Origin of the sequence: Marinobacter sp. DUT-1, from assembly GCF_050379415.1 — a bacterium.
GTDB lineage: Bacteria > Pseudomonadota > Gammaproteobacteria > Pseudomonadales > Oleiphilaceae > Marinobacter.
The window spans coordinates 1-57671 of sequence record NZ_JBNRLS010000001.1 but is presented as its reverse complement, the minus strand read 5'-3'; the positions used below and the strand labels follow the sequence as shown (position 1 = coordinate 57671).

General features: G+C 52.7%; 50 protein-coding genes (1 of these 50 running past the window's edge). 35 read left to right on the top strand and 15 right to left on the bottom strand.

Annotated features, from left to right (window positions below; translation table 11 throughout):
- On the top strand, nucleotides 1–2310 hold the 3' portion of the coding sequence (locus ACQUTG_RS00250) for a LuxR C-terminal-related transcriptional regulator (RefSeq protein WP_428917490.1). 381 nt of this gene lie to the left of the window's left edge; the window shows 2310 of its 2691 coding nt (coding positions 382–2691); the start codon falls outside the window, past its left edge; it ends in the stop codon at nucleotides 2308–2310.
- 67 nt (nucleotides 2311–2377) lie between these two features.
- Here ACQUTG_RS00250 and ACQUTG_RS00245 read toward each other — a convergent pair whose 3' ends face one another.
- The 12 genes from ACQUTG_RS00245 to pilB form a co-directional block, all read right to left on the bottom strand.
- The gene (locus tag ACQUTG_RS00245; RefSeq protein WP_428917489.1) at nucleotides 2378–3271 is read right to left on the bottom strand and encodes an acyltransferase; all 894 of its coding nucleotides are present in this window, start codon (nucleotides 3269–3271) and stop codon (nucleotides 2378–2380) included.
- A gap of 40 nt (nucleotides 3272–3311) precedes the next feature.
- On the bottom strand, nucleotides 3312–4241 hold the full coding sequence (locus ACQUTG_RS00240; protein WP_428917488.1) for a glucosaminidase domain-containing protein: 930 nt from the start codon (nucleotides 4239–4241) through the stop codon (nucleotides 3312–3314).
- A gap of 89 nt (nucleotides 4242–4330) precedes the next feature.
- Entirely contained in the window at nucleotides 4331–6508 is a 2178-nt protein-coding gene (locus ACQUTG_RS00235; protein WP_428917487.1) for a hypothetical protein, read from the bottom strand.
- Nucleotides 6509–6628: 120 nt separating this feature from the next.
- Nucleotides 6629–7189: a YfaZ family outer membrane protein gene (locus ACQUTG_RS00230; RefSeq protein WP_428917486.1), complete on the bottom strand. Its 561-nt coding sequence runs from the start codon at nucleotides 7187–7189 to the stop codon at nucleotides 6629–6631.
- Entirely contained in the window at nucleotides 7186–7383 is a 198-nt protein-coding gene (gene yacG / locus ACQUTG_RS00225; protein ID WP_092000867.1) for a DNA gyrase inhibitor YacG, read from the bottom strand. Before yacG ends, ACQUTG_RS00230 begins: the two co-directional genes overlap by 4 nt.
- Nucleotides 7384–7426: 43 nt before the next feature.
- Nucleotides 7427–9664 (bottom strand): response regulator, encoded by a 2238-nt coding sequence (locus ACQUTG_RS00220; RefSeq protein WP_428918429.1) that lies wholly within the window; start codon nucleotides 9662–9664, stop codon nucleotides 7427–7429.
- A 157-nt stretch (nucleotides 9665–9821) separates the two neighbouring features.
- Nucleotides 9822–10514, bottom strand: a complete 693-nt coding sequence (tsaA, locus tag ACQUTG_RS00215; protein WP_428918428.1) for a tRNA (N6-threonylcarbamoyladenosine(37)-N6)-methyltransferase TrmO — start codon at nucleotides 10512–10514, stop codon at nucleotides 9822–9824.
- 351 nt (nucleotides 10515–10865) lie between these two features.
- Complete coding sequence (locus ACQUTG_RS00210) at nucleotides 10866–11951, bottom strand: hypothetical protein (RefSeq protein WP_428917485.1); 1086 nt, start codon at nucleotides 11949–11951, stop codon at nucleotides 10866–10868.
- Nucleotides 11944–12591 (bottom strand): dephospho-CoA kinase, encoded by a 648-nt coding sequence (coaE, locus tag ACQUTG_RS00205; RefSeq protein WP_428918427.1) that lies wholly within the window; start codon nucleotides 12589–12591, stop codon nucleotides 11944–11946. The genes ACQUTG_RS00210 and coaE overlap by 8 nt, the downstream gene beginning before the upstream one ends.
- 55 nt (nucleotides 12592–12646) lie before the next feature.
- On the bottom strand, nucleotides 12647–13522 hold the full coding sequence (locus tag ACQUTG_RS00200; RefSeq protein ID WP_428917484.1) for a prepilin peptidase: 876 nt from the start codon (nucleotides 13520–13522) through the stop codon (nucleotides 12647–12649).
- Between the two features lie 98 nt (nucleotides 13523–13620).
- Nucleotides 13621–14841 (bottom strand): type II secretion system F family protein, encoded by a 1221-nt coding sequence (locus ACQUTG_RS00195; RefSeq protein ID WP_428917483.1) that lies wholly within the window; start codon nucleotides 14839–14841, stop codon nucleotides 13621–13623.
- A 2-nt stretch (nucleotides 14842–14843) separates the two neighbouring features.
- The gene (gene pilB, locus ACQUTG_RS00190) at nucleotides 14844–16562 is read right to left on the bottom strand and encodes a type IV-A pilus assembly ATPase PilB (RefSeq protein WP_428917482.1); all 1719 of its coding nucleotides are present in this window, start codon (nucleotides 16560–16562) and stop codon (nucleotides 14844–14846) included.
- A 435-nt stretch (nucleotides 16563–16997) separates the two neighbouring features.
- Here pilB and ACQUTG_RS00185 point away from each other — a divergent pair, with 435 nt between their 5' ends.
- From ACQUTG_RS00185 to ACQUTG_RS00170, 4 genes are all read left to right on the top strand, one after another.
- A complete protein-coding gene (locus ACQUTG_RS00185) occupies nucleotides 16998–17423 on the top strand; it encodes a pilin (protein WP_428917481.1) in 426 nt (141 codons plus the stop codon).
- A gap of 69 nt (nucleotides 17424–17492) precedes the next feature.
- Nucleotides 17493–19421, top strand: a complete 1929-nt coding sequence (locus ACQUTG_RS00180) for a hypothetical protein (protein ID WP_428917480.1) — start codon at nucleotides 17493–17495, stop codon at nucleotides 19419–19421.
- Entirely contained in the window at nucleotides 19418–20293 is an 876-nt protein-coding gene (locus ACQUTG_RS00175; protein ID WP_428917479.1) for a glycosyltransferase family 2 protein, read from the top strand. The genes ACQUTG_RS00180 and ACQUTG_RS00175 overlap by 4 nt, the downstream gene beginning before the upstream one ends.
- 75 nt (nucleotides 20294–20368) lie before the next feature.
- A complete protein-coding gene (locus ACQUTG_RS00170; protein WP_428917478.1) occupies nucleotides 20369–21448 on the top strand; it encodes a UDP-N-acetyl glucosamine 2-epimerase in 1080 nt (359 codons plus the stop codon).
- A 43-nt stretch (nucleotides 21449–21491) separates the two neighbouring features.
- On the opposite strand, the gene ACQUTG_RS00165 is transcribed toward ACQUTG_RS00170, so the two are convergent.
- Complete coding sequence (locus tag ACQUTG_RS00165) at nucleotides 21492–22607, bottom strand: glycosyltransferase (protein WP_428917477.1); 1116 nt, start codon at nucleotides 22605–22607, stop codon at nucleotides 21492–21494.
- Between the two features lie 222 nt (nucleotides 22608–22829).
- Here ACQUTG_RS00165 and ACQUTG_RS00160 point away from each other — a divergent pair, with 222 nt between their 5' ends.
- The gene (locus ACQUTG_RS00160; protein ID WP_428917476.1) at nucleotides 22830–23666 is read left to right on the top strand and encodes a polysaccharide deacetylase family protein; all 837 of its coding nucleotides are present in this window, start codon (nucleotides 22830–22832) and stop codon (nucleotides 23664–23666) included.
- Here ACQUTG_RS00160 and ACQUTG_RS00155 read toward each other — a convergent pair.
- Complete coding sequence (locus ACQUTG_RS00155; protein ID WP_428917475.1) at nucleotides 23663–24595, bottom strand: sulfotransferase family protein; 933 nt, start codon at nucleotides 24593–24595, stop codon at nucleotides 23663–23665. The genes ACQUTG_RS00160 and ACQUTG_RS00155 overlap by 4 nt on opposite strands.
- On the bottom strand, nucleotides 24595–25956 hold the full coding sequence (locus tag ACQUTG_RS00150; RefSeq protein ID WP_428917474.1) for an MBL fold metallo-hydrolase: 1362 nt from the start codon (nucleotides 25954–25956) through the stop codon (nucleotides 24595–24597). The genes ACQUTG_RS00155 and ACQUTG_RS00150 overlap by 1 nt, the downstream gene beginning before the upstream one ends.
- 138 nt (nucleotides 25957–26094) lie before the next feature.
- Between ACQUTG_RS00150 and ACQUTG_RS00145 the strand changes: the two genes are divergently transcribed.
- From ACQUTG_RS00145 to ACQUTG_RS00005, 29 genes are all read left to right on the top strand, one after another.
- Nucleotides 26095–26502 carry a hypothetical protein gene (locus tag ACQUTG_RS00145; protein ID WP_428917473.1) on the top strand — a complete coding sequence of 136 codons (408 nt, stop codon included), beginning with the start codon at nucleotides 26095–26097 and terminating at the stop codon, nucleotides 26500–26502.
- A gap of 250 nt (nucleotides 26503–26752) precedes the next feature.
- A complete protein-coding gene (gene rfbB / locus ACQUTG_RS00140; protein WP_428917472.1) occupies nucleotides 26753–27847 on the top strand; it encodes a dTDP-glucose 4,6-dehydratase in 1095 nt (364 codons plus the stop codon).
- Between the two features lie 83 nt (nucleotides 27848–27930).
- Complete coding sequence (rfbA, locus tag ACQUTG_RS00135) at nucleotides 27931–28803, top strand: glucose-1-phosphate thymidylyltransferase RfbA (RefSeq protein WP_428917471.1); 873 nt, start codon at nucleotides 27931–27933, stop codon at nucleotides 28801–28803.
- Nucleotides 28800–29900: a DegT/DnrJ/EryC1/StrS family aminotransferase gene (locus tag ACQUTG_RS00130; protein WP_428917470.1), complete on the top strand. Its 1101-nt coding sequence runs from the start codon at nucleotides 28800–28802 to the stop codon at nucleotides 29898–29900. The genes rfbA and ACQUTG_RS00130 overlap by 4 nt, the downstream gene beginning before the upstream one ends.
- Entirely contained in the window at nucleotides 29897–30586 is a 690-nt protein-coding gene (locus ACQUTG_RS00125) for a WbqC family protein (RefSeq protein ID WP_428917469.1), read from the top strand. The genes ACQUTG_RS00130 and ACQUTG_RS00125 overlap by 4 nt, the downstream gene beginning before the upstream one ends.
- 47 nt (nucleotides 30587–30633) lie before the next feature.
- The gene (locus tag ACQUTG_RS00120) at nucleotides 30634–31665 is read left to right on the top strand and encodes a sulfotransferase (RefSeq protein ID WP_428917468.1); all 1032 of its coding nucleotides are present in this window, start codon (nucleotides 30634–30636) and stop codon (nucleotides 31663–31665) included.
- 25 nt (nucleotides 31666–31690) lie between these two features.
- Nucleotides 31691–33133: a lipopolysaccharide biosynthesis protein gene (locus tag ACQUTG_RS00115; RefSeq protein WP_428917467.1), complete on the top strand. Its 1443-nt coding sequence runs from the start codon at nucleotides 31691–31693 to the stop codon at nucleotides 33131–33133.
- A gap of 45 nt (nucleotides 33134–33178) precedes the next feature.
- Nucleotides 33179–34153, top strand: a complete 975-nt coding sequence (locus ACQUTG_RS00110; RefSeq protein ID WP_428917466.1) for a sulfotransferase family protein — start codon at nucleotides 33179–33181, stop codon at nucleotides 34151–34153.
- A gap of 26 nt (nucleotides 34154–34179) precedes the next feature.
- Nucleotides 34180–35100, top strand: coding sequence for a glycosyltransferase (locus ACQUTG_RS00105; RefSeq protein WP_428917465.1), 921 nt, complete (start codon nucleotides 34180–34182; stop codon nucleotides 35098–35100).
- 76 nt (nucleotides 35101–35176) lie between these two features.
- Nucleotides 35177–36364 (top strand): UDP-N-acetylglucosamine 4,6-dehydratase, encoded by a 1188-nt coding sequence (locus tag ACQUTG_RS00100; protein WP_428917464.1) that lies wholly within the window; start codon nucleotides 35177–35179, stop codon nucleotides 36362–36364.
- 7 nt (nucleotides 36365–36371) lie between these two features.
- Nucleotides 36372–37514, top strand: coding sequence for a LegC family aminotransferase (locus ACQUTG_RS00095; protein ID WP_428917463.1), 1143 nt, complete (start codon nucleotides 36372–36374; stop codon nucleotides 37512–37514).
- Complete coding sequence (locus ACQUTG_RS00090; RefSeq protein ID WP_428917462.1) at nucleotides 37511–38155, top strand: hypothetical protein; 645 nt, start codon at nucleotides 37511–37513, stop codon at nucleotides 38153–38155. Before ACQUTG_RS00095 ends, ACQUTG_RS00090 begins: the two co-directional genes overlap by 4 nt.
- Nucleotides 38152–39156 (top strand): N-acetylneuraminate synthase, encoded by a 1005-nt coding sequence (gene neuB, locus ACQUTG_RS00085; protein ID WP_428917461.1) that lies wholly within the window; start codon nucleotides 38152–38154, stop codon nucleotides 39154–39156. Before ACQUTG_RS00090 ends, neuB begins: the two co-directional genes overlap by 4 nt.
- Nucleotides 39153–40328, top strand: coding sequence for a UDP-N-acetylglucosamine 2-epimerase (gene neuC, locus ACQUTG_RS00080; protein WP_428917460.1), 1176 nt, complete (start codon nucleotides 39153–39155; stop codon nucleotides 40326–40328). The genes neuB and neuC overlap by 4 nt, the downstream gene beginning before the upstream one ends.
- Nucleotides 40329–40343: 15 nt before the next feature.
- On the top strand, nucleotides 40344–41399 hold the full coding sequence (locus ACQUTG_RS00075; protein ID WP_428917459.1) for a nucleotidyltransferase family protein: 1056 nt from the start codon (nucleotides 40344–40346) through the stop codon (nucleotides 41397–41399).
- Nucleotides 41392–42087: a cytidylyltransferase domain-containing protein gene (locus ACQUTG_RS00070; RefSeq protein WP_428917458.1), complete on the top strand. Its 696-nt coding sequence runs from the start codon at nucleotides 41392–41394 to the stop codon at nucleotides 42085–42087. The genes ACQUTG_RS00075 and ACQUTG_RS00070 overlap by 8 nt, the downstream gene beginning before the upstream one ends.
- Nucleotides 42088–42427: 340 nt before the next feature.
- Nucleotides 42428–43813: a hypothetical protein gene (locus ACQUTG_RS00065; protein WP_428917457.1), complete on the top strand. Its 1386-nt coding sequence runs from the start codon at nucleotides 42428–42430 to the stop codon at nucleotides 43811–43813.
- Nucleotides 43814–43866: 53 nt separating this feature from the next.
- Nucleotides 43867–44685, top strand: coding sequence for a sulfotransferase family protein (locus ACQUTG_RS00060; RefSeq protein ID WP_428917456.1), 819 nt, complete (start codon nucleotides 43867–43869; stop codon nucleotides 44683–44685).
- Between the two features lie 272 nt (nucleotides 44686–44957).
- The gene (gene cysQ, locus ACQUTG_RS00055; protein ID WP_428917455.1) at nucleotides 44958–45725 is read left to right on the top strand and encodes a 3'(2'),5'-bisphosphate nucleotidase CysQ; all 768 of its coding nucleotides are present in this window, start codon (nucleotides 44958–44960) and stop codon (nucleotides 45723–45725) included.
- A gap of 85 nt (nucleotides 45726–45810) precedes the next feature.
- Nucleotides 45811–46290, top strand: coding sequence for a transcription/translation regulatory transformer protein RfaH (gene rfaH, locus ACQUTG_RS00050; protein WP_428917454.1), 480 nt, complete (start codon nucleotides 45811–45813; stop codon nucleotides 46288–46290).
- 364 nt (nucleotides 46291–46654) lie between these two features.
- The gene (locus ACQUTG_RS00045) at nucleotides 46655–48736 is read left to right on the top strand and encodes a YjbH domain-containing protein (RefSeq protein WP_428917453.1); all 2082 of its coding nucleotides are present in this window, start codon (nucleotides 46655–46657) and stop codon (nucleotides 48734–48736) included.
- 149 nt (nucleotides 48737–48885) lie between these two features.
- Nucleotides 48886–49851 (top strand): hypothetical protein, encoded by a 966-nt coding sequence (locus tag ACQUTG_RS00040; protein ID WP_428917452.1) that lies wholly within the window; start codon nucleotides 48886–48888, stop codon nucleotides 49849–49851.
- A gap of 95 nt (nucleotides 49852–49946) precedes the next feature.
- The gene (locus ACQUTG_RS00035) at nucleotides 49947–51053 is read left to right on the top strand and encodes a polysaccharide export protein (RefSeq protein ID WP_428917451.1); all 1107 of its coding nucleotides are present in this window, start codon (nucleotides 49947–49949) and stop codon (nucleotides 51051–51053) included.
- Nucleotides 51054–51057: 4 nt separating this feature from the next.
- Nucleotides 51058–51501 carry a low molecular weight protein-tyrosine-phosphatase gene (locus tag ACQUTG_RS00030; protein ID WP_428917450.1) on the top strand — a complete coding sequence of 148 codons (444 nt, stop codon included), beginning with the start codon at nucleotides 51058–51060 and terminating at the stop codon, nucleotides 51499–51501.
- Nucleotides 51502–51506: 5 nt separating this feature from the next.
- Complete coding sequence (locus ACQUTG_RS00025) at nucleotides 51507–53720, top strand: polysaccharide biosynthesis tyrosine autokinase (protein ID WP_428917449.1); 2214 nt, start codon at nucleotides 51507–51509, stop codon at nucleotides 53718–53720.
- A 137-nt stretch (nucleotides 53721–53857) separates the two neighbouring features.
- Nucleotides 53858–55141: a flippase gene (locus tag ACQUTG_RS00020; protein ID WP_428917448.1), complete on the top strand. Its 1284-nt coding sequence runs from the start codon at nucleotides 53858–53860 to the stop codon at nucleotides 55139–55141.
- Nucleotides 55142–55172: 31 nt separating this feature from the next.
- The gene (locus ACQUTG_RS00015; RefSeq protein WP_428917447.1) at nucleotides 55173–55808 is read left to right on the top strand and encodes a sulfotransferase family 2 domain-containing protein; all 636 of its coding nucleotides are present in this window, start codon (nucleotides 55173–55175) and stop codon (nucleotides 55806–55808) included.
- Nucleotides 55809–55915: 107 nt separating this feature from the next.
- Complete coding sequence (locus ACQUTG_RS00010) at nucleotides 55916–56749, top strand: glycosyltransferase (protein WP_428917446.1); 834 nt, start codon at nucleotides 55916–55918, stop codon at nucleotides 56747–56749.
- Nucleotides 56750–57375: 626 nt separating this feature from the next.
- On the top strand, nucleotides 57376–57671 hold a 296-nt coding region (locus ACQUTG_RS00005), incomplete at its 3' end, for a hypothetical protein (protein ID WP_428917445.1).

The following is a 57671-nucleotide window of genomic DNA, read 5'->3' as shown; positions in this document are numbered from 1 at the left end:
GGCGCCGGTTTTTCCGACGCCCTGGCCATGATGCTGGTGGCCCATGCCCGGCAGTCGGATGGCGCAATGCAGGTGCTGGTACTGGATAACCTGCACAGCCTGAGTAATCCCGCGGTGACGCCGCTACTGCAACAATTGACCAAAGACCTGCCTGCCCATCTGTGTGTGGTGCTGATTTCCCGCCGTGGTCTGCCGTTTGAAACCCACGCCCTTGAGCTTGAAAACCGGTTTACGCGGCTCGGTCCCTCGGTCTTCGAATTTTCCCGCCCGGAAACCTTCGACTTCTTCAACCAGGAACTGGCGGCTAACAAACTGACCAGTGTCGCGGTCGATAACCTGTACGATCTCACCGAAGGCTGGGCCACGCCGCTGGCCCTGTACCGTCGTGAGGTGCAGCGCGAGCTTGAACGCAAACCCATCCAGGAAAGTCCGAGTGTGGAGCGTTTCCTGAAGGACTCGGTCCTGGGCGGGCTGACACCGGGGCAGGTCCGCTCGGTTCGGGCCATTGCCGAACTTGAACTCTGTTCTGACGAGCTGCTCCTGGCGCTCCGGTCGGCACTTCCGGAGGTCGCCTTGTTGCCCTCCCAGGTGTTTGAACAGGGCCTGCCGATCCGGCCCATGCCCGGCCGTGGTCGTTGGTTCCGTCTGAATCCGCTGATGCAGGAATGGTTGCGCGCGTCTCCAATGACCGGATACGAAGCCCGGATGACCATTGCCAGCCGCTGGTTCGGCGAGCGTCAGCAGTTCCCGGAAGCCTTGCGTTATGCGCTGCTGGCAGGAAATGGCGACGAGGTCATCCGTATTGCCTCGGAGGGCTCCGAGGCCCTGTTGCTGGGCCAGGACACCGCCTCACTGCTCCGTTTGCGCAAAAGCCTGCCGGTATCCTTGTTAGAGCGCAGTGCCCGCCTGCGCATCGTATACAGCTGGGTTCATGCCATCGGCGGCCAGTTCAAACAGGCGAGGGCGCTGCTCGATGATCTCTCCGGGGAGGACCGGGCAGAGCATAATGCCCGCATCGCCGCGCTCCAGGCTTTTATCCTCCGTGGCGAGGGCAAGGTGCAGCCGGCACTGGAAATGGCGGATAGGGCCCTGAATGACGGCGATCTGTCGCCCCAGGGCCAGCTGGTCACCCAGATTGTGCGTTCCAGCGCTTTGTGTGCCGCCGGGCAGTTTACCGAAGCCCGGGAAGCGAACCGGGCTGCCGCACGCCTGGCCAGAGAAGCGGGGGATTCCGGTTCCGAGGCGCTGGCGGTGTATTCCCATGCCCGCATTGAGCTCGGGAAGGGGGCACTTCGGCATGCCGAACAACTGCTACGGACCGGCCTGGATACCGCCATGCAGGAGCTGGCAAGGCCAGCCCGGATCGGGGAAACCCGCCTGCAACTGAACCTGGTGCTGGTACTCTGGCACCAGGGCCGTATCGCCGAGGCCGATCGCCTGTTGGTGCTCTGTGGCCGGCATGCGGAACAGACCCGGGATCTAGGCCTCCTGTTGGCCATGGCGATCCGGGTACTGATCTGCCGGGGCGAGAACCGACTGGAGGATGCCTTCGTCTGGATTGGTCGCGCCGAGCGCACCATGCACGCCTGGCAGGTGGACGAATCCCTGTTCGTACCGGTTCTGGAAGCCCTGAAAGCCACCTGCTGGCTGGCCCAGAACCAGATCGAGAGCGCCGTCCAGGCCCTCCAGAAACTCCAGCCCTACCGGGACAGCGGCTGCGTGCCCGAGCTGTTCCCCATGATGCCCGGCCTGCTCGACTGCCTGCAGGTGCGCGTGGACCTGGCGAGAGGCGACGGCATTCGGGCCCGGGAAACCCTCGAGGGTATCCGTGACCGCTACGGCAAGGCCATCCCCTGGGGCGTCGAACTGCACATCCGCCTGCTGGAAGCCGTCTTGCTGAATGAAGAGAAAGGCCTGGCCCCGGCCCGCAAGGTGCTGACAGCCGTGGTCGAAGAAGCCGCCACCGAACACTTCATCAGCCCCTTCACCGAACTGCGGGCGGAACTCCAGGACCTGATGGAGAAAAGCTACGGCCAGCTGGAAGACAGCAAGTTCAAGGACGCCCTGGGCAAACTGTTCGGCATCAAAGCCACCACAGCAGGCGCCGAAACCCTGGCCGAACCCATCAGTGACCGTGAGCAGGCGGTGCTGGAACTCATCGCCAAAGGCCTCTCCAACCAGGAGATCGCCGACAAGTTGCACATCTCCCTGCACACCGTGAAAACCCATGCCAGGCGGATCAATGCCAAGCTGGAAGTGAAGTCCAGGACCCAGGCGATTGTGAGGGCAAGGGAGCTGGGGCTGCTTTGAGAGGTGAGCCAGCCCCAGGGGTCTGAAGAAGTCCCTTCTTCTGACCCCATCTTAGCGCCAAGCACCTTCACCCGGCCTTCAACTCCCCAATCCGCACATCCTTCTCCCCCCAAATCTCACCAACCCACCGCTGAAACGCCACCCGCGTCTCCCGGTCGTTCTCGTAATCCATGCCCAGAAACTCCGCCGGCACTTCCCGCGTCCGCACATCAATCACAATGCGCCGGATCCGCCCGCACAGGTAATCCCAGAACCCCTTGCGCCCATCGGGATACACGATGGTCACGTCCAGCATGGTGTGGATCATCTCCCCCATGGCCCCAAACACAAATGCCGTCCCGCCGGCGCGGGGCTTGAGCAGGTGTTTATAGGGCGAGTTCTGGCTCTTGTGCTTCTCCGGAGTAAACCGCGTGCCTTCCATAAAGTTAAAAATGGTCACCGGGGTATAGCGAAACTTCTCACAGGCGGCCTGGGTGGCGGCGATGTCCTTGCCTTTCAACTCGGGGCGCTTGGCGATCTGTTCCTTGGTGTGGCGATGCATGAACGGGAAGTCCAGCGCCCACCAGGCGATGCCGAGCAGGGGCACCCAGATCAGCTGCTTTTTCAGGAAGAACTTGAGCAGGGGAATGCGGCTGTTGAGCACGTACTGGATGGCGGGAATATCGGCCCAGCTCTGGTGGTTGCAGGTCACGAAATACCAGTGCTCACGGCTGAGATTCTCCACCCCGCGCACGTCCCACTCCACTTTGTGAAGGATGTCCATCAACAGGTTGTTGAAGCCAATCCACACCCAGGCAATGTTGTTGAGCACCACGGTGCAGGCCTTGCGCACCGGGGTCACCGGGATGATCAGCTTGATCAGTGCGAACAGAAGCAGGAAGGGGAACAGGATCAGGGTATTCAACAAAATCGACAGGGCCGCCAAAGTCCCCTTCAGCGGCGCAGGCAGAAAATCAAGCATTCCGTGTGTTCTCTGGTTTGTTGCAGGTTAGCGGTGTCTGTCAGCCTTCGGCGGCGTTTCCGGTGTCAGCCGCCCGGCCGGGAAGTAACCGGCTCTCGGAGTCGGTGGAGGCCAGCTGCTGCAGGTCGGACGGCGCCCGATCCCTCACCGAATCCCGGAAGTCTTCGTCGTAGAAGCCCAGGTTGTTGTAATGGATCAAGGCCCGGATCTCTTTTACGTATTCTTCGCCCCGCTCGGAATAGCCAAGCAGGCCTTCCGCCATTTCCAGGCCGGACAGGGGACTCTCGGCGCGACGATCCTGCATCCGGACGTCTCGCAGGGTCTGGTAGGTTTCATGCCGGTTCAGGTTCTGGATATAGGCCCGTACCGACCGATAGGGCGAGGCGAATTTGGCCACCTCGTGGCTGGCCCCTTCCACCCGGCTCTTCGGCACCAGGCCGCAGCCCTTGGTGAAGCACCACTGACCGAACAGGTTGTTGCCCTGGCGGGCAAAGCGGGACGTCCCCCAGGCGGATTCGTTGGCGGCCTGGGCTAAAACCAGAGAAGGGGGAATCACATCCAGGCGCTTTTTCAGGAGCTTGAACTGCTCGGGGCTTCCGGTGGCAGCCTCAATCTTCAGGCGTTCGGCTTGTTCCCCAAGCCACTGTTTTTCTGTACCGGTCAGTTCGGTTTTCTGCTCCAGCCGCAGCAGGTAACTCCGCTCCAGCAGGATCCGGGAGTTGGCCAGCACGATGCGCGGGTACAGGAACGAGAAAAACGCTGCCTTTTTCTCCGTGGTGTCCCGGTAGCTGGAGAAGTCCGGCAGCCGGTCATCGGCCCAGTCGGGGAGGGCAGGTAGTTCACCAAAGACCACTTCAGAGCCATCATAGTTGCTGTCACCAAAGCTTCCGGATGGGATATAGAAGCCACCACCAAGAGCAAAAGCAATCAGCGGAACAAGAAACAGCAGCGTCCGGCGACCAGCAGACATAAAACCTCTCGTCGATATGGATATGGCAATGATTATAACAGGTTGTACGCAGAGGGTTCTGGCCGGGTTTACCGAAGCCTTCGGTCGCCTCAGGGAATCCGGGTCGCCAGCAGCAGGCCAATAGCCTTTGAGCCCGTGCCCGTGCGGTTGAGCCTCAGATACAGCTGGGAGTGATCCTCGGTATAGAACCCGTCCAGCACCAGATTGCCGCCACTGAGGGATACTGTCCCGGGACCGGACTGGGTGTAGGTCAGGGTAGCGTCGATCACGGTTTCCGACGGCGTGGTCAGCTCGTTGCCGTTGATGGTATTGAGCACCGAGATCACCTCGCCACTCAGGGTGGCGATTCCGCCCTCGATCACCAACTCGGCATTGTCAAAATGGCGAAGTTCGTTGCTGCCGCCGGAGATGGCCATAGCAACGCCCTGAACCCGGTACCGGCCACTTGCCGGTGCCGCAGAGGCAGACTGCGCGGCGGCCACCAGCAAACCATCCCCGAACGGACTGTCGTCCAGATTGAACGCCAGGAATGCGCCATCAGGGGTACTCGCCCCGACACCGACGTCAGGTTTCTCCTCATTGCCGGACGGGGTCGAAATATCCAGATTCAACCGGCCGATGTCCCGGTCACCATTGCTGAGTATCGAGGTGCGCGGCGTGATCAACCAGTCGGTATTGACTGTCGCGGACGGCGCCCGGGTGACGGTCCCGGTGTTGTCGCGACGCACGGTTTCCACCTCCAGTGCCTGGGTTACATTGCCCTCACCATCGATCGTCCAGGTGCCCAGGCCGCCATCCAGTTCCAGCGGCGTGGTGTCATCGGCAAACCGGGAAGCCAGGTACACCACGTTATAACCCCGGTTATCCAGCACATCCGCATCAAACTCAGCCTCTCCGGCCGGCCGCAGCAGGTTCAGCTCCAGCGCCGACAGGTAATGATTCTCCAGCACCGCTCCCCGTTTGAGAGCCTCGCCGTCGGTTTCCAGCTCGATGGCCTTGCCGGCGCTGAAATAGCCACCGATCACTCGGTCCGGCCCTACAGACTCATCGGCAGGCGGACTGGTGTAGGCATCCAGATAATACGGATTGCGGGTCCAGCCAATAATCCGGGCGCTGTCCCGTCCGGTGATGCTCTGATACAGGGCCCGGCCGGCTAACAGGCGGGTATCGCCCAACAAAGTTGCCGCACCGGGGGAGGAGGAATGCGTGTTCTGTTCCCAGAACTCCGAACCGCGCAGGAAAAACTCATTGCCTTCGGAATGCAGCAGCACCTCCCGCTCATAGGGAATGTCCGTGGCCAGGGAGGTCACCTTGATATTGAAGGCATCGAAGCTGGTCAGCGTCAGGGCCGGGTACACGTAGCCCACGCCGTTGCCGTCCTCCAGGCGTTCCTCATAAGCCGTTCGCACACCCCAGAGCCCCGTGCCACTGATACTGGGCTCGGCAAAGCTCTGGCCCAGTTCCACTCCCAGGAACACCGAGTTGTAATCGGCGGAACTGGCTCTGATCTTGCCGGAGGAATTCTCATCCAGCAGCGCATAGTCGGCCATGGCGGCCACATAACGGGCAAAATCCGCCCGGCCTTCCAGCAGCGACAGCGCGCCCGGCACATCCAGGTTGCCGGGGATATCGATTTCGAAATCGTGCACCTGGTCTGCCAGGGTGGACCAGACATACTTGTTCAGGCACAGCTCACCACCGGCATCATTCACGCAGTCCCTGATGGTCTCAAGCTCCCCCGGGGTGTAACTCGCCAGGGTATTGCGCACCAGGTATTCCGAGAAAGGATTGATCTTCACATCCCGGTCCGAGTCCGCTGCGAACGCCCGCATCCGGGCATTACCGTAGGTGGCCTCGATCACCACATCCGGCGCCAGGGGCTGGCCGTCCGGGAAGGCGATAATGGTAAAGCCCCCGGCATCTTCCCGGGTGGAGACGTCGATACTGCCCAAATTCTGCAGGGAGGTGTTGGTGGTGTACACGCTGAGGGTTTCCGGCTGCACGATCCGCAGGTTACGCCGGGTCACCTCCGCATCGAGGGCTACCGCACCGGGCACCTCCAGGGTGACCCGGACCTCGTTGTCCGCCAGATCGCCGGCATTGCTGGAATCGCCGGTGCTGCCGGAACTGAAGTCGTCCAGCGGATTTTTCGCGGCGGAGAAGTCGTTGGTCTGGGAACGGGCGCCGTCGATGGCATCCTCGCCACTGCCGCAGCCGGCCAGTAACAGGGCAGACAGGGAGATCCAGAGTCCGTGCTTGAAGTGCATGTCTGACAATCCGTGCAGAAGATTCAGGTTGTCAGTCTAGCAGCGGTAACGAAGGGAAATCGTGAGGGAAGGCACGAAACAGGCGCCCGGAGGATCGGGCGCCCGTGAGGGTAGAGACGATCAGTAGTAGATCTTGATACCCGCCATCACACCTTCATCCAGATTCACATCGCCGCGGAACGGCGCATCCAGATCGGTGTTCAGGTAACGGTAACCGGCAAACACCTCGGCGTTGCGGATCACCCGGTAGCTGCCGCGCAGCTCGACGCTGGTCATGTCCTCGGAGTCGCCGAAGGCCAGAATGTCCGGGGCGTAGTGCAGGCCGCCGGTGAAGGACAGGCCCGGAACCCGGGGCACGTTCACGGTAGCAAAGCCGCCGATGCCGATGGCGCCGCCGTCCAGGCTGTCGTCATCCCAGCCGATACCCCGTACACCGATGCCAGCAGTGGTCGGCAGGTTGCCAAGGGCAGTGCGGCCCTGAGCGTGGAAGTCCACGTTCATGATGTGGCGGCTGCCCTCGTGGTAGGTGTAGCCGGCGCCCAGCTGGGTATCGTTGTTGTTACCGAAGAAGTTGACCTGCCCCTTCACGGAATCGTTGGTCAGACTCAGGTCCACATCACCTGCGAAGGCCGGTGCAGCGGCCAGGGTCAGTGCCATCAGGGAAACTCTTGAGATTCTCATTCTTCTACCTTCTTGCTGTCGGTTAATTGGTACGCATCCGATAAAGAATCTTCATCTTCAGCCGGCACCCGGTATTCCTCGTTGGCCCAGGCGCCCAGATCAATCAGTTTGCAGCGCTCCGAGCAGAATGGCCGGTACCGGTTATCTTCGGACCATTCTACGGATTGCTTGCAGGTAGGGCATTGCACAAACATGGCGATTTTTTCAGATTGGTGGCAAATAGCCGGCGGCCAATCCTCAGGTGGCCGCCGATGCGGTGCAGTATTGTTCCAGCACTGCCCGCAGCATTTCAATATTGACAGGCTTGGCGACAAAAGAATCCATGCCGGCCCGGCGGCAGCGTTCCTCGTCTTCCTCCATGGCGCTGGCGGTCAGGGCAACCACCGGCACCGGCGTCCGGTTGTGGGCTTTTTCCCATTCCCGCAGGCGGCGGGTGGCCTCGAAGCCATCCACCCGGGGCATCACGCAATCCATGAACACCAGATCGAACGGATGCCACTGCCACAGGCTGGCGGCGGCCTCGCCGTCGTTCGCGGTCATTACATCGCAGCCGAGTTTTTCCAGCAGCCGGCGGGTGAGGGTGCGGTTGACCGGATTATCTTCCACCAGCAGCACCTTCATACGGCCACAGGGCAGTTCCCGGCGCTTGGAGGTGTCCGTGACCGCCTGCAGGGAGAACCGGGTCAGGAACCGGCGCTCGTCCTTCTCCGCATCCGTGAACAGCTGGTTCAGGATGGGCATCAGGCAGGATTCCCGCAGGGACTTGCTCAGGAAGGCGTCGGCGCCGGCCTGCCGGAAATGCTCGGCATCGCCCCGTTGCGGGTTGGACGACAGGATCAGCAGGCGCATGTCGGTCCAGGTGGGATTGCTACGGATCTGCCGGCACAGCAGGTCGCTGTCCATATCCGGCACAAAGCCATCAAGGATGATGGCATCGAACGGTTGCTGGCTGTCCGAGGCCTGGCGCAGGGAGGTCAGCGCTTCGCCGGCGGATTTCACCGCCTCGATGTGAACTTCGTAACGGGACAGCATCTCCAGGGTGATCTTGCGAGACAGCTCGTAGGAGTCCACCACCAGGATATGCTTGCCCTTGACCTTGCGGGTATCCGGCCGCACCCGGGTGGCACTCTCCGGCGCCACCGGCAGGGTCAGTTCCACCCAGAAGGTGGAGCCCTCACCGGGCCGGCTTTCCAGATCCAGCGAGCCGTCCATCAGGTTCACCAGCTGGCGGCAGATAGTCAGCCCCAGGCCAGCACCGGGCAGCTGGCGCTGGAACTGCTGGCCGAGCTGCACGTAGGGCTCGTACACCAGCGGAATATCCTCGGGATTGATGCCCACACCGGTATCTTCCACCGCCAGGCGCAGCCGGGCCTTGTCATCCCGCCGGCCCAGCACCTCGATGCTGATCAGTACATGGCCGGAATCGGTGAACTTGATGGCGTTGGAGACCAGGTTGAGCAGGATCTGCCGGATGCGCACCGGATCGCCCTTCAGCGCCCAGGGCAGGTTCTCGTCAATGCGCAGCTCCAGCGCCAGCCCCTTCTCCCGGGCCCGGCTGCCGAGCATGTGCACCAGATCGTTCAGGGTTTCCCGCAGATCGAACGGAATCTCCTCCAGCACCAGCTTGCCTGCCTCCATACTGGAGATATCCAGCAGGTCATTGATGATGGCGGACAGGCTCTGGGAGGCGTTCAGCAGGGTGTTCACGTACTCCCGCTGCTCCTGGTCCAGCGGCGTGTCCGTCAGCAGATTGGCGTAACCCAGAACGGACTGAAGCGGAATGCGCAGCTCATGACTGACGTTGGCGAGGAACTGGTTCTTGGCGTGGTTGGCGCGAATGGCCTCGTCCCGCTCCCCCTGGGACTGGATCGTGGTCTGCCGGAGCGAGCGGGTGTCCTCCAGGATCTGCAACCGCATCTTGTTCAGGGCCTGCTCCAGCTCCGACAACTCATCGGGCGATCTCGGCGGCTTCCGGCGCAACTGCAGCGGGTCCACCAGGGCGTCCAGGTTCAGCTGGGCGGCATAATCGGCCATGGCCTCCAGGTGTCGGGACAGGGTCGCCCGCACAATCAGCAGCAATCCGAAGGTTCCAAGCATCACCACCACGGTCATCGACAGCAGCGTTAGCAGCGCGGTCTTCCAGAGTTCATCGTGGATCTGCTGAACCGAAGACACCACGGTGAGGCTACCGACTTCCCGGGCAGGCTGGAAGCTGGAACGGTCAAAGATCAGGGGGATGGTCTGGGAAATCACCTTGCCGTCCGGGTGGGTGCCGGTGGTGAATTCCTCGCCCGTGGTGGTGGTCACCCGGGCAAACTGGATCGCCGGCACCGCCTTCATGTCATCCAGGCTGTTGGCCACCTCACTGAAATTCATCAGCCAGAGGTTGTTGCTCATGCTCCCGGCGACCAGCTCGGCGGCTTTCTGTTGGGTACTGATCAGATCATTCTTGCGGCGCTCGAACTCGCCGATCATCTGCACGCCGGTGGCGGCCAGAGAAAGCACCAGGCTGAACAGCAGCACATACACCAGCAGACGCGCTGCCAGCGGCCGAACGCCAAATCGCTTGAAAAACCGGTATGGGTGCAAGATTGCGACTTCCCTGTGTCGACTACAAATCAATCAATCAAGTTTAACAGACAGTTAGGACTTCGACACGCTTCTCGCCGCCCTCTGTTACAAACCGGAACCTTACGTTCACATCGTACAGGTGCGCCCCGTAAATCCGCGCCTCATCCCGCCCCCGCCGGAACGACGGCCGGGGATCATAACTCACCACATCCTCGATCAACGCCCGGAAATCCGGGTAGTCCTCCGGGGGCAGGGCCGCCAGCTGCTGCTCCGCCTCCGGCAAAAACACCACCTCAAGCCGCTCCGTCGGCGGCGAATCCGCCCACCCCAGACTCGCCTCCGGCACCGAATCCGCAAACGGCAGGTAAGGCTTGATATCCAGAATCGGCGTGCCCTCAATCAGATCATGATTACTGATCCGCAGCACCAGCTTCCCATCCCGACGCGCCAGCCCCTCATTCCGAACCACCGACAACCCCAGACTGTTAGGCCGAAACGGCGACCGACTGGCAAACACCCCCATCTTCCGATTCCCCCCCAGCCGAGGCGGCCGCACCACCGGCTTCCACTCCGCCCGAACCGCCTCATGAAACTGGAAAATCACCCAAAGATGCGAAGCCGTCTCCAGCCCCCGAAAGGCATCCTCGCGGTCAAAGGGGGACTGAATTACAAGTTCGGCATGGGCATGGCGTGTAAGCCCCGGCTGGCGGGGCACCCCGAACTTGTCCTGAAAACAGGACCGGGTGATAGCAATAGGGGTCACGCCAAGATCGGCGCCAGCCCCCGGGGTCGCGGCAAGGCCGGGGTCTGAAGAACTAGTTCTTCTGACCCCATTTTCAACCTCAGGGGTCTGATGAACTCGTTCATCTGACCCCTTTTTAGAATCTGCTCCCAAGTTCACTCCCCAACACCCCAGGGGTCTGAAGAAATCTTTTCTTCTTCTGACCCCGAGTTAAAAATCAAATTGGGGTCAGATGAACAAGTTCATCAGACCCCCGAGTTAGTCAGACCCCACCCCAGGGGTCTGAAGAATTCATTCTTCTGACCCCAAGTTAGCGGTCCAAGATGGGGTCAGATGAAAGCTTTCATCAGACCCCTGAGTTACCTACCGCCGATCAATAGTCCCAGAAAAAAACATCTCAACCCGCAAAACCACCGAAGCCCGATCCTTGAAACTCTCCTCCCGCGGAAACGTCAACGCCGGAATCACCTCCCCAAACAACCAGTCACTATGCAACCGATACCGCCAGGTCAGATCCACAAACGCCGACGTCGTCCGCCACCCGGGCTTGCTCTCTCCAAGCACCCCAATCCGCGGAACCAGCGTCGAGCGGTTATCCACCGCCTTCCGAACACTGAAAATCTGCGCCGCGAGAAACTTCTCATCCGAATGCACATACTCCAGCTCGGAGGAAGACTGAAACCGCCAGTCATCCCCCACATACCGACTGGCCCCGAACCACGTCCGGGAACCCCAGCCTTCCTGATGGAAATAATAAATCCGCTGCTGCAGACTTCCGGCCCAGTCCTCATCCAGCTGCCAGCCCTTGCCAGCCGTCACCCGCCAGAACGCATCCGGCGGAAACCGCAACCGGCCACCAATATCGGTAGAAAGGTTAATCGCATCCCCAATCTGGGTCAGGTACCGCAGCGCACCAGTGGTCTCCGTCTCCGTCCGCTCCGGCTCGGTCAACTGCCGGTCCCGCTGCCGCTCCTCAAGCGGAATCAGCTCCTCACTCTCGCTCTCGATAACAATCCGCAGCTTGCGCTTGGCGGTGGGAATATCCAGTCGGAACCGGGCCTCCGGCTCGAACGAAGCCAGGTTGCTGTACTCGGATTCGGCAGCAAACCCCAGGCGCAGGTAGCTTTCATTATTCGGCAGTGCCTCGGCAGACCCCGACAACGTCCTATCCGCCCAGGCACCAAGCCATTGCACCCGCGGCCCCTGAATACGCTCCTGGCGCAACACCCAGTTGGAAAACGTCAACCAGTAGGATTCCTCCGGCTCCGCCCAATACTCCTCTGGAGAGAACGTATAAAACGAAGGCCCCAGCTGCTCAGGCGCCAGAATCTCGGGAACAGAACGCTGATGCACCTCAAACACCGGCTCCGCAGCGCGTCCGGGAAGGGAGGTAAAAACCAGAAGTGACAGAACCCCGACCGGGTAACAACGGCGCAAAAAGTCAGCCAAAATCCACCAGGAACTTCTCGTGCAATTCACGAACCTGACGCTCCACATCATCCATGGGCCGATCATTATCAATAATAGCGTCAGCTTTCTCCAAGCGCTTCTCCCGAGGCATCTGCGCCGCAATAATCCGCTCCACCTGATCCCGCTCATTGGTATCCCGAGCCATCGTCCGCTCAACCTGCGTCTCCACCGGGACATCCACCACAATGATCTTACTGACCAGGTTATGCTGATCCGTCTCCAGCAACAATGGAGACACCAGAAGTACATAAGGCAGGGCATACCCCTCAGGCTCCAACTGCCGAATCAACTCCTCCCGAATCATCGGATGAAGCAGGCCTTCCAGCCAAGTCCGCTCCTCAGGATTGGCAAACACAATCTGCCGCAGCTGCGCCCGGTCCAAGGTGCCTTCAGCGGTGAGGATATCCGGACCGAAGTGCTCAGCAATCTGCTCAAGCCCAGGGGTACCAGGTTCAACCACCTCCCGGGCAACATCATCGGCATCCACCCAGTGAACCCCCAGCTCCCCAAACATGCGAACCACAGTAGATTTCCCGGAGCCAATCCCCCCGGTGAGCCCGACAACCGCAGGAGTCTGCCTCACCCCAGGGGTCTGATGAACTTGTTCATCTGACCCCATGTTGATTTTCTTACTCATGCTAAAACCCTAAGAAGGGGTCAGAAGAAAGCCTTCTTCAGACCCCAAGATACGCAAACCACGCCCGCTGAATAGCATCCCCAAACCACAAACAAAGCACCCCAGCCGCCGCCAAATAAGGCCCAAACGGAATCGGCACCTCCCGCCCATGCTTCCGGAACACCATCAAACTAATCCCAACAACCGCCCCAACCACGGAAGACAACAAAATCACCGCCGGCAACAACTGCCACCCAAGCCACGCCCCAAGCGCCGCAAGCAACTTGAAATCCCCATGCCCCATGCCTTCCTTACCAGTCACAATCTTGAACAACCAGTAAACCGACCAGAGCGAAAGATAACCAACCACAGCTCCCCAGAACGCACTGGTAAAGTCAGTCAAAACCCCAAAGAAGTTCAACACCAACCCAAGCCACAGCAACGGCAAGGTGATGCTATCCGGCAACAGTTGGGTATCAAAATCAATCACCGTCAACGCCACCAATGCCCACACCAGCAACAACGCCCAAAGCGCCGCCTCAGTCGGGCCCAACAGGTAAACCGTCAACACCGAAAACAGCGCCGTCACCGCCTCGATGATCGGATACCTTGGTGAAATTCGGGTCTTACACGAAGCACACTTGCCACCCAGCACCAGATAACTGATCACCGGAATATTCTCCCAGGCCCGGATCTTGTGACCACAGGAAGGGCAGGTAGACGCCGGCGTGGATAGCGTGACCGGCTCTTCCTGCTTCCGCTCCTTATCCGGAACTTCCAGAAACTCCTCACATTGGCAGCGCCAGTCCTGGTGCATCATCTTGGGCAGGCGCAGGATGACCACGTTCAGGAAGCTGCCGATGCAGAGGGAAACGAAAGTGACGGTGAGGTAGAGGAGCCAGGGGGTGTTGAAGTAAACGTCGAGGAACTGCATTCGAAGCCTTGATTGAGCATAGGAGGAGGGGGAAGGGTTAAGTCGGGGGTCAGATGAAAGCTTTCATCCGACCCCATTTTCAGGTCGAAACCTCGAGGTTAGCCAACAACCGAGCCCATCTGGAAAATCGGCAAGTACATCGCAATGATCAGGCCGCCAACCAATACGCCCAGGACAGCCATAATCATCGGCTCCATCAGAGCCGTCAGATTGTCCACCAGATCGTCCACGACACCCTCGTAGTGCTCTGCAACCTTAGCGAGCATCTCATCCAGGTTACCCGACTCTTCACCGATAGCCGTAAGCTGAACAGCCATAACCGGAAAAATGTCCTGCTGTCGCATCGACGCTTGTAGCTGGGTACCACTGGACACATCGTTCTTTATATTCAACACTGCGTCTCGATAAACAGCATTACCGGTAGCGCCGGAAACTGACTCCAAAGCTTCCACTAGTGGAACGCCTGCAGCGAAGGTCGTCGAAAGTACCCGCCCAAACTTTGCAACAGCGGATTTGTCAAGTATTTCGCCAACAACGGGCAACTTTAGAGTGTATTTATCAATAAAATCAGAGAATTTTCGAGATCGTCTCTTGGATTCACGGAAGAGAAAAATCGAACCGATAATCCCCACTAAGACAACGAACCACCACTTTTGAAGCCACTCTGAAAGATTAACGACGAATTGGGTGAATACTGGAAGGTCTGCACCGAACCCTTGAAACAAAGCTTCGAACTGAGGAACAACCTTCACCAACAGGATTGCAGTTACTATTATTGCCACCACAACAACCGCAATTGGGTAAGTCATCGCTTTTTTCACTTTTTTCTTGAGGATTTCCGTTTTCTCAAGATAAGTCGCAATTCGATCCAGCATCTGCTCGAGGGCACCGGCCTTTTCCCCTGAGTCCACCAGGTTACAGTAAAGATCATCAAAATATTTAGGATGTTTTTTCAGAGCCCCGGCAAAGCTGGTGCCAGAAGAAATATCATTCCTGATGTTAATGACTAGCTCCTGAAGGCCCTTGTTCTCGAGCCCGTCAGCGACGATGTCAAAGCTTTGCACTAGTGGTACGCCCGCCTTCATCATGGTCGCTAGCTGTCGCGTAAGCATGGCGATATCAAAAGGCGTGATTTTTTTGCTACTGCCGAATAAAGGCTTCGGTTTTTTCTTAACCTTGTCTGGAATAATTCCTTGTTTCCTCAGTTGTGCCTTCACCAGAGCTAGATTCGGTCCGGTCAACTCGCCTTTGGATTTATTACCTTTACGGTCCTTCCCTTGCCAAATATACGATTCCAGCTTTTGCGCTTTCTCTGCCATGCTTAATCCTTCGTCACGCGGTTGGCTTCTTCAAGGCTGGTCACTCCCTGAATAACTTTCAGGAGTGCCGACTGCCGCAGGTTTTGGAAGCCCTCAGCCTGAGCCTGTTTTGCAATTTGGATGGAACTGGCTTCTTCCATAATCATGTTCGCCAGTTCGTCAGTAACCTTCACCACCTCGTAAATACCGACGCGGCCTTTGTATCCCCCATTGCATTTATCACAGCCCTTCGGGCGGTACAACGTGAAGCCTGTATCAATTTGTTCCTGTGTGAACCCTTCCTTCAAAAGCACATCCTTCGGGATGTCGGCGGGTTGCTTGCAGCTATTGCACAAACGGCGACCCAGTCGCTGGGCAATAATCAGGCTCACAGAAGTGGCGATGTTAAAGGCGGGAACACCCATGTTCATCATCCGGGTAAGAGTTTCCGCCGCGCTGTTGGTGTGGAGGGTAGACAATACCAGGTGGCCTGTTTGCGCCGCCTTGATGGCAATCTCGGCCGTTTCCAAATCCCGGATCTCGCCCACCATAATGACGTCCGGATCCTGTCGGAGGAAGGCTCGCAGTGCTTCGGCGAAGCCTAGTCCTACCTTGTTATTAACGTTTACCTGGTTAATGCCTTCCAGGTTGATTTCCGCAGGGTCCTCTGCAGTGGAAATATTTCTTTCAGCGGTATTGAGAATGTTCAAGCCGGTATAAAGAGAAACCGTCTTGCCTGAACCTGTTGGTCCAGTTACCAGGATCATGCCCTGGGGCTGTTCCAGTGCATCCAAATACATCTGCTTTTGATCTTCCTCGTAACCCAGCACATCGATCCCAAGTTTGGCCTGACTGGGATCCAGAATCCGCAGAACGATCTTTTCGCCCCACAAAGTAGGGAGGGTGTTTACCCGGAAATCGATAGCCTTGGTCTTGGATAGCTTCATTTTGATACGGCCATCCTGGGGTACTCGGCGTTCAGAGATATCAAGCTGCGCCATAATTTTGACCCGCGCAGAAATTTTCGGTGCCAGCTTTATAGATGGGCGGGAAACTTCTTTCAAAATGCCGTCGGTCCGATAGCGAACCCGATAGACCTTTTCGTAGGGCTCAAAGTGAATATCTGATGCGCCCCCCCGAATAGCGTCCAATAGCATCTTGTTAACATACTTAACGATCGGGGCGTCGTCGACATCTGATGCGCTTACTGCATTGTCATCTTCGTCCTGCTCTCCGCCCTCAGTTTCCACTCCCTCAAGATCAGCATCATCCAGATCTCCCATTGAGGTGTCCTGGGATTCAAGATATCTGTCGATCGCAGTACGTAACTTGGCATCATCTACCAGAATGGCGTCAGTACTCAGCCCCGTATTGAACTTGATCTCGTCGAGCGCCTGAATGTTCGTGGGGTCAGAGACGGCAATGAACAGTCTGTTGCCACGCTTGTACAGGGGCAGGGCGTTATGTTTCCGGATCAGTTTCTCGTCAACCGCTTTTTCGGGCATCATTTCGGGAAGAAACGCATCCAGATCCAGCACCGACATTCCGAATTCCATCGCCGCTGAAAACGCCATTTTTGCGCTATTGGCCAGCTCATTCTGGGTAAGATAGGTTATTAGCGGAATCCGGTTCTGCGAAGCCTGAAGAAAGGCGTCCTTGGCAGTCGCTTCATCCAAAATTCCGTCTTCCACAAATCGCCGGGCCAGGCCCGTAAGCGTCACGTTTCGGTTGCTGCTCGCCATAAGTGCTCTGAAAAGGTTGTTATAAGTCGCTGAATCGTAAATTTATGAAAAAAGAGTTTAGATGTCTGGGAAGGCTTTGGAAAGCATCAGGGTTCTCAATCTCGCACGAGAGCTTTTGAGAAACTGGCAAAGTGCCTCCAGCACAGGGGTCAGATGAAAGCCTTCATCTGACCCCAATTTTAAACGACGCTCAGCACGAAAACTGACAAAAAGCGTCACCTCCTGACGTCGTAAGACACAAAAGCTATGATAATCAACGCTGTGATTCAGTTCACATAACGTTATAACCTGCTGAAATCGCCTTATTTTTAACATTATCTTGCAATTGGCACGATGCCTGCTTGATGTCAGTCACCCTCAACGCGGTAACGGGGCCGAGCTCCACCGCCCCCGGGCTATAAAAACGCAAACTGAGAACTCACGAGGTTTATTGAAATGCAAAAAATGAATCATGCGCAGAAAGGTTTCACCTTGATTGAATTGATGATCGTTGTGGCGATCATCGGTATTCTGGCTGCGGTTGCAATCCCCGCCTACCAAGACTATATCGCTCGTTCGCAGGCTTCAGAAGGTGCTACTCTGCTTGGCGGTCTGAAGACACCGGTGGCTGAGTACTACCTGAACAATGGCACTGTTCCGGCAATCGGCGACCTGGGTTCAGTGACTACTTCTGGTGAGTATGTGCGTTCTATCACCGCAAATACCGCAGCCAACGAGTACGTCGCTACCTTCAAGGCTGCTGGTAGTGTTGCAGAAAAGCTTGGTAGTACTACTATGACTCTTACATTCACCACCAGTGACAGCACTTGGTCTTGGAGTTGTACTGTCCCGAACGCAATTGCTCCGAAGCCGTGCCTGTAAAAAATCTTTAGTCGCAGATAACGAAAAGCCGCTCCTTTATCCGGAGCGGCTTTTTATTGGATGAACCCCGTGAAAAAACTAGCTTTCCAAAGTTTTGGCGCCCACCTCTCTTTTTTCCTATTTCTTTTAGCTGCAGTTTATATCTTATGGCCAGGACTCTATGGCGCCTTCTATCTCGATGACTATCCTAATCTCGAAAGTCTCCCTGATGGTCAGGTAGGCTTGTCGTCCGCTTTAAGCTATTTAATAAATGTTCCGGTTGGTGGTAGTGGGAGGCCTTTATCATTTATTACCTTCTTGATGCAGTCAAGTAGCTGGCCAGAAAGTCCTTTTAATTTCAAGCTAGTAAACTTGATTATCCATATTGCGAATGGAACGCTGGTTTATGCATTAGCAATTTTGCTTAGCCAGATTGAGCTTGATCAAAATAAAGAAAAGAAAGAGAGTGTTTTCTTTTTTTGTGCTGTCGCCTCCTTTTTTTGGTTGGTTCTTCCAATCAATATGAGCACGGTGTTTTATGTCGTTCAGAGGATGGTTTTACTGTCAACTTTAATGTGCCTTGTTGCGCTAGTGGGCTACTGTTATCTAAGAGTAAATCGTGTTGCTTGGGGGAAGCGAGAGTATATTCTTGCAACTGGTTTCATCGCATTTGGCTATATAGGGATTTTTGCTAAGGAAACCGCTATTCTGGTTGGGTTGCTCGTGCTCGTTTTGGAATTTTCCATTTTTTCCCGATGCCGGCCCCAACTAAACAAGGCTTGGAAATCAGTTGTATTGATTTTTCCTTTTTTGACTGTTGTTATATATCTCCTGATGATCGGAAAGCTCTTTGGAGGCTATGGCTACAGAGAATTTTCATTAGGCGAGCGCCTTTTGGCTGAAATAATCATACTCTTTGACTATGTGGCCAAAATATTGTTTCCAACGAATGCCAGAATTAATCTCTACAACGATGGATTTCCTTACCGAGCTTTAATTGAGAGCTGGATAGTAGTTGGTATTTCCTTGATTGGTCTGGTATCCATTGTCGTAGTCGGTTTCATGACTCGCTATCGACTACTGTCCTTTGCAATTCTTTTCTTCCTTACTGGTCATCTGCTGGAGTCTACTGTACTGGCACTCGAGCTTTACTTCGAACACAGGAACTACTTACCTTCTGTAGGAATAGTTATTGCTGTTGCTCTTGGCGCTGGTCAGTTTTTCACTCGGCGCAACTATGATCGAAATCGACTGAGGGTTTTCGTCCAAGGCTCACTTATTATATGGGGTTGTTGGATTACGCTTGTAGGAGCGACGGAGGCGACTACATGGGGGGACCCGAAGAAGTTTGCAGTTGCCGCGGTGACAGAAAGGCCGGGTTCAATCAGAGCTCGACAGGAGTTTGCTGCCCATCTCGCGAATGAAGGCGACTATATGAGTGCGGCCAACGTTTTATATAGCGTTAACCAAGACTTCGGAAAATATGCTGGTACGTATGCACAGTTAATTCTGTTGCAATGTCTTGATGATAGAATTCCACTTCCTGAAAAGAAAGAATTCTTAAAGGTGTTCTCAGAATCGCGGTACGATCGAGGTGTTTTACCGGCCCTTAAAGAGGTCTGGAGGGTGATGAGATCCGGATCTGATGGATGTGGATACCTTTCTCGCGAAGACCTGATTTCGTATGTAGATATGCTTTGGAGAAACAGTGCTTACAAAGGAAGGAAAAATTTCAGTATATTGAAGTCGCTTATTTTTGCAGATCAGGGTTCCTGGCCAGAAGCGATTAAGGCTATAGAAAATATTCCAGATCGCATTCGATCAATCTCAGAGATTGTCCTGCTTGCTCGCTACCATGCTGCTGATGGACAGTATGATGCTGCACTAACCCTATTAGACGGGGCACAACGTAAAATCTCCGGGGAGCTTGAGTTCCTGGCTTACAGTAATGAAATTGAGCGACTGCGGGGACTTTTTCTTGTGAGTTCAGGCAGATTGGAAGAAGGAGTTAAGGATTGAAAGATTTTAAGGTTTCAGTGGTTATACCTGCCAAAAATGAAGCCGACTCGATTGGACGTCTGGTAGAGGCGCTTATCTCTAGTGGCCTTCAGGAAGAAGTGATAGTTGTGGATGACGGTTCATCTGATCTAACCGGAGAGATTGCCCTCGAGAAAGGGGCTGTTGTGATAACGAACCCATACTCCAAGGGCAATGGGGCAGCGATAAAAGCAGGTGCACGCGCTGCGAAAGGGGATGTCCTCGTTTTCATGGATGCAGATGGGCAGCATGATCCGACAGACATCCCTCGTCTGCTTGACGAACTATCAAAGGGGTTCGACCTCGTCGTGGGTGCTCGACAATCAGGCTCCCAGGCCACAATCGGTAGGGGAGTCGCTAATAAGTTCTATAACGGATTGGCCACTTACATGACCGGCCACAAGGTGGAGGATCTTACCTCTGGATTTAGGGCCGTTAACCGACATAAGTTTCTGGAATTTCTAAATCTTCTTCCTAATGGCTTTTCTTACCCGACAACATCAACAATGGCGTTCTTCAGGGCCGGATACAGTGTGGGATATGTACCTATTCATGCAGCAAAGCGCAAAGGTCAAAGCCACATTCGACCGATTAAGGATGGTATTCGTTTCCTTCTGATTATCTTTAAGATCGGAACTCTGTATTCACCTCTGAAGTTGTTTGTGCCTATATCATTTTTCTTGTTTTTATTGGGTGCGAGTTATTATGGGTACACATACTTCTCCTTCGGTCGATTCACGAATATGAGTGCTTTGCTTTTTACAACATCTTTGACCATCTTTTTAGTTGGCTTGGTTTCTGAGCAGATTACGTCCTTGATGTATGCTCGTGGAGATCAGGATGATGCTAGATAAGGCGGCGGTTGGTGGAAATTAACTTTTCGGAGTTTTAGGATTAGCCCTGTATTTCGAAAAAGAGACCTGTTTGGCATGATCCATATTCTAATCGGAACAAAAGCTCAGCTAATCAAAATGGCCCCGATAATGAGGGCCTTGCTGGATAGAGGGGTTGGTTATAATTTTATCCATACAGGCCAACATAGAGAGACTATAGAAGATATTCTAGCTGATTTTTCGTTACCTGATCCTGATTTTTATCTGGATAACGGTCCTGATATAAAGCAAAAAACTCAGGTTCCAAAGTGGATTTTCAATTGTCTGAAGCGGACTGGACAGTCGTCCTCATGCTGGAGTGGTAGAAAAAGAGGCGACAAGGATGTTGTGCTTGTGCATGGAGACACATTATCCACGGTGATAGGCGCCTTGGCTGCAAAACGTATGGGGTTTAAGTGTGGTCATGTTGAGAGTGGCCTTAGGTCATTCAATTTTTTGCATCCGTTTCCTGAAGAGCTGATCCGTGTAGCAACATTCAGGTTGGCTGACATCTTGTTCTGTCCGGGCGCAAGTGCGGTCAAAAATGTTGTGTTCCTTGAGAAAAGAAAAAAAGTGATTGACACCTTTGGAAATACAATGCTCGATGCCACGCGTCATGCAGTCCAGGCGTCAGTTTCATCAGTGCCTTCGAATTATGGAATAGTATCTATCCACCGTTATGAAAATATCTTTTATACTCAACGGTTGACTTGGATCGTTGAAAAAATTATTGAGCAATCCCGGCGTTATCCTATGATTTTTGTGATGCATCCGCCTACAGAGCAGCGCCTAAGAGACACTGGCCTATACGAAAAATTGAGCTCTGAGCCAGGCATTGAGTTAAGAAAGCGTTTCAGCTATTTCGAGTTTGCAGGGGTGTTAGCCAGAGCCCGCTTTCTCGTCACTGATGGCGGTAGCAACCAGGAAGAGAGCAGTTACTTGGGGCTGCCATGCTTAGTGATGCGAAAGAGCACTGAACGAACTGAGGGGGTGGGTAATAACGTTCTTTTATCGAATTATTCCGAGCGTTCTGTTGAACAATTTTTTTCCGACCCCGAGAATTATCGAAAACCTAGTCTCCTGAGTGATAAAAGCCCATCCGAGATCATCGTAAAGGATTTAGAGTCCTATTTCTGATTTCAAATCTTCCCATGATTCTTCCCAGTTGGGGAGGCAAACTTCAAGTTCGTAATGTCATATCTTTGCATACTTTAGCTGCTCTCTCCGTCCAGGTATGATTATGACGAAGCTTCTTCAGTAGTTCTTTTTGTTGTTTGATCAGCTCGGAGTTCTTTGCAAGTGTTGCAAGAAAGTCGGGTATCTCGTTTGGGTCCTTTATCCAGCCCAGCTTTTCTGAATCTACGATTCGTGCAGTTTCCCCTCCCGGGTTGCACAGAACCGGTAGAGCATGGCCCAAAGATTCATAGAGTTTGATCGGAACGGAGTAATCAAGATATGTTCCCTGGTCGCGAACGACAATAAATAAATCACTCTGCTCATATAGCTGATCCAGCTCGGCTCCACTCCGGTGGACGACGCTCACACGATCAGAAAGTAATGGAATGTAGATATCCTTGAGATGGTCCCATTCGCTTTCTCGACAACAAACCGTGAGGTTGGCAGCGTCTGTTTTACTCATTGCAGCCAAAAGTGGTCTTAAATCATAGTTTGGCGGTTTGATTCCGCCCACGTAAAAAAGTCTGATTGGCGAGTTTATGTTGGGGTCTCGGGGCTTTTCGGGGATTTCTGTTCCGGGAGGCAGAAATCTGACGTTCTTGAAACTGTGCATCCAGGGTAGAGCCCTGCCCATAGCTTCAGAGGGAAGGTAGAGTGTGTTCAGGTAACGAGTATGCCACCACCAGTCATACCAATGCAGAGGTATTGTGACCAAGCGGCCCCACCAAGGCAGCATCTTTTTATAGGCCTTGTCTCGCCAATAGACGTCCCTGTTAAATAGACTTACGGGGATGTTCCTTGAGTTGCAGAAGGCAAGAAAGCTGTGGTCTAAAAAGGGGTGAGTTGGAAGACGGTGTTCTTCAGACATCGCAAAGGGGATGGTCAAATTTTCCGTGTAGACGAAATCAAAACGCTTCCCCTCTTCTATCATTCTCCTCGCGCTATCCATGCTGGCTGAGCGTGATCTAATTTCTCCTGTGACCTCAAGTACGTTCACGCCCAACTTTTTGAAAGCCTGGAGCATCTTGTAAGGTCTGACCTGGCTTCCCGTCAGTCCGTTAGCCGTAATCGGCCGAGGATGATGGAAGATAATGTTCAATTCCGAGTAATCTATTGGCATGATACCCCTTGGTTCTCGCGTTGCCAGATGCGCGCGATGCTCCTCCGAATTCTCGGATCTTTTGTGGAATGACAATGCATACTACCGTTATAGAAATCCTGGTCAAGCGAGTGCGGCTTGGGTCATGGAGGCGCTTGGGCTGCCTGGTTTTAATTCTCGCTGATAAACAGATTTTTTCGTTCTTGTTTAATAGGCACTCCATTCAAGGGGATGGGGTGTTGAATGTCTAGGCTCATTTTACGATTTGATATCGATACAATTGCTTGTTTAAAGAAAGGCGTTCCTCCACTTCTGGCATTGGCCAGGCAAGAGGACCTGCCGATGACATTTTTCGCAAATCTTGGCAAAGCCGTGAATTGGTCTGGTGTGGTTCGTTCGCGGCTGGAACGAGGGGCCGCAGGAGCCATAAAAGCGGAAAGCCTGGCGGCCAGCAGTAAACTTGGTTGGCCGAGCCTCCTAAGGACAGTAATTATGGACCCCCTTGTTAGCAAAGTGGGGAGAAATGAGCTGAAAGATATAGAGGCTCAGGGGCATGATTTGGGACTCCATGGTGGGAAAAACCATTCAGCATGGCACCACGGAGCCAGGGAGTGGTCCGAAGCAAGACTAAGGACGGAACTGGACTGGGGAATTAAACGGATGGAAGCACTGGGGCTCAAAAGACCTAAGATTTTTGCATCACCAGGTTTTACCAACCCCGACATTCTGTCAGAGATATTGCGGGAGTTGGGTTTTAAAGCGGTCGCAGACCGTCACGGTTGGGCGCTCCCAGCTCTTGGGGATCAGGTCGAGGCTTCCGTGGCTCCCATTGAAATAACTACCGGGATGCTAGGAGAACCTGGAGCCATTGGGTTCGTCGAATACCTGGTTGCAAAGGGGCTTGATCCCAAAGATCTCCCAGATATCCTGGAAGAGTTTATAAACGCAAATCAGACGTACGTTTTATATGACCACCCATGCTTCAGCGGCGGTCAGGGGTACTTTATGCTGAAAGCTATTATCAAAACGTGGCAAAGTCTCGGGGGGCAGTTCGTTAAAATCTCTGATCTGATTAATTAGAGACTCCTCCAATCCTTGACAAGATCGCGGCCGATGATAGAAGACAATTTTTTCACATCTTCCGAGTAAAGCTCCCAAAGAATCCTGCGGGTCTCCTCATCCATTTCTGGATATTGTTTGCTTTCCTGTTTGCCTGCTTTGGGCTTTACCTGTTTCCCACGGGCTATTTGGAGAATAGGTTTCGTGATTACTGAGAGCTTGCCGTTAAGCAAGAGGTAGTAGAGGCCCGGGAACAAATTTCTAAGACGTGCCCCTGCCTTTGCAACTAGCTGAGAGGCGAAACTACTTGAACCACTGTTAATTTTATTTTTTGCGTCTTTGTAATCGGCATTCTTGGAATCTAATTCCAGAAACTTGAATAACCGCTCCAGTGTTTGCTGCGGATGTCGTTCGATATCCTCGTGAATCAGGAGCAGCATTTGATCTTCCTCAAAATATTCACGATATAGCTCTAGTTGACGAGCGTAAAATCCGGATTCCAGGACCCAGACATCGTTGAAATCCTCACCTCGCTTTGCCAAATCTGCCAAGGTCAACCCTGTGGGCAGCCGATGTCGAGAGTGCCAGAAGTGCGATTGTGCTCGTTCGATCGGATTGCGCAGTATCGCAATTAGCTTTGTGTCAGGTAAAAAACGGCTTATCAACGCTGGTGCATCGGGATCAGTTAGGTAATCCGCAGTTTTCTCGCCTACAAGGATATCTTTCGAAAAGGCTTGGAACTGCTCAAGATACCAGTCCCAACCCCTGTCAAAGTTGGTTTTTCCCTTTGGTGTGTTCGTGTCGAAAAAGTGCATGTCGTTGGCAAAGGGATCATCCTTACTTGTCACAACTGCAGCTGAGGGATGATTATCGAGATTCCTGGCAATATAGGTAGTGCCAGACCGTGGGGCTCCAATGATGATGAAATCAGGTCGTCTTGGTGAAACCATCAAACCTCAACCTCCTCATACAACTCCGGTACTTCAGCATCCCACCCAAACTTCTCGGCAATGCGCTTCCGCATCACATCACTAGCTACGATCTCCCCATGAGTCACATAAACCTTCTCCGGTTTCAGTGATCCCTGCCCAAGCCACTCCAGAATTTCGTTGTAATCCCCATGGGCAGACATTGAGTCCAAGTTGTAAATGTCAGCCTTCACCGGCCAATACTCGCCGTGAATCTTCACCGACTCTGCACCATTCACCAAAGCATCCCCCCGCGTACCAGGCGCTTGAAACCCCGCAAACACGATGCTGTTCCTTGGGTTTGGCAGCAGCGTCTTGAGATGGTGCAGCACCCGCCCACCACTGGCCATGCCGCTTGCGGAAATAATGATGCAGGGATACCGCACGGAATCCAGCTCAATCGATTGTTCCACCGTCCGCACAAACTCAGTTTTATCGTCAATCAGCTCACACTGGCTGGTGTTGAGCTTGTGTTCCTTGTGGTGTTTGCAGAAGATTTCCGTGGCTTTGATTGCCATCGGGCTGTTGAGGTAAACGGGCAGCTTCGGGATCCGCTTCTCGCTCATCAGCTTGTGCACCACATAAAGAAGCATCTGCGCCCGACCAACGGCGAAAGCTGGCATCAGCACAAGACCTCCGCGGCCGGCAGTGCGGGTGATGATTTCTTCCAGCTCCTTCTCCGGATCCACCTCGCCATGGGTACGGTCCCCATAGGTGGATTCGCACACCAGTACATCCGCCTTATTGATGGGTTCTGGCGGGCGCATGATCAGATCGTTCTGCCGGCCTACGTCGCCACTGAACACCACGGTGCGGTCAGCGACCTTGTGATGAACATGCACGCAAGAGGAACCCAGAATGTGGCCCGCGGGCGTAAACGTCACTTCAAAACCTTTCACCGGTTCGAACTTTTCATGGTAGTGCAGGGATTCGAAATGCTTCAGAGCCTCCCAGGCGTCCTTTTCCGTAAACAGCGGCTCAGGGTGTTCGTGTTTGGAGAACTTTTTGCGGTAGGCGTACTTGGCGTCTTCTTCCTGTAGGTAGCCTGCATCCGGCAGCAACACCTTGCAGAGCTCATGGGTCGCCTTGGTGCAGTAGATCTTGCCCTTGAAGCCGTTCTTCACTAACGCAGGAAGGTATCCGGAGTGGTCGATATGCCCGTGGGTCAGTACCACAGCATCAATCGTGGACGGATCCACCGGAAACTTCGCCCAGTTCCGCCGGCGCAGGGTTTTCACGCCCTGGTACATCCCACAATCCACCAGCATGCGGTGTTTCTCGTCCGAGAGCAGGTAGCGGGAGCCGGTGACGGTGCCTGTGCCGCCGAGGAAGCGAAGTTTCATGTTGGCGTCCTTGTTTCTGGTGAAGATGGGGGCAGATGAAGGATTTCATCAGACCCCTGGGGCCTAATTTGGGATTAGAAGAAAGCTTGCCTCTGTTCCCCACATGCAAGTAATACTATGGCCCGAAAATGGGGTTAGATGAAAGCCTTTGCCGTGGTGTGGTTGCTGGTCAACGGCACTCAGCCGGGTGAGATGGCGTTCCGGCCGGTGACGGCGTTGTGGATAATTGCTCTGTCGTTGATGGATATGGTGGCTATCATGATGCGCCGGGCCCGTAAGGGGCAGTCGGTGATGAACCCGGATTGGGGGCATTTGCATCACATTTGCATGCGGGCTGGCTTCTCCGGTAGGGAGGCGCTGATCATGATTACCGGGATTGGGCTGCTGCTTGCCGGTGTGGGGCTGGGTGGAGAGTATTTCCTTGTGCGCGAGTGGTTGATGTTCACCGGTTTTATTGGAGTTTTTGCGCTGTATGACTGGGGGCGTAGTCATGCGTGGCGGTTGATGGTGGTATTTCGGCGGCGCCACTACCAAGAGCGCGTTTGATTTCAATCTTTCACGGGTTTTTCTGAAGGCCAGAGCGTTGCTCTGGCCTTTTCTGTTAAAGGGAATACCTTTACCGCCGGTAACTGAAATACTGGCAGGAATGGCGTAGAATCTCGACATTTCTCCGTATTTTCTTGTTCCAGTGGCTTGCCTTCGGTTTGCAATGCGCTTGGTTGTTAGTGCCTCATTACACTGATGTTGGTTGGTGGGGCGGTAGCGTGCCTGAATCCTGAAAGGGAGAGTTGTCGAGATGAAAATACTTGTGACGGGTGGTGCGGGCTTCATTGGCTCCGCCGTCATTCGCCATATCATCAGAAATACGACGGATGAAGTGATTAACCTCGACAAACTCACCTATGCGGGCAACCTCGAGACCCTGGCTGAAGTGAGTGATAGTGAGCGTTATTGCTTTGAGCGTGTGGATATTTGTGATCGGGCGGAGGTTGATCGTGTAATCGAACAACATAATCCAGATTCGGTGCTGCATTTGGCGGCAGAGAGTCACGTCGACCGATCTATCGATGGTCCCGCGGCTTTCATAGAGACGAATATTGTAGGTACTTACACTCTGCTGGAAGCTGCACGCCAGTATTGGCAAACCTTGAGCGCGACACGCTCAGAGAAGTTTCGTTTCCACCACATCAGCACCGACGAGGTTTTTGGTGATCTTCCACATCCTGATGAAGTGCTCTCGCCCTCCGCATCAGAGAGCGGGGACAAGCTATCGTTGTTCACCGAAAAGACTGCTTATGCACCGAGCAGTCCGTACTCGGCCAGCAAAGCCAGTTCCGATCACCTGGTAAGAGCGTGGAAACGCACTTACGGTTTGCCTACGTTGGTTACCAATTGTAGTAACAATTACGGTCCGTATCATTTTCCGGAAAAGCTCATACCCTTGATGATACTGAACGCTCTGGACGGCAAGCCATTACCCGTTTACGGGAAAGGTGATCAGATCCGTGATTGGCTCTACGTTGAGGATCATGCCCGTGCGCTTTACAAAGTAGTAACAGAGGGCGTGCCAGGTGAAACCTACAACATCGGTGGCCGCAACGAGAGGCGGAATATTGAGGTGGTGGAAACTATTTGCGATATCCTGCAGGAACTGCGCCCAAGTGATAAGCCCTATCGGGACTTGATTACCTTCGTTCAGGACCGCCCCGGACATGACCGGCGCTACGCTATAGATGCGAGCAAGATCCAGCGAGAACTGGGTTGGAGCCCCCAAGAAACCTTCGAAACCGGTATTCGGAAAACCATAGAGTGGTACCTGAATAACCTCGACTGGTGCCAGCGCGTTCAGAATGGTAGCTATCAAAGAGAGCGCCTGGGCATGAGGTCCTGAGGTGGCTGGATTTCCGAGAAACAGCCGGGGTCAGATGAAAACCTTCATCTGACCCCTATTTAACGGCAGAGATAGAAAATACTATGAAGGGCATTATTCTGGCAGGCGGATCCGGCACACGTCTTTATCCCATCACACTGGGAACCTCCAAACAGCTGTTGCCAGTTTACGATAAGCCGATGATTTATTACCCGCTCTCAGTACTCATGCTGGCGGGCATTCGGGACATCCTGATCATCACCACCCCGGAAGACCAGGCTGGATTCAAGCGCGCATTGGGCACAGGTGAAAAGTTTGGCATCAATCTGAGTTATGAAGTGCAGCCAAGCCCGGACGGCCTGGCCCAAGCCTTTATCATTGGTGAAGAATTCATCGGCAGCGACAGTGTATGCCTGGTGCTGGGCGACAACATTTTCTATGGCCAGGGCTTCACCCCCAAGCTAAAGCAGGCTGCAGAGCGTACTGAAGGTGCCACCGTATTCGGCTACCAGGTAAAAGATCCGGAACGTTTCGGGGTGGTAGAATTCGACAAAAATAAACGCGCCATCTCCATAGAAGAAAAGCCACAGCATGCAAAATCCCACTACGCCGTAACTGGCCTCTACTTCTACGACAACAGCGTGGTAGATATCGCCAAACAGGTAAAGCCCAGCCACCGTGGTGAGCTGGAAATCACTTGCATAAACCGGGCCTATCTCGAACAAGGCAACCTGAATGTAGAGTTACTGGGCCGGGGTTTCGCTTGGCTGGACACCGGCACCCATGAAAGTCTGCTGGAAGCGGCGCAGTTTGTGGAGACGATTGAAAAGCGCCAAGGTTACAAGATCGCTTGCCTTGAAGAAATCGCCTTTAATCAGGGCTGGCTAACACCGGGTCAAATAAAAGCACAAGCGGCCCAGCTCAAGAAAAACGGCTACGGCGAATATTTGCAAGATCTTCTGGAAGACGCACAATGATTCCGGTCTCCAAACCTTTTTTCCCCAACCGGGAAAAGCTCAAAAGCTACATAGACGGCATTTACGATCGCCAATGGCTAACCAATAACGGCCAACTGGTACAGGAGCTCACCGAGCGGCTGGAAGAGTACCTTGGTGTTGCGAACCTGCTGCTTGTCTCCAACGGCACCTTGGCCCTTCAAATTGTCTATCGCACTCTGGGCGTGAACGATACGGCCCCTGGTGCACAGCCGGAAGCCATCACTACTCCTTTTTCTTTCATAGCCACCGCCAGCTCCCTGAAATGGGAAGGCGTGCAACCGGTATTCGCAGACATAGATCGGGACACCTGGTGCCTGAATCCGACCAACATTGAAGCGGTCATTACGCAGAATACCCGAGCCATCGTACCCGTACACGTATTCGGTAACGCCTGTAATGTAGAAGCCATCGACACCATCGCCCAGAAGCACCGCCTGAAAGTCATCTACGATGCCTCCCACGCCTTTGGTGTGAACTACAAAGGCGAGAGCCTACTCACACATGGTGACGCCGCCACTCTCAGCTTCCACGCCACCAAGCTGTTCCACACTGGCGAGGGCGGGGCGATTATTTTCAAACGCAAGGAAGACTTGGAGCGGGCGAAGAAAATGATCAACTTCGGCATCACCGGGCCGGAGAGCATTGAAGAGCTGGGCATCAACGCCAAGATGAATGAACTGCAGGCGGCGATGGGGTTGTGTGTGCTGGATGAAATGGAAGCAAACCTGCAAGCACGCAAACAAGTATGGCAGAGCTACCAGCTAGCAATGCCGGAAAATCTCCAGCTGCAGGCCCGGCATGAAGACCTTGACTACAACTTCGCCTACTTCCCGGTGGTGTTCGAAAGCGAAGAACAGGCCGTGCGTGTGGCTGCCACACTCAAGGAAAATGGAGTGCTGGCAAGGCGGTATTTTTACCCCTCACTGGAATCGGTGGCGTGCCTGGAAGCGCAGGTAGCGCAGCCGGTGTCTCAGGACATTGCTAGCAGGATACTGTGTTTGCCGATATACGCGGACCTTGAACCTGAAGTCCAGAACCGGGTGGTCCATCTGATAGAGGTGGAGCTAAAGGCATGAAGCTAGCGGTTATGCAGCCATACCTGTTTCCCTACATCGGCTATTTTCACCTCATATACGCCGCCGATCTATTTCTGATTTATGATGACGTTGCATACAAAAAGCGTGGGTTCGTCAATAGGAATAATGTCTTGGCTCCAAGCGGAGTGACGCGTTTTACGGTGCCTGTCCCCGGAGCTTCTCAAAATAAATTGTTCTCCGAGCTAGAATTTTCAGAAGACGTAGATAAGGTGCTTAAAACTATTGAGCATAGCTACTCCAGGGCCCCTTACTTTGAAAATATCTTTCCGATAGTTAGGGAAACCTTGAAGTTTCCAGATCGATCAATCGCATCCGTATGCAAGAAAAGCTTTGAAGAAATTTTTTCGTACCTGGATATCGAAAAGAATATTAAGAAGACGAGCGAAATCGATTATGGCCGCTCCGTGAATGCCCGTGATCGTCTGATAGCTCTATGCCAGCACTTCGGCGCAGATAGTTACATTAACGCACCAGGTGGGAGAAATTTATACAGCAAGCAGGATTTCCTCGAGAAAGGAATTGATTTGAAATTTGTTGACTCGTTGCCGGTGGAATATTACCAAGGCGGGGTGGAGTTCGTTCCAAACCTGTCGATCATTGATGTTTTGATGAACTGCTCGCCGGAAGAGGTGAAATCCTTCCTGCGGCGCTATGAGTTGGCGTAGTGAGCTAACGGAAGTCACATCATTTTTAATGGCAAATGAGTAACGTTATGGCTGAACAAGAAGAGCGATCAGAACAATTTTCGCGAGTGTCCGATCTCGAAGCTTTGCTAACAGAGTTGAATGGCAATCTTGCTGGTGCCAATGAGGGGTATTTGGCGAATTCATCAGAGCAATTTTCAAAAATGTTCATTGTCGGTCCGCTCCGTTCGGGTACTACGTTATTCACACAATGGCTCGCCAACACCGGCCTTGTCGCATACCCTACCAACATGCTGTCCCGGTTTTTCGGAGCACCGCTGGTAGGCGCAAAAATCCAGCAACTGTTGACGGACCCGCGTTACAACTTCCGCAACGAAATTCTGGACTTCAATTCGGACATCAATTTCAGCTCCGACAACGGCAAAACCAAGGGCGCACTGGCTCCGAACGAGTTCTGGTACTTCTGGCGCCGCTTCCTGCCGTTCGACGAATTTGATTACATGCCGGCCGAGGAGTTATGGCAAAAAGCCAATCTGGCCGGCCTCCGGGACGAACTGAACGCACTGGCGAACATCTTTAAAAAACCGTTCGCCATCAAAGCCATGATCATGAACCAGAACATCCCGGAACTGGCTGAACAATTCAATAAGCCCCTGTTCATTTGGATCCGCCGAAACCCGATCTTCAACATCCAGTCTGCGCTGGAAGCCCGAAAACGCCAGTACGGTGACATCAATACCTGGTACTCATTCAAGATCAAAGAATACCCGCACCTCAAAGACCTGAGCCCGTTGGAATCCGTCGCCGGGCAGATCGCTGCCATCAACCGCTCAATAGAACAGGGCATTGCCGCGTTACCAGACCACAAGAAGCTAGTGGTTCAGTACGAAGACTTCTGCCAGCGGCCGGAGTACTACTACAACGAAATTACCCGCCGGCTGATTGAGCAGGGTGGAGTGAGTGCGGAGCAGGTGCCGGCATACGCCGGGGAGGCAAGTTTTTCTAATACCAATCGTTGGCGATTAGAGGAGTATTCGCAGGAAGATGCGGAGCGAGTATACAGGCGGCCCGCCTCTACTGAAGCATGGCATTCACAGTGATAATCGTACTTAAGTGGACCGCGCCATGCAGGACATGAATCGAAAAATTGGCGTGGGTGTTCTCTGGAATTTGCTCAGCATGTTTCTGACTCGTGGTGCAACCACGATCTTCACCTTGCTTTTGGCTCGGTTTCTGGCTCCGGATGCTTTTGGCTTGGTGGCTATGTCAATGGTTGTTTTCGAAGTAGCCACGGTATTCATTACTTCAGGCCTTGGTACGGCACTCATCCGAAGCAAAGAGGTGTGTGAAGCCGACTTGAATACCGTTTTCTATAGTAATTTGGGCTTGAGTGTTCTGGCCTATATAGCTTTGTTTGGGGGCGCCCCCTATATTGCTGAGTTCTATGATCAGCCGGAATTAACGACATTGGTTCGGGTAATGGGGCTGGTGGTTTTCATCAATGCAACCAAGATCGTGCAAGGAGCCATTCTAAGTAGGAAAATGGACTTCAAATTGCAGATGAAGGGCAATACGGCTGGTGTATTAGTATCAGGTACTCTGGCAGTAGGGGCAGCCTGGAATGGGTTTGGAGTCTGGAGTCTGGTCATACAGATGTTAAGTGCGGCCTTGGTCTCGGGTATTGTTCTTTGGTTGGGGACAGGGTGGCGCCCAAGACTCCAGTTCAGTCGTGAGTCATTCAAGCGCTTGTTTGGTTTCGGAAAGGCCATACTTGCTGAGGGGATACTCGACAAGCTATTTCAGAACTCCTATGTGTTGGTGATTGGACGGTTCTTCGGTGCGGAGTTGACCGGTCTATACTATTTTGGCAGAAAGTTCAGCAACCTGATCTCAAGACAGCTCACAGGTGCTGTGCAAAGAGCAACTCTGCCAGCTCTGTCGACCTTACAAGACGATAACGTCCACTTAAAAAGAAAGTTTCGCCAAGTAATGCAGCTGATGATGGCTGTAATAGTGCCAATCATGGCGATCCTGGCTGGAGTTTCGCAGACATTGTTTTCGCTTCTTTTCGATGAGCGATGGCAAGGCGCAGTGCCCTTCATACAGGTTCTTTGCCTAGTTGGGATGCTATATCCTTTGCATTCACTTAATGTGAATTTGCTAAATGTTAAAGGTCGTTCGGATTTGATTCTTAAGATTGGCGTCTTCAAGAAGGTTGTAAACTTGACTTTACTTTTCTGTGCAATCCCATTCGGAGTTTTTGGCATTGTCGTCAGTCAGCTTATAGCCTCGATTCTGTCCCTGGCTCCTAATACCTATTATTCTGAAAAGCTTGTTGGGTACACTCTTTCCGAACAGTTATCTGATATTTGGAAGCCGATCCTGTCTTCTATATTTGCCGGTGGTTCGGCTTGGCTGGTATCACAGGCTGGGCAAAACGCGGAGTGGGTCTGGTTTATTTTGGGTGGATGTTCGGGACTTTTTGTCTATTTTATCGTGTCTATAATTGTAAGGATGGAAGCCGTTTATCTTTTAGCAAGTAGAATGCCATTGTGGAGAAGGACCTGATCATTTTTTGGCTATTTCAAATTCATAATTTTAAGGTATTTTAGAGTGGCATTTTTTTTCTTGATGTGTTCAGAACGGTCTGGAAGCAACCTTATTTCTAAGCTTATGAATGGTCATGAAAATATTTGTGGGCCGTCTACAAAGCATATTATTAACCCTGTTGCCAGAAATCTGTTTCGCTATGGTGACTTGAGTGATACTGAGAACTGGAAAACGCTGCTCTCAGATATTGAAAGACTGCTATCAGTAGAGTTTTCTTTTTGGAAGAGGAACTTTTCTTTCGAAGATCTTGAGAACATTTCTCCTGTGGGTGACATAAAGTCACTGATCCAGAATATCTTTCTCGAAGAAGCCAGAGCTAATGGAAAGCAGCATCTGTTCGTCAAGGAAAATCATGTTTATGAATTTCTCCCTTTTTTGATGACCAACTTCCCTGAAGCAAAATTCGTTTATCAAGTTAGAGATCCAAGAGATATGGCTCTCTCCTGGAAGAAAAACTCAGATCATCCTGGAGGTGCAGTTCAGGCTGCTCACCAGTGGAAAAAAGATCAACAGCAGAGCCTCAAGAACCATCACCTTCTAGCTACTATGGGCAAATCCCATTTTGTGAGGTATGAAGACTTGACCTCAAATAGTGAGCATGAGGTGAAAAGGATTCTTGATTTTCTTGGAGTTCCATTTGACCAGAAAATTTTTGAATTCCACAAGGATGAAATTACCAGAAAGAACGCCAGGATGCAGAAAGCTTGGGGGAATCTTGAGCAGGGCGTTATTTCTAATAATAGTCAAAAGTATAAGAGCGAACTAGCTTCTGACGAAATTTTGGCGATTGAGTCAATCTGCAGGTTTGAAATGAAGCACCTTGGGTATGAGCTCGAGAATTCTTTCAGCGCTTTGGAATCCGTATCAAAAGAATGGTTGGAAGAGTTGCAGGAAAGAGAGCTCCGGGAAGTTATTTTGGATCGTTCAGATGGAGTTAAAGAAAATATGGCCGCGAAAACGGTATTCTATCAGCGATAACTATATATAGGATTTGGAACTGACCTATGTTCGAATTCTCAGTCGGCCAAGACGCTCCTGAACCACTGAAAGCACCGACGAAAGAAGAAATTATTTCAGGGTGGAAGTCCGATGAGTTGATAGTGAGTGTGATATGTGCTGCATATCAGCATGAAGAGTTCATAGAAGACGCATTGAACGGTTTCTTGGCTCAGGAGACAGACTTCAGGTTTGAGATAATTGTAAGGGACGACTGCTCTTCTGACCGAACTGCAGAGATTATCCGGGAATATGAAAAAAAATATCCAGGGATCGTTCGAGGAGTTTATGAACCCTTCAACAAATGGCCCACGGTAAAAGCCGGAGCGGTTTTAAGAAAGGAAGCGGCCGGAAAGTATGTAGCTCAATGTGATGGTGACGATTATTGGATCGACCCGAAGAAACTTCAAAAGCAAGTTGATATTCTTGAACGTGAAGAGGATGTTGTTCTTGTTAAAACAAATGCCTTGTGGGTTGACAATGGCTTGGTGACGGCAACACGCGTTCCGGGCGGAACCAGAACAAATATGTTTCGAAATGATATTAAAATTCCGGATAAATATACAAAATTTATTTATTTTGGGGATGTCTATTATCAAGCATATTTAGGCAAAAGGGGTAGGTTTGCCTTTCTTGATGACACGACGGCAGTTTGGAGGAAACACTCTGGTGGTGTATTTGGAAGTATGACTGGTGACAATGAGCGTGTTTTGAACCTTCATCGCTCCCAGACACAAGCCTGGATTTCTCAGCAATTCTTCGATGACGGTGATCGCGATGCTGCAAACAAACATATGGCAGCCTCAGTTCAGTGTTTTCTCAGGGCCATGAAAGGTTCCGATCTCGCGGCGGTATTTGGCAAGTTGATTTATTTGGCCGTGAGAAGGTCTGGCGGGAAGGTTCTCAGAAAATTGCGCTTGAGATCTTAGTTTTGTAACCGGGTTGGGGGGAGCCGTTTTCTTCATCCAATTACAGGGTTGATCACTGAATATATGAGTAAATTGTATGCAAATTCTTAGTTTAATAGGTCGGGATCGCGAACTTTTTAGTCGTGATGTAGAAAGCTGTGAAGACCAGCTCCGTAACATCGTCAGTAGCTCCCGTTTTCTCGTTCTCGGCGGTGCTGGCTCCATAGGCCAGGCAGTTACCAAGGAAATCTTCAAGCGTAGCCCGGCCAAGCTCCACGTGGTGGACATTAGCGAAAACAACCTGGTAGAGCTGGTCCGCGATATCCGGAGCAGCTTCGGTTATATCCCCGGAGATTTCCAAACCTTCGCCTTGGATATCGGTTCGGTTGAGTACGATGCCTTCTTCAAGGAGGACGGAGGCTACGATTACATCCTTAACCTCTCCGCCCTCAAGCATGTGCGCAGCGAAAAAGATCCTTACACGCTGATGCGCATGGTGGATGTAAACGTCTTCAATACCGATAAAACTCTACGACAGGCTGCAGAATCCGGGGCCAAAAAATACTTCTGTGTGTCGACAGATAAGGCCGCAAACCCGGTGAACATGATGGGTGCTTCCAAACGCATCATGGAAATGTTCCTGATGCGCAGAAGCCTGCAAATGGACATTTCCACCGCACGGTTTGCCAATGTCGCCTTCTCTGATGGCTCCCTGCTGCATGGCTTCAACCAGCGCCTGGAAAAGCGTCAGCCGATTGTGGCGCCGGATGACGTTCGCCGTTACTTTGTTACTCCGAAAGAGTCCGGTGAGCTGTGCCTCATGTCATGCATTTTCGGCGACAATCGGGACATCTTCTTCCCAAAACTCAGCGAAGAACTTCATCTGATCTCGTTTTCTGACATCGCGGTGAAGTACCTTGCAGAAAAGGGCTACGAGCCGGTTTTGTGCAGCGATGAAGACGAAGCCCGGGAATTGGTGAAAACGCTCCCGGAGCAAGGCAAATGGCCTTGCCTGTTTACCTCCAGCGATACCACTGGTGAGAAAGATTTTGAAGAATTCTTCACCGATCAGGAAACTCTGGACATGGCTCGTTTCGAGAATCTCGGCATCATCAAGAACGAGGCAGAATTTGACGAGCAATTGCTGGCCGAGTTTGAAGAGCGGATTAGCGCGATGAAGCGAGATCTGGTCTGGAGCAAACAGGATCTAGTGGACCTGTTCTACCGCATGATTCCCGATTTCGGGCACAAAGAAACCGGCAAATATCTCGACAGCAAAATGTGAGGCAGCTTTGAGCGACCAACTGATCCGGTTTGTCAGAGACTATTTCGGAACCAACGAGTTTGTCCCGCTCCACGCCCCGGTGTTTCCTGGCCGTGAGAAGGAATACGTGGCCGACACCATCGAGTCCACCTTTGTATCCAGTGTGGGCGCTTATGTGGACCGGTTCGAGCAGGATATGGCCAGTTATACCGGCGCTCCCAAGGCTGTCGCCACGGTCAACGGAACGGCAGCCCTGCACATTGCGTTGAAGCTTGCCGGGGTAGAGGCGGGTGATCTGGTGATTACGCAGCCGCTTACCTTTGTTGCCACGTGTAATGCTATCGCCTACTGCAATGCCGAGCCCGTCTTCATCGATGTAGACCGGGAGACGCTGGGGCTATCTGCCAAGGCGCTGGAAGCCTGGTTGGAAGAGCACGCACAACTGGATTCAGAAGGCGTATGCCGCACCCGCGCAGACAACAAAGTGGTTCGGGCCTGTGTGCCCATGCACACATTCGGCCATCCTGCGGATCTTGACGGGCTGGTTTTGATAGCCCGCCGCTGGAACCTCGCTTTGGTCGAGGATGCGGCTGAATCTCTGGGCAGCATTTATAAAGGCAAACACACGGGAACCTTTGGTGTGCTCGGTACGCTCAGCTTTAACGGGAATAAAATCATGACCACCGGTGGCGGGGGTATGATCCTGTCTGGCGAGGCGCTGGCCGCTCGCGCCAAACATCTGACCACCACAGCCAAGAAGCCGCACTCCTTCGAATACATTCACGACGAATTGGGTTATAACTACCGGTTACCGAACCTGAACGCTGCAGTAGGATGTGCCCAGCTGGAGCAGCTGGAAAACTTCATTGGGGCCAAGCGCGAGTTAGCCGTGGCTTACCAAGCGTTTTTCTCAGGCACAAACCTGGATTTCGTGAAGGAGCCTGCAGGCTGTCGGTCGAATTACTGGCTGAATGCTGTTATCTGCGAGGACAAAGCCCACAGAAACGAGTTACTTGAAATCACGAACCAACAAGGGGTGATGACCCGGCCCATCTGGGCGTTGATGAATCATCTGACTATGTATCAGAGCTGTCGTCGTGGTGATCTCAGTAATGCGGAGTGGCTAGAAGCCCGGGTGATTAATTTACCAAGTAGCGTAGTGACCAAGTGACGTTGACGAACCAAATAGGCATTTTCGGAACATCAGGCATGGCAAGGGAGGCCGGTGATATTGCGTGGGCACTGGGTCTTGAGCCTATTTACGTTGCTCGGGATGAAGCCGAATTGCAGGCCTGGAGTTTTTCAGCGCAGGTGGTGGTGGAGCAGGATGTCGAGCAATACTCAGACATGCCGTTTGTGATTGGAATTGGCGAAAACTACATTCGCAGAGCTGTTGCCGAGCGCTTTAAAGATTCGCTCCAGTTCATCAATCTGATTCACCCAAGCGCCACCTTTGGTTGCGGTCAGCGAGACATGATTGAACGCTGCAAAGGCACTATCGTCGCCGCTGGCGCGCGTTTCACTAGCGGAATAGCCGTTGGGGATTTCTGCATCTTCAATCAAAACATTACGGTTGCCCATGATTGTCTTGTGGATAGCTATGTCCACATGGCTCCGGGCGCCAACCTTTCCGGCAATGTCCATTTGAAACAAGGCTCCTGGGTGGGAGCGGGTGCCGTGGTTAATCAGGGAAGTAATTCAGAGAAACGTGTGGTCGGCGAAAATACCATGGTGGGCTCCGGTGCGGTGGTCATTAAAGATTGCGAAGCCAATGCTGTGTATGCAGGTGTTCCTGCCAAGAGGATCAAATGAAGACGCTTATTATTGCTGAAGCCGGCGTAAACCATAACGGTGATATGGGGCTGGCCAAAGAACTAATTGCGGCTGCGGCAGAAGCCGGCGCGGATCTGGTAAAGTTTCAGACGTTTATTGCTGCGAATATTATCTCCCGAAGTGCGCCCAAGGCAGAATATCAGAAAGGCGCAACTGATCCTCAGGAGTCGCAACAGGAGATGGTTCGCAAGCTCGAGTTAACCCGCGAGAATCATCTGGAATTGATGGCTGAATGCAAAAAACAGGGTATCGGTTTTTTCTCCACCGCCTTTGATAAAGACAGCATCGATTTACTCGAAGAGTTGGGTGGTACGGAGATAGTTAAGGCCCCTTCCGGCGAACTAACTAACCTCCCATATCTACGCTACCTGACGCGCCAGGGAAAACACGTGCTGCTATCTACTGGAATGGCAGATCTGGGCGAGATCGAAGCCGCGATCAATGTGGTGGAGCAGGCTGGTACCTCCAGAGATAACATCACCGTTCTGCACTGCACCACCGAATACCCCACGCCCATGGAAGATGTGAATCTTCGCGCCATGGTCAACATTGGTAAGGCGTTCGGGGTATCCGTGGGTTACTCGGACCACACGCCGGGTATTGAAGTGCCCATCGCCGCGGTCGCGCTGGGTGCCACCGTGATTGAAAAACACTTCACCCTGGACCGCAATTTGCCGGGGCCGGATCACAGGGCCAGCCTGGAACCCGATGAGCTGAAAGCCATGGTGCAAGGCATCCGGAATATTGAAACGGCGCTGGGGGATGGGATCAAACGACCCAGCTCCAGCGAACTCAAAAACAAACCCATTGCTCGCAAATCTCTGGTCGCGGCTCGCTCCATCAAGGCCGGCGAACGGTTCAGTGAAGATAATCTGATGGCCAAGCGTCCGGGCACGGGCATTTCGCCCATGCAGTGGGATGACGTGATTGGTCGCACTGCGCCTCGAGATTTCAGCGAAGACGAGTTGATCGAACTATGACTCGCAAGGTTTGTGTGGTTACCGGTACCAGAGCCGAATTCGGGTTGTTACGTTGGCTGATGGGCGAGATTCAAAATCACCCCCAGCTGGAATTGCAGGTTGTTGCGACGGGTATGCATTTGTCGCCCGAGTTCGGTTCCACCTACCGCGAAATCGAAGAAGCCGGCTTTGAGATTGATGCCCGAGTGGAGATGCTTCTGAGCTCAGACACCAACACCGCGGTGACCAAATCCATGGGTCTTGGCGTAATCGGGTTTGCCGATGCCTACGAACACCTGGCGCCGGATATCGTGGTATTACTGGGTGATCGCTTCGAGATATTCGCCGCCACCTCCGCAGCCATGATTGCCGGCGTACCGGTTGCGCACTTGCATGGTGGAGAGACTACTGAAGGCGCTTTTGATGAGGCCATCCGACATTCCATCACCAAAATGTCTCACCTGCATTTCGTGGCCGCAGACGAATACCGCCGGCGAGTGATTCAACTTGGAGAGCACCCGGACAGGGTGTTCAACTTCGGCGGTATGGGTATCGATGCCATCAAGCGCATCGAGCTGCTCAGCCGTGAAGAACTGGAGCGCTCCCTGGAACTGAGCTTTGGCGAAAAGAACCTGCTGGTGACTTTTCACCCGGTAACCCTTGAAGGCGGGGCCAGTTCGGCTGCCCAGATGGGCGAGCTGTTGGCTGCTTTGGATAGGCTGGGCGATACCACGTTGATATTTACCATGCCGAATGCCGACACCGGAGGTAGGGAGCTCAGTGCGATGGTACGGGAGTTTGCCCAAAGGCACCCACATGCGAAGGTGTATACGTCGCTTGGCCAACTCCGCTACTTCTCCTGCCTGGCGCAGATCGACGGCGTGGTTGGTAATTCCTCCAGTGGCTTGGCAGAAGCGCCATCCTTCAATATCGGCACCGTGAATATCGGTGATCGCCAGAAAGGACGACTTAAAGCGAGCAGCGTGATTGACTGCGAGCCGAACCGTGAGGCTATTCAGGCGGCCCTGGAAACACTCTATTCGGCCGACTTCCAGACCAGTCTTGCCGCTGTATCTAACCCTTATGGCAATGGAGGTGCCAGTGAAGCGATCGTCAAAGTACTTGCGGAATACCCTCTGGAAAACATCCGCAAGAAACAGTTCTACAACCTGTCAGCAAATGACTTCTCCTGATCCGCGGAGCAATCCATGAAGCCTTGGCGTAAAGCCCTCGTAAACAGCGACGTTACCCTGGAACAAGCCATCGAAGTTCTGGACAAGGCTGCTCTGCGTATCGCCTTGGTTGTCGATGCAAACGACAAGTTGCTGGGCACCCTGACAGACGGCGATGTACGCAGAGCGCTACTGAAACACTTGCCGCTGGAAACGCCGGTTAATCAGGTCATGAACCCGCAGCCCAAGACAGCCGAGCAATCGTGGACAGAGAGCCGCATACTGGCGGTCATGGAAAAGCATGAGTTACTGCAGCTACCGCTGGTTGACGCTGAAGGGCGGATTGTCGGCCTTGCCAACCTGCACGACATCTTGAACAAGCACCGCCACGATAACCCGGTCTTCCTGATGGCCGGTGGTTTCGGCACTCGCCTCCGGCCGCTGACCAACCATTGTCCGAAACCCATGCTTAAAGTGGGTGACAAGCCAATCCTTGAGCAAATCCTGTTGAACTTTGTGGAAGCCGGTTTTCATCGTTTCTACATCTCAACTCACTATATGCCGGAAGTGATCCGCGATTACTTCGGTGATGGTGAGAAGTGGGGCGTGAGCATTCAATACGTACACGAAGAAGAACCGCTAGGCACCGGCGGCGCACTGGGTTTATTGCCTCCCGACGAGATCGATCAACCATTGTTCATGATGAACGGCGACCTGCTGACCTCCCTGAACCTGCACAGCTTTCTGGAGTTCCACGAAACCCATAATGGCGTAGCCACCATGTGCGTGCGGGAATACGAGCACGAGGTACCTTATGGCGTGATTACCAGTGAAGGCACCCAGATTAAATCCATGGTTGAGAAACCTGTTCACCGGTTCTTTGTAAATGCAGGCATTTACCTGCTGGATCCAGCTCTGGTGAAAAGTGTGGAGCCCGGCACCCGGATTGATATGCCAACGCTGCTGGAACGGCAGATTGACGGCGGCAAGGCCGTGAATATGTTCCCGATACATGAGTATTGGTTGGATATTGGGCGGATGGATGATTTTCATAAGGCGCAAACGGAATTGCAGGATCGGTTAAATGGCTGATACTGGAGAAATTCTGGTTGTTATTCCCGCCAGGGGTGGAAGCAAGCGCTTACCGCGCAAAAACGTGCTGCCATTGGCTGGTAAGCCCCTGATTTGCTGGACTATCGAAGAGGCGCTGGATGCAAAGTTGAATGCTCGCATTATGGTAACCAGCGACGATGACGAAATTCTGGCCATAGCCCGGCAATACGAAAGCGAAGGCGTGATTGCGTATCAGCGGCCGGATAAATTGGCTACCGATAACGCATCCACCGCTGACGTTCTGATTGATGCGGTAAAAGCAGAGCAAGCGGCAGGGCATGACCCGAAGACGCTGGTGCTTTTGCAGCCCACATCACCCCTTCGTAATGCTGATGATATTCGGGCGGCTTTGGATGTCTTTCGGGAAGGTGGGTGTGAAGATACGGTTGTGGCCGTTTGCGAGGTTGATCATCCGACTGCCTGGGTTGGGACGATTGGTGATGCATCGAGGCTTGAGGGGATCGATCTTTCTGGGAAGCGTTCTCAGGATTACCGGAAAGAGTACCGGTTGAACGGGGCAGTTTACGTTGTCCGCACTGATTGCTTGGTGAGTTCGGGGTCGCTTTTTACGGAGCGTATGTGTGCTTCGGTGATGCCTCGAGCGCGGTCACTGGATGTTGATGAGGCTGTGGATTTTCGTATTTGTGAGAGTTTGATTGGTGGTTGATAACTTATTCCTTGTTGCATCGCCACTGCAGGCCTTGGTTGCTGTTGAGCTTAGTCTTCAGTTTAAGGGGCAAACGAATGGAATCATCTATCGGCTATGGGGGTAAGTCCAGTTTACTGGTCGATATGGAACCGGAGATCTGATGTGTAGCAAACTTGCATTTTTTGTCACTTAGCCTTTTTGAACACCATCGTTTAAGGTGATCGCATTATTTGATAAATAGATGCTACGTCCTCAATTGGTTGTGTTAGCCTCAAAAAATCGAGGACGTTGCGCCTAACAGGGACCGTTGTCCTTTAATCTACAGAAATTCAATAACCCTCAAAGGTGCCCCTGGTTGATGCGCTGGTACAAAGCTATCAGGAAAATCTTGGCTAACGAACCGGAAACCTGGCTCGCATACTTTCATGGCCAGCAGCTTCAGAGTATGCCCCACATGATTCGAAATAAACCAGTGCTCCGTGGCATATTTTGGCGTTTGTTCTATCTGCTTTTATGGATGTTTAAAGAGACCCGGTTTCGCTCAAAACCCTCGGTGAAAAGGGGACAAACTTGTAAATATCTAGTATTTGCCGATACAGTGAATCAGGCCAACTCTTTAAACGGCGTAGTCGATGCGTTACGAGAGCAGGGTGAACTGGTAGTGGCTATCTGCAAATCAAAGTTTCTTGGTCATCCTGAGCGAAAAGAACGTTATGTGCCTTACCATCTGGGACCCCTTGATGATATAAAGGGCTTGTACTTACTGATCACCCGTTGGCGGGACTTGACGGAAAGCCTGAGCGAGCAATCGCCAATTGCTGCTCGCTGGTATTTTGATAAGTTTTGCGCCAGCTATTTCTATCTGGTTTATTTTTACAGGCTCTTCAACAGGCTCCGCCCAGAATTTGTCATTACAGCAAATGACCATAACGTTCCCAACCGTTGTATGTTGGCAGTTGCTCACTACATGGGCATTAAAACTGTGTATCTTCAGCATGCTTCTGTTGGTAGGCTGTTCCCGGCGTTGCGTATGAACTATGCATTTCTTGATGGACAGTCCGCGCTGGATACTTATCTTGTGTGTGAGGGAAACCAACCTGCTTACCCGACAAGTGTTCCAGCCCCTTCAGTTTTTTTAACTGGTCAAAAAAAGAACCTTCGAATACAGAGGCCAGTGGATAAGCCGTATATCGGTGTTGCCGTTAATACTCTCGATAGGGCAGACTTGGTAGTTTGCTTTGTGAATGCTGTCATTGAGTCTGGTCGTGAGGTTTGTCTTCGTTGGCATCCGGCCCAAGCGCCTGCTGATATTAATCGCTATAAAAGAACATACGTGGGCAACTCCAAGGTTATTTTGAGTGATCCTAAAGTAGATTCGATTTCACAGTTCATGGAACGCCTGCATTGTTTGGTGGCCGGTAATACCAGCATTTTGCTTGAAGCCGCTGTTGCTAGAGTTTGTCCAGTTTATTTTGAGTACCAGCCCCCTGACACTCCTGATGTGTATGGTTTTGTTAAACACGGGTTAGCTCTTCATGCCCGTTCAGTGAATGAGTTTCTGAGTTGGCTCGACCTAGACAAACTAGGGCTCAATAAAACTGCAGTTCAGTACTATAGCGCCTCATTTGGGACTGAGTGGGAAGGAAGAGAAGGGAAGCTTGTGGCCGAGCATTTACTAAAACTGGACAGAAAGGTTTGTCCGAAGAGCCTCTGGGGGTTTCGGGACGTTAAGGCTTTTCGTTGAAGAGTCAGCTAGCCCGATCCTGCGGGTATTGCACGATTGTTAGAGGGGAAAAATTGAAGACAGTAGACTTTATTATTGTTGGAGCAATGAAGTCCGGTACAACCAGCCTGCACCATTGGCTCATGCTCTCAGATCAGATTTATATGAAAAAGCAGGAGATTCACTTCTTTGACCGCGCTGATAGATACGCCGAGAATCTAGAGCGGTATAATAAGTTTTTGGGGCTTGATGAAAGTGTAGATGATAATGTTCGAGTGGGAGACGATACTCCATCCTATTCTTATGTTCAGGAAGTGCCTTGTCGAATACATAAAGTTTGTCCCCGAGCTAAAATTATTTGGATTTTGAGGGATCCTTTGGAGCGAAGTATCTCGCAATATTGGCACTCGATGAGAAGAGGTGGAGAAACACGAAATATCGACCAAGCCTTTAGAGACGAGCTGGAAGGTAGAGAAACTGATAAGTGGAAGCTGTATTTGTATCGCTCTAAATATTTGTGGCAGATAAAGAATTATCTTGAGTATTTCGATCAGAGCCAAATGTTGTTTGTTGATTTCGAGGAGTTTGTGAGCGGAGGAGGCAGCGAACGTAAAAAGGTGACCGATTTCCTTGAAGTTGAAGAAATAGAATCACCAGCTCCCCATTCTAACAAAACAGTATTCTTTCCTAGGCCGAAAATAAATCAAGTAATTAATTCTCTCGGTGTGCTCCCAGAGAAGGTCGCCTTGGGGATTAGAGCGGTTTCGGGGTATAGAAGAATCACTAGGCCAAGGTTGAGTGAAGAAGTTGCTGTCGCGGCCCGAAAATACCTCGAAGAGGATATTGAAGAACTTTCAAAGATAACAGGGCTAAAGGAATACCGAGGCCGTTGATTCGTAGAGAAACGAGGTTGCTCACAACATCTTTCGCCCACTAAGCGAGGTCGCCTTAAAGCATAGACGGAGGCTGGTTCTGAGACCATTGAGCTAACCCCGAAAGAGCGGTGACCGTGGGGTGGGGAAGTGCGTTTCTGAGTTCTGGGGATGGGTGCTAATATGGCCTAAAATGGGGCAGACGAAGGCTTTTACTGACCCCTGAGTAAACCGCATCATAAAATTGGGTCAGAAGAAAGATTTCTTCTGGCCCCGTCTTCAAGGACGCGCCCATGCACTACAGCTCCATACTCCCTGATGTCCTCAAAATCGCCGACGAGGCCAGCGAGAAAGTCCTCCACATCTACGAATCCGACTTCAAGGTTCGCTATAAGGAAGACAACTCGCCGATCACCGCTGCCGATGAAGCCGCCCATGAGATTATCTACAAGGGCCTGCGCAACATCAGCCAGGACATCCCCGTCCTCTCGGAAGAAGGCAAGAGCATTCCATGGGAGGAGCGCAAGCACTGGCGTCGTTTCTGGTTGATCGATCCCATCGATGGCACCAAGGACTTTACTCAGCGTAACGGCGAGTTCACCGTCAACATCGCCATGATCGAAGACGGCCAGCCGGTGATGGGCGTCGTCACTGCCCCGGCTCTCAAGACAGCCTACTGGGGCATTGTCGGCGAGGGCGCGCACATGCGTGATCGCACCGGTAAGATCCACCGTATTCGCGTGGCTGAGCCGAGAGACACCAAGCGAGTAGTGGCGAGCAAAAACCACATGAACGATGAAACCCTCGCCTTCATCGAAAAGCTCGGCGACCACGAACTGGTCCAGGCCGGCAGTTCCCTGAAATTCTGCCGCATCGCCGAAGGCCACGCCGATATCTACCCGCGCATGGGGCCGACTAGCGAGTGGGATACGGCCGCAGCTCATGCGATTCTGGTTGCTGCCGGTGGGCAGGTACAAACATTGGAAGGTGAGCCGTTGCGGTATGGCAAAGAGGATATTCTGAACCCCTGGTTTGTCGCGGCGGGGAGTTGGTATTTTTGATGCGAGTAACTCAGGGGTCTGATGAAAACTTTCATCTGGCCCCATCTTTAACTCAAACTCCCAAACCGAACCAAACGGATTTGAAATGACCTGGTACGCCATCCAACACAAACCCGCCCAAGGCGACCGAGCCGTCCAACATCTCCAGAACCAGGACATCCCCTGTTTCTACCCAAAGATCGAGGTCGAAAAAATCAAGGCTGGCAAACGCACCAAAAAGCTGGAGCCTTTGTTCCCCGGCTACCTCTTCGTCAACCTCGAACAAACCAACCCCGTCTGGGCCAAGCTCCGCTCAACGCGCGGCGTTATCCGCGTCGTCGGCTTCTCCAACAATCCTGCGCCCATCGAAGATGAGGTCATCGAGCACATTAAAAACAGCCTCGATAAGGTAACTGAGAAGGGTGGCATCAAAGCCGGAGAACCGGTCGAGCTGGATGAAGGTCCCTTCAAAGGCATCAACGCCATCTTCCAAGCCTATGACGGAGAGGAGAGGGCGATCGTGCTCATCAACTTTATGCAGAAACAGCAGATGGTGAAGGTGCCTGTGGCGTCGATTCGGAGATAGGTTGAACATGGGGTCAGAAGAAGGTTTTCTTCAGACCCCTTTGCACAGGGGTCTGATGAACTCCGTTCATCTGACCCCAACTTCAGTCTTACTCAGAGTGAAAATCCAACCCCGGGGTCAGAAGAAAGCGTTCTTCAGACCCCTAGATAATTCACATCCTCACCCTTTAACAATCCTTTACACATCTAACTACCTGAATCCTGTCAAATCGAACTATCTGTCACTTGCCTGCAATCACACATCACGTAGAATTGCGTCACAATTCCGAAACATATCCAAATAACTAAAATCACCTGACAGGGACCAAGTCGGGGCATTTCTCAGCTCCCGCCCTCGCTTTGCCCCTGCAAAATTGACGAATATCATGACCTCAAAACACTGGACCCTGGTCGGTGGGGCGGTAGCGTGCCTGAAACCGGTCTTTGTGACTGGTCTTGCGCTGGCTGGCCAACAGGCTTTCTCCGCAGATCTCGCCTTCCCGGGCTATAGCGGTTACCTCAATGTTCCCTCCGCGACGGTGCTCGGTCACGGTCAGGCCGCAGTCCAGTATTCGGACCAGGCGCTGGAAACCCGCACAACCACCTCCGGTGATGCCTACGGCTACTACAACAACGTCGGTGGCCTGTTTGGCATTTTCCCCAACGTGGAAGTCGGCGGCCGGCTAACCTGGGATCGGACCCAGGCCAACTGTTACGCCGAAGATTGCGGCATCCGCGACCTCTCCGCGAACATCAAGGTTCAGGCCCCATTTATCCCGGAAGAGTGGTTCACCCTGGCCGCCGGCGTTCAGGACCTCGGCGGTGAAACGGACGATTTCGAATCCGTCTACGTTGTCGCCGGCCGCCAGTTCGGCCCCGTGGAAATTTCTGCAGGCTATGGTGACCCTCAAAAGTCAGATCGCTATCTCGACGGCCCGTTCGGTGGCCTCTCTTACAAGCCTTTACCCTGGTTGAATGTCATGGCCGAATACGACAGCCAGGATGTTCGCCTGGGTCTGGGCGCCAGCACGCCCGAGGGCCTGTTGCCGTTGGGCATGCGGATCAACGGCAAAGTCCTGGCCTACGACGAAGGGGATACCGAGAACGACCGCAATTTCTTCTCCCTCGGCGTTTCCATTCCCTTCGGCAACGAAGCCAGAAAACAGCATCTCCAACTGCCGGACGAATACGCAAACGCAGCTTCCGGGCCCGAAACCACGACGTCCAAAATTGCCAGCCAGGTCGAGCCCCAAACAGAGCCATCAATAACTGAACCGGCTGCAACTGCAGAAGCATCTGCTGCCAACACCGAAGCAGGCCAAAACGAAAGCAGCGAACTCGCCCGTACCCTCGGCCAGCAACTGGTAGCCGCCGGCTACGACCGAGTCTCCGTCGCCAGCCGTGACGATGTTCTTCATATCCAATGGGAAAACAATATCTACACCCGCGACGAACGCGATGCCATCGCCGATGTCGCCCGCACGGCGCAAGCTTTGGGTGGCTTCCACAGAACCGCCAAACTCACCCTGTTGAACCAGAACTTCCCGGTCGTCGAACGCACCATTAGTCTCGACAGTCCCGAGCAGGGCGCCCCAGCCAAAATGCTGGCCGCGGACTACGCGCCGGATACCCTGTTCCATATGGACGAACCAGAATGGGACTTTCAAGGCAGCTACGGCCCCACCTGGAAACCCCGCATCACCCTGAGCCCCACAATCACCTCCGGCATCGCCACGGAATACGGTGTGTGGGACGCCTCCGTGGGCATCAGCGCAGAAACCTCCGTCTCCTTGTGGACCGGGGCCCTGGCTTCCGCTACCTATAACGCGGAAGTGTACGCCACTGAAGATTTCGAAAGAGGGGGCGTGTTCTACCAGGATCGCCAACGCACCGACCTGACCGAAGCCGAAATCCAGCAAACCTTCAAACTGCACCCGCAGCTCTATACCAGCGTCCACGCCGGCCGCTACGCCACAGACTGGAACGGCCTGCTGAATGAAACCCTGCTGCTCGGCCCCAACGGTCGACACAGCCTGGCCTACGTAGGCGGTGCCTTCGAGCATGCGGATTACGACAACGTCGAGCGCAACCAGATGCTGGCCCGTTATAGCTACTACAACCCGAAGCTGGACACCCAGGTGGATGTCTATGGAGGCCAATTCTTCGAGGAAGACACCGGCGTCCGTATTGACAGCCGCTTCTGGTTTGGCGACTACGCCCTGCAACTGTCGTACAAGAACACCAATGCCGAGTTCATTAGCCTCGGCTGGGTCATCCCGCTGACACCCGAGAAAACCGGCCAGTTCCGATACGCCCAGATTCGAGGCGACGCGGACTGGAACTACAACGTCCAGACCCGGATCAACGAGGACCAGAACCTGACTTCCTTCGGTGGCGCCAGGGTCATCGAATCGGCCAACCCGATCCGCTCCGTCTATTTCAACCGGGGCCGATTAACCAACCAATAGAGATCAGCGGAAACCCCAAACAATCTGTATGAGGTTGTAAACGTTGCGTTTCCGGTTCGCTTCTCTATAGTGAAGGGCACTGAGCCCTTTGATAAAAAGCAACACAAAAAAGACGTGCTAACGCTCATTCAGGAGATTAAGAGGCTAATATGACTCAGTTCAAGAAAGGATTGTTCACGCGTAACCTGATGGCCACTGCCATCCTGGCCCCGATGATGATTGTTGCGGGTTGCTCCGACAACGACGGCTCCCCGCTGCCCCCGGGTGAGACTCCCAGCGGCGTGTCTGACGGCGTTGTATATGATGGCTACCTGGTAGGCGCCACCGTTTGTGTGGACGAGAACCTGAACAAAACCTGTGACGTGGGTGAGCCGAGCACCACCACCGGTGCGGGTGGCCAGTTCAGCCTGGTGGGCCTGACTGACGCTCAACTGCTGACTCCGCTCGTACTGGAATCGAATGAGAGCACCATTGATGAAGACACCGGCGCGCAAGCTGATCCGAATCTGAAATTCCTGGCCCCGGCAGGCAGCACTGCGATCAGTGGCTTCAGCACTATCATACAGATGAAGGTCGAGAGTGCCCTGGCCGCTGGCTCAACAGCTACGTTGGCTCAACTTAAAGCTGATGCAGCCTCGGAGCTCGCCACCGAGCTGGGTGTATCTGTCGATTTGACCACTTATGATCCGATCGCCGCGTTTACAAGTGCCTCCGGAAGCGATAAGCGTACCGCTGCTGAGCTGCACCTGATCAACCAGGTATTGAGTGCCCAGATTGTTGATCTGATTGCAGATGTGGACGTGGTTCTGGAGTCCAATCCGGACCTCAGCGAAACTGCTGCTTTCGGTGCACTGGTAGAAAGCCTGATCCCGGCCAATGTAGCGGCAGTCGTGCAGGAATTCTCTGATGGCGGCGCTACCGCGAATGATCTGGATGGGTACAATGCCGAGACAATCATGAGCTCCGGCTCTGGCACTTATGAAGCCCCGGCTGCTCCCGACGCACAAGCCATCGATGAGCAGGCAACTCAGGATGCGGCTGCCCAAGCGGAACTTGAGGACGCAATCACGACCGAGGAACCGCCCACCGGTGCAACCGGCGGCACAGGCTCATAAGATAACAGCCAGCGCAAAAAGGAAAGGGGCTGGCAACGCCAGCCCCTTTGTTAATTCTGTAAATCCAATTTCCAACCACGGAACCTCAATCCCGGATGAAAGCCCTATTTTCCCTGCTCATAATCCTCAGTCTCTCTGGTTGCGCTGTCATACCCGGAGCCCACATCCCTTATGATCAGGATGAAGACGAGAGCATGGATCTGGACAAGATGGTCAACATCTACACCATCACTCCAAAGCTTTTGCAGGAAAAGATGGCGAAGCCTGACTCAAATCCCGTCCTTAACCGGAAGCTGGAATCTGAGATCAACAGCTACGATTACGAGGTAAACCGGGGCGACGTTCTGAACATCACCGTCTGGGATCATCCCGAGCTCACTATTCCCGCTGGCGGAGACCGCAGCCCCTCCGAAGCCGGCAACTGGGTCCACAGCGATGGCACCATCTTTTACCCCTATGTTGGCGAAGTAGAAGTCGCCGGCCTGAAAGTCACCGAGATTCGAGAAATCCTCCGGGAGCGTCTGGCGGAATACATTGAATCACCGCAGGTGGACGTGACCGTAGCGTCCTTCCGCTCCAAGCGCGTTTACCTGACCGGCGAATTAAAACAGCCTGGAACCCAACCAATTACCAACGTACCCCTGACACTCCTTCAAGCTGTCAGCAACGCCGGCGGTCTCACCGAAGTAGCGGACTGGACCAATGTCACGCTCACCCGCAACGGCGAAACCAAACGCTATTCGCTGCGTGAACTATACAGACAGGGCGACACCCGAGAAAATGTATTGCTTCGCCCGAACGACATCATCCATGTGGCCCGTAACGATGCCGCCAAAGTTTTCGTTCTGGGTGAAGTTGGCCAGCCAAGCAGCCTCAACATCGGTCGCTCAGACATAACCCTTGCCGAAGCCCTCGCAGATGCCGGCGGTTTCGCGCAGGCCACCGCGGACGCCAGTGGCGTATTCGTAATCCGTAAGGCGCCCGAGGAAACGGGTAAAATCGCCGAGGTGTTCCAGTTGCACGCACGTAACGCCACTGCATTGGTACTGGCAGATCAGTTCACTCTGCAGCCGCGGGATATCGTCTACGTAACCGCAGCGCCCATCGCCCGCTGGAATCGCCTGATCGCACAGATCGTACCCACCGCCCAGGCCGTCTACTTCTTCGCCCGGGCTGAAGACGAAGTAACGACCAACGACTAAAACGATGTTCAATAACATCCTCATCGTGTGCGTAGGCAACATTTGCCGCAGCCCCATGGCAGAATACCTGCTGCGGGCCCGGCTGCTTGAACACAGCGGCAAACAAGTACACTCCGCCGGTATAGGCGCACTGGTGGACAAACCAGCAGATAACACCGCCGTGGAATTGCTGAAGGAGCGGGGCATAGACGCCACTGCACACCGGGCAAGGCAAGTCACTCAAGAAATGCTGGCTAGTGCCGACCTGATCCTGGCCATGGAGGAAGGCCACCTGAAGCGCCTGCACGAAATCGCTCCGCAAATTCGCGGCCGAGCCTTCCTGTTGGGCAAATGGCAGAACAACCGGCCGGTGCCAGACCCCTACCGCCAGCAGCGCCCGGCCTTCGAACACGTGTTCAAACTGATAGACCAAGCCACCGAAAGCTGGCTCAAATACCTGGGTAACTGAATTACATGACCGACACCACCGCAACCAACCCGAGCTACCAGACCAACGCCCCGCAAGACGACGAAATCGACCTGCTCGCCCTGCTTGGTACCCTCTGGGATGGCAAATGGCTGATTGCCGCCGTAACGGTGATATTCACCGCTATCGGCGTGTTCTATGCCCTGATTCAGCCGCCGGTGTACCGGGCCAACGCTCTTATCCAGGTAGAAGAAAAGCAGGGTGGCCTGCCGGGCATGGAAGAGCTTGGCGGATTGCTGGAAACACCTTCCAACGCTGAAACAGAAATCCAGCTCATCAAGAGTCGTCGAGTATTGGGTGAGGTGGCAGACAATCTGAACCTCGATATTACGGCAACACCCGATTATTTCCCCCTGATTGGCGCCACGATTGCGAGGCGATACAACGGTGGTGAAGGCGAACTGGCCGAACCGCTGTGGGGTGATGGTTATGCCTGGGGTGGAGAAAAGCTCACCATCACCCGCATGGAAGTGCCGTCGAGAACAGGTACGTTCGTCTTGAAAGCCGGAGATGACAATAATTGGCGTCTGTATAACGAAGAGGAAGAATTGATTCTTGAGGGCAAGTCCAACAGTCCAGCGGAGGCAAACGGTTACGCTTTAATGGTTACTGAATTGGTGGCTCTTCCCGGCACCCGCTTCAATGTGTCCAAGCGGAGCCAGTACACGGCGACGATGGATCTCCAGAAGGCGGTTTCTGCTTCCGAGAAAGGCAACGGTTCCGGAATCATTGAGCTGGCCTACGAAAGCACTGACCCAGCCATGGCCGAACAAGTGCTAGCGGCAGTCGGGCAGAATTACGTGCGCCAAAACGTAGAACGAGCCAGTGCCGAGGCCGCCAAATCCCTGGAATTCCTTCGCAACTCCCTACCGGAGGTAAGAAGGGAACTGGAGACCGCGGAGCAAAAGCTGAACCAGTACCAGGTGGAAGAGGAAACCATCGACATTACCGCGGAGGGTACGGCGCTCCTTGAGCAGATCGTGGACCTTGAAACCCGGATCTCCGAACTGGAGTTCCAGCGTGCGGAAATTGAGCAGCGATTCCAGCCCACGCATCCTCGTTACAAGGCTTGGGCCTCCCAGATGGCGGAACTGAAGCAGCGCCGAGCTGAGCTGAACCAGCGCCTCAGTGGCCTTCCCGAGACCCAGCAGAGACTGGTCCGGCTGCGCCGGGATGTAGAAGTGGGCAACAAAATCTACCTGCAAATGCTCTCTAATATCCAGCAGCTGGACATCGCTCGGGCCGGCACTGTGGGGAACGTGCGGGTAGTGGATGAGGCCGCAGTAAATGCCCAGGCTCCAGTAAAACCCAAGCGGGCCTTGATCGCAGTCGTGGCCCTGCTGCTGGGCGGCTTGATCGGCACCGGCATCGTACTGGTGCGGGCCATGCTGAACCGCGGTATAGAAAAACCAGACGACATCGAAAAACTTGGCCTGCCGGTATATGCGACTGTACCATTGTCTGAAACCCAGGCCGACATGGCGAAAAAGAAACGCGGCCGGAAAGAACACGCCTCCGGCTTGCTAGCCGAAGTGAATCCGGCAGACCTGGCTGTGGAGAGCCTACGCAGTCTGCGCACCAGCCTCCACTTCGGCATGATGGACGCCCGCAACAACATCCTCATGATCTCCGGCCCTAGTCCCGGCGTGGGCAAAACCTTTGTATCTGTTAACCTAGCTGCTGTAATGGCCATGGCCAACCAACGGGTACTGTTAATCGACGGGGACCTGCGCCGCGGCTTCTCCCATGATGTGTTCAATGTAAATAACGACAAGGGGCTTTCGGACCTGCTAGCAGGCAAAGCAACGCTGGAAGAAGCCACAGAACATAGCAATGTAGAAGGCCTGGACTTCATGAGTCGGGGCACCGTACCGCCCAACCCGTCAGAACTGCTGATGAGCAAACGGTTTGACGAGTTCCTCAAAAAAGCCAGCACCAACTACGACCTGGTCATCGTAGACACCCCGCCCATCCTTGCGGTAACCGACGCGGCCATCGTAGGCAAACATGCCGGTACCACCATGCTGGTAGCCCGCTTCGGCACCAATCCGGCCAAAGAACTGGAACTTACCAAGCGCCGCTTTGAACAAAACGGCATAGAAGTAAAAGGCGTAATCTTCAACGCCGTAGAAAAGAAAGCATCTAACTATGGTTATGGTGGGTACGGTTACTACAACTACGTCTACAAATCCGCGAGGTAGGGCGGTGGGACGTTGTTGCAAGCAGCCCCCTCACAAAAAACTATCAGTCTACAATCGTGGCTTGGCCCTACCCAAACTCCCGGGATGATCATCAATCAAGTTCATCTCGCGGCATCTAACCCCCGGACACTTCAAAATTGAGCCTAAGAAAACAGCTAATTAAAAGCTTCATGGGTGTAGGAGCCATAAAGCTTCTCTCTATACCCATCGGCTTGGCAACAAGTATCATCCTAGCTCGAACTCTCGGCCCGGAGGGGTTCGGCCAGTACACTTTCATAATGGCGCTGGTTCCACTTATCGCCCTACCGATAAGTGGCGGCCTCCCGCAGCTCCTAACCAGAGAAGTAGCAACATTTGCCCATTCAAAAAGCTGGGCATTGTACCAAGGTGCCTTGAGAGCTTCTCACGTATGGGTCTTAATGGTAACTGCAGCAATAGTCATCGGCTATTGGATGCTGGGGTTAGAATATAATTTCGTACCAACTGACGGTAAATGGTCTTTGCTTCCCATAGCTTTGCTATTGGTACCGCTTGGCGGTTTGGCTGCAGTTCGAGTCGGCACAATCAAGGGCCTTGGCTTGCCTGCTTACGCAGAGGCACCTGGCCAGCTTATTCAGCCGGCGGTAGTGTTGGTGTTGTTTGCTATTCTGGCTTGGCAAGGCATTCTTGATGCCGAAGTAGCAATCTGGAGTCAAGTACTAGCAGCGGCATTTGTATTTTTGCTCGCTAGCTGGATGTTTTTCAAAATCCAGCCAAGCGAGGCTAAGAGGGCTGAGGCGGTCTATCGGCTAAAGCATTGGAAAACCGCCTTGCTGCCCTTCACTATGATTGCGCTGGTGGGTGTTATGAACGCCCAGATCGGAATAATTATTCTAGGTGTGCTCAGTACGGACGAGCAAACCGCTGCTATGCGTGTTGCAGAGCGTGGTGGGCAACTTGTTGTAATGTCGCTAACGCTCGTAAACATGGTAATTGCTCCATACATCGTGCGTGCCCACAGAGATGGTGATAAGGCTTTGCTCCAAAATCTTGCGCGAAAATCAGCCCGTGGTAGTTTCCTCTTTGCTCTTCCGGTTGCAAGCGTTCTAGTTTTTGGTGGCGAACCACTGATTCGGTTCGCATTCGGCGCTGAGTATTCAGGAATTTCATATTGGCCGGTCGTCATAATCGCGGTTGGACAACTATTCAACGTTTTCTTCGGTTCTGTTGGGTACATATTGTCAATGACCGGTTACGAGAGAGAAACCCTCAAAGGCCAGGTGCTAGCTGTCCTTATTAACTTAATCCTTTGCCTTGCTCTTGTGCCGTCATTTGGTGCTATTGGCGCCGCCATGGGCATTGCATTGGGAATTATTTCTTGGAACACACTTTTGCATAAGATGGTCAAGCGTCATATTGGTATTAACGCTGCGGCTTTCTAATTGCGCCCGCTGATAACCGTTAGAGTTTGGTATGTTAAAAAGAGTTTTGTTGAAAGGCACGTCTATCTACCAGCAAGCACTATTCCCTTATACTCTCGCAGGTTTAAAGAGAAAAGTTATTTTCGTGCATATTCCAAAAGCCGCTGGGACAGCTGTGCGAGTGGCTTTAGGGGAGCCCGTAACTGGTCGACAACACTTGCCATGGTGGGTATATCAACAAGCTTCACCGAAAAGGTTTAAAGAGTTTTATAAATTCGCCTTTGTGCGAAACCCGCTAGATCGTGCGTTTTCGGGGTATAACTATTTAAAATCAGGAGGAAATCAAGTCGGTGATCTTTCTGTTTCTGATTATCTTAGTAGATACAAAAGCTTTAATGAGTTCGTAGATGATGAGCTTTCAAAAGGCAGTATGATTTATCATCCAATATTCCGTCCACAAAGCTGGTACCTTTGTGATTGGAAAGGCGAAATCCAGGTTGATTTTGTAGGAAAGTTCGAATCGATTGATTCTGATTTTGAAAATGTTGCACGTAATTTGAAGTTATCACGCTTTAAAGGATTGGATTTAGTTAATAAGTCGCCGGCTAAATGTGAAGAGATCTCGAAGCACACGGAGCATAAGATCTTGGAGATCTATAAAAATGACTATAAAGTTTTCGGATACTAATTTTTGTGAACTAGAATGATATATTCTGGTTATTGTTTTTGGAAAAGAGCAAATTAATTGCTTTTTAAAAGTCATTGTTTTGTGAATAGTGCAGTCGTGGAATCAATATGACACTAATTGTGACGCTAACTTCAACCTCGACAAGGTTGCCGGTATTAAGGTACACGCTTCTCTCCCTTCTAAATCAGCAGTACCGGGCCGACAGAATAGCGTTGTGTATATCAAAAGATCCTTACCTGATTGATGAGGGCATTAGGGAGCTGCCGGTTTGGTTGGGTTCGATGGTCGACCGAGGCCAAGTTGAGATTGTCTGGGTTGAAAACACGGGCCCTTACAGAAAGCTATTGCCAGTATACCGTACGGCTAATGATGAAGACTGGATAGTAACTTGTGATGATGATGTTATATACGGCGAAGAGTGGCTATCTTCGCTCGTCCAGACTGCAAAGCAGCACCCTTCGGAAATTGTTTGTGGCAGGGCTCGTCGGCCGGCGAAAAATCCGCTAGGGCGAAGACAAAGCTATTTGAACTGGCAGGTTGTCCCTTTAGGTTCTAGGGGGAGGGATCTTTTGCCAATTGGAATTGCGGGTGTATTGTATCGAAAGCCATTGCTGGATAAAGACACTATGTTCAGTGAGGATTTTAAAGACCTAGCGCCGAAACAGGATGATCTTTGGTTTCATTTGGCGAGAAAAATGATTGGTACAGAGGTTATTGTTTCGCCAGAGGCAGGAAAGCATGTTTACCCGGTTGAAGCGTCTGGAGCGTTATCGGCTACCAACGCCTCGTCAAAGGTTTCTGCGTGGGATAAATTTTTTAAAGCGTTGTTTGAGCGTTTGGCATTAAAGTTTAAGGCCTATTTGGGAATATCCGTTTGCGATAACGATGTTGTAGTTAGACGGTTGGAGCAGTATGCGAGCTTTACGGACCGACTCTTTTGATTCGACGCGGTAGAAAATTGGAAACTTCGTGTCCAGAAAACGCAGCAATTAGACTGAATGGGTTGAGAAAGGGCACGACGTGCTGAAATCCGTTTCCTTGTTTCTATTTAGAGTGGCGAGCGGGGAACGAAAGTCAATGCCGGCCAGCTTAAAAACATTTTCCACATGATCCTCCCCTGACGTTAGGGTAACCCCACGTTGTGGGGTGGATTAAAAGTGATCCGATATGTGTTCCTGCGAAAGATAGATTGCTTTGATAAACCAAGGGAGAGCCGCTCAATGTTGTCAGCTTTGCTACAGTAGCTAGCATTCTCCAAAAGCATCCTCCGCCGTTTGGACACCCTGGTCTACAAGTGGGGATCACTGCGGGATTGCGTACTTTTGCGTTATTCTATGTATTATTGCGTCCCGCGAACCTAGTTCTCCATTTGCTCGTTGAAACTTATTTTTAGAACCCTGCTGACCACCCTGTTACCGTAGCCAGCTCAATAAGCTTTATACTTCAGCAGGGGCAAGTATTTGGGTTTCTTAGGAATATGTTTAAGAGGCACTAAGAAGTTAGTATAAGAGTAATAATACTCCAATCAACCCGATTTAATGGTCAGAATTGTACGCTGGAGATCCTATTGAAAGTTTTAATGATCCATCATGGTAAAGGTATCGGTGGGGCACCAAAGAGCATGAGCTATGTGGCTAAGGCGTTAGTGGAGAATGGTGTCGAAGTCGAGGTTCTGTTTCTTCAAAAGTCAAACGCTATAGAACTTTTTCAGGATATAAATTGTAAAAAAACGGTCCTTCGATATCCAGTATATTACTTCTATCATATGTCGAAATGGGTAAAGTTCTGGCAAATACATAAGTTGTTGGCACAGGCAGCCTCTCTTTTTTTGCATTTATTTTGGGTTGCACCTCTTTCTATTAA

What these genes read in the sequence shown, in the direction of transcription:
- ACQUTG_RS00245 (WP_428917489.1), bottom strand. Translation starts at nt 3,271, where the DNA reads ATGCTTGATTTTCTGCCTGCGCCGCTGAAGGGGACTTTGGCGGCCCTG.
- ACQUTG_RS00240 (WP_428917488.1), bottom strand. Translation starts at nt 4,241, where the DNA reads ATGTCTGCTGGTCGCCGGACGCTGCTGTTTCTTGTTCCGCTGATTGCT.
- ACQUTG_RS00235 (WP_428917487.1), bottom strand. Translation starts at nt 6,508, where the DNA reads ATGCACTTCAAGCACGGACTCTGGATCTCCCTGTCTGCCCTGTTACTG.
- ACQUTG_RS00230 (WP_428917486.1), bottom strand. Translation starts at nt 7,189, where the DNA reads ATGAGAATCTCAAGAGTTTCCCTGATGGCACTGACCCTGGCCGCTGCA.
- yacG (WP_092000867.1), bottom strand. Translation starts at nt 7,383, where the DNA reads ATGTTTGTGCAATGCCCTACCTGCAAGCAATCCGTAGAATGGTCCGAA.
- ACQUTG_RS00220 (WP_428918429.1), bottom strand. Translation starts at nt 9,664, where the DNA reads ATGATCGGCGAGTTCGAGCGCCGCAAGAATGATCTGATCAGTACCCAA.
- coaE (WP_428918427.1), bottom strand. Translation starts at nt 12,591, where the DNA reads ATGGGGTCAGATGAACAAGTTCATCAGACCCCTGGGGTGAGGCAGACT.
- ACQUTG_RS00200 (WP_428917484.1), bottom strand. Translation starts at nt 13,522, where the DNA reads ATGCAGTTCCTCGACGTTTACTTCAACACCCCCTGGCTCCTCTACCTC.
- ACQUTG_RS00195 (WP_428917483.1), bottom strand. Translation starts at nt 14,841, where the DNA reads ATGGCAGAGAAAGCGCAAAAGCTGGAATCGTATATTTGGCAAGGGAAG.
- pilB (WP_428917482.1), bottom strand. Translation starts at nt 16,562, where the DNA reads ATGGCGAGCAGCAACCGAAACGTGACGCTTACGGGCCTGGCCCGGCGA.
- ACQUTG_RS00185 (WP_428917481.1), top strand. Translation starts at nt 16,998, where the DNA reads ATGCAAAAAATGAATCATGCGCAGAAAGGTTTCACCTTGATTGAATTG.
- ACQUTG_RS00170 (WP_428917478.1), top strand. Translation starts at nt 20,369, where the DNA reads ATGATCCATATTCTAATCGGAACAAAAGCTCAGCTAATCAAAATGGCC.
- ACQUTG_RS00165 (WP_428917477.1), bottom strand. Translation starts at nt 22,607, where the DNA reads ATGCCAATAGATTACTCGGAATTGAACATTATCTTCCATCATCCTCGG.
- ACQUTG_RS00160 (WP_428917476.1), top strand. Translation starts at nt 22,830, where the DNA reads ATGTCTAGGCTCATTTTACGATTTGATATCGATACAATTGCTTGTTTA.
- ACQUTG_RS00155 (WP_428917475.1), bottom strand. Translation starts at nt 24,595, where the DNA reads ATGGTTTCACCAAGACGACCTGATTTCATCATCATTGGAGCCCCACGG.
- ACQUTG_RS00150 (WP_428917474.1), bottom strand. Translation starts at nt 25,956, where the DNA reads ATGAAACTTCGCTTCCTCGGCGGCACAGGCACCGTCACCGGCTCCCGC.
- ACQUTG_RS00145 (WP_428917473.1), top strand. Translation starts at nt 26,095, where the DNA reads ATGAAAGCCTTTGCCGTGGTGTGGTTGCTGGTCAACGGCACTCAGCCG.
- rfbB (WP_428917472.1), top strand. Translation starts at nt 26,753, where the DNA reads ATGAAAATACTTGTGACGGGTGGTGCGGGCTTCATTGGCTCCGCCGTC.
- rfbA (WP_428917471.1), top strand. Translation starts at nt 27,931, where the DNA reads ATGAAGGGCATTATTCTGGCAGGCGGATCCGGCACACGTCTTTATCCC.
- ACQUTG_RS00130 (WP_428917470.1), top strand. Translation starts at nt 28,800, where the DNA reads ATGATTCCGGTCTCCAAACCTTTTTTCCCCAACCGGGAAAAGCTCAAA.
- ACQUTG_RS00125 (WP_428917469.1), top strand. Translation starts at nt 29,897, where the DNA reads ATGAAGCTAGCGGTTATGCAGCCATACCTGTTTCCCTACATCGGCTAT.
- ACQUTG_RS00120 (WP_428917468.1), top strand. Translation starts at nt 30,634, where the DNA reads ATGGCTGAACAAGAAGAGCGATCAGAACAATTTTCGCGAGTGTCCGAT.
- ACQUTG_RS00115 (WP_428917467.1), top strand. Translation starts at nt 31,691, where the DNA reads ATGCAGGACATGAATCGAAAAATTGGCGTGGGTGTTCTCTGGAATTTG.
- ACQUTG_RS00105 (WP_428917465.1), top strand. Translation starts at nt 34,180, where the DNA reads ATGTTCGAATTCTCAGTCGGCCAAGACGCTCCTGAACCACTGAAAGCA.
- ACQUTG_RS00100 (WP_428917464.1), top strand. Translation starts at nt 35,177, where the DNA reads ATGCAAATTCTTAGTTTAATAGGTCGGGATCGCGAACTTTTTAGTCGT.
- neuB (WP_428917461.1), top strand. Translation starts at nt 38,152, where the DNA reads ATGAAGACGCTTATTATTGCTGAAGCCGGCGTAAACCATAACGGTGAT.
- neuC (WP_428917460.1), top strand. Translation starts at nt 39,153, where the DNA reads ATGACTCGCAAGGTTTGTGTGGTTACCGGTACCAGAGCCGAATTCGGG.
- ACQUTG_RS00075 (WP_428917459.1), top strand. Translation starts at nt 40,344, where the DNA reads ATGAAGCCTTGGCGTAAAGCCCTCGTAAACAGCGACGTTACCCTGGAA.
- ACQUTG_RS00070 (WP_428917458.1), top strand. Translation starts at nt 41,392, where the DNA reads ATGGCTGATACTGGAGAAATTCTGGTTGTTATTCCCGCCAGGGGTGGA.
- ACQUTG_RS00065 (WP_428917457.1), top strand. Translation starts at nt 42,428, where the DNA reads ATGCGCTGGTACAAAGCTATCAGGAAAATCTTGGCTAACGAACCGGAA.
- cysQ (WP_428917455.1), top strand. Translation starts at nt 44,958, where the DNA reads ATGCACTACAGCTCCATACTCCCTGATGTCCTCAAAATCGCCGACGAG.
- rfaH (WP_428917454.1), top strand. Translation starts at nt 45,811, where the DNA reads ATGACCTGGTACGCCATCCAACACAAACCCGCCCAAGGCGACCGAGCC.
- ACQUTG_RS00045 (WP_428917453.1), top strand. Translation starts at nt 46,655, where the DNA reads ATGACCTCAAAACACTGGACCCTGGTCGGTGGGGCGGTAGCGTGCCTG.
- ACQUTG_RS00040 (WP_428917452.1), top strand. Translation starts at nt 48,886, where the DNA reads ATGACTCAGTTCAAGAAAGGATTGTTCACGCGTAACCTGATGGCCACT.
- ACQUTG_RS00035 (WP_428917451.1), top strand. Translation starts at nt 49,947, where the DNA reads ATGAAAGCCCTATTTTCCCTGCTCATAATCCTCAGTCTCTCTGGTTGC.
- ACQUTG_RS00030 (WP_428917450.1), top strand. Translation starts at nt 51,058, where the DNA reads ATGTTCAATAACATCCTCATCGTGTGCGTAGGCAACATTTGCCGCAGC.
- ACQUTG_RS00025 (WP_428917449.1), top strand. Translation starts at nt 51,507, where the DNA reads ATGACCGACACCACCGCAACCAACCCGAGCTACCAGACCAACGCCCCG.
- ACQUTG_RS00015 (WP_428917447.1), top strand. Translation starts at nt 55,173, where the DNA reads ATGTTAAAAAGAGTTTTGTTGAAAGGCACGTCTATCTACCAGCAAGCA.
- ACQUTG_RS00010 (WP_428917446.1), top strand. Translation starts at nt 55,916, where the DNA reads ATGACACTAATTGTGACGCTAACTTCAACCTCGACAAGGTTGCCGGTA.